47 protein-coding genes and 1 pseudogene (1 of these 48 cut by a window edge) are annotated in these 57,064 nt (G+C 70.8%); 25 read left to right on the plus strand and 23 right to left on the minus strand.

Annotated features, from left to right (window positions below; translation table 11 throughout):
* Positions 1-83 precede the first annotated feature (83 nt).
* A pseudogene (locus IF29_RS49225) lies at positions 84-1,021 on the minus strand (IS630 family transposase); the annotation flags it as partial.
* Positions 1,022-1,216: 195 nt separating this feature from the next.
* On the opposite strand from IF29_RS49225, the gene IF29_RS0129655 reads away from it, so the two are divergent.
* Complete coding sequence (locus IF29_RS0129655; RefSeq protein WP_030261302.1) at positions 1,217-1,801, plus strand: hypothetical protein; 585 nt, start codon at positions 1,217-1,219, stop codon at positions 1,799-1,801.
* Positions 1,802-1,940: 139 nt separating this feature from the next.
* Here the strand turns inward: IF29_RS0129655 and IF29_RS0129660 are convergent, their stop codons facing one another.
* Positions 1,941-2,534 carry a TetR/AcrR family transcriptional regulator gene (locus IF29_RS0129660; protein ID WP_037597135.1) on the minus strand — a complete coding sequence of 198 codons (594 nt, stop codon included), beginning with the start codon at positions 2,532-2,534 and terminating at the stop codon, positions 1,941-1,943.
* A 98-nt stretch (positions 2,535-2,632) separates the two neighbouring features.
* Between IF29_RS0129660 and IF29_RS0129665 the strand changes: the two genes are divergently transcribed.
* From IF29_RS0129665 to IF29_RS0129680, 4 genes are all read left to right on the plus strand, one after another.
* Positions 2,633-3,610 carry an aldo/keto reductase gene (locus IF29_RS0129665; protein ID WP_030261305.1) on the plus strand — a complete coding sequence of 326 codons (978 nt, stop codon included), beginning with the start codon at positions 2,633-2,635 and terminating at the stop codon, positions 3,608-3,610.
* Positions 3,611-3,924: 314 nt separating this feature from the next.
* On the plus strand, positions 3,925-6,087 hold the full coding sequence (locus IF29_RS0129670; RefSeq protein ID WP_037597137.1) for an MMPL family transporter: 2,163 nt from the start codon (positions 3,925-3,927) through the stop codon (positions 6,085-6,087).
* Entirely contained in the window at positions 6,088-6,777 is a 690-nt protein-coding gene (locus IF29_RS0129675; protein ID WP_030261310.1) for a response regulator transcription factor, read from the plus strand.
* Entirely contained in the window at positions 6,774-8,123 is a 1,350-nt protein-coding gene (locus tag IF29_RS0129680) for a sensor histidine kinase (RefSeq protein ID WP_030261312.1), read from the plus strand. The genes IF29_RS0129675 and IF29_RS0129680 overlap by 4 nt, the downstream gene beginning before the upstream one ends.
* A 216-nt stretch (positions 8,124-8,339) precedes the next feature.
* Here IF29_RS0129680 and IF29_RS0129685 read toward each other — a convergent pair whose 3' ends face one another.
* Both IF29_RS0129685 and IF29_RS0129690 read right to left on the minus strand, forming a co-directional pair.
* On the minus strand, positions 8,340-9,491 hold the full coding sequence (locus IF29_RS0129685; protein WP_030261316.1) for a damage-control phosphatase ARMT1 family protein: 1,152 nt from the start codon (positions 9,489-9,491) through the stop codon (positions 8,340-8,342).
* Positions 9,492-9,615: 124 nt separating this feature from the next.
* A complete protein-coding gene (locus tag IF29_RS0129690) occupies positions 9,616-10,575 on the minus strand; it encodes an NADP-dependent oxidoreductase (protein WP_030261319.1) in 960 nt (319 codons plus the stop codon).
* A gap of 96 nt (positions 10,576-10,671) precedes the next feature.
* On the opposite strand from IF29_RS0129690, the gene IF29_RS0129695 reads away from it, so the two are divergent.
* Positions 10,672-11,244 (plus strand): TetR/AcrR family transcriptional regulator, encoded by a 573-nt coding sequence (locus IF29_RS0129695; RefSeq protein WP_030261320.1) that lies wholly within the window; start codon positions 10,672-10,674, stop codon positions 11,242-11,244.
* Positions 11,245-11,349: 105 nt separating this feature from the next.
* Here the strand turns inward: IF29_RS0129695 and IF29_RS0129700 are convergent, their stop codons facing one another.
* Positions 11,350-14,529 carry a beta-glucosidase gene (locus IF29_RS0129700; protein WP_051726193.1) on the minus strand — a complete coding sequence of 1,060 codons (3,180 nt, stop codon included), beginning with the start codon at positions 14,527-14,529 and terminating at the stop codon, positions 11,350-11,352.
* Positions 14,530-14,728: 199 nt separating this feature from the next.
* On the opposite strand from IF29_RS0129700, the gene IF29_RS0129705 reads away from it, so the two are divergent.
* Positions 14,729-15,886 carry an ROK family transcriptional regulator gene (locus IF29_RS0129705; RefSeq protein ID WP_030261324.1) on the plus strand — a complete coding sequence of 386 codons (1,158 nt, stop codon included), beginning with the start codon at positions 14,729-14,731 and terminating at the stop codon, positions 15,884-15,886.
* 33 nt (positions 15,887-15,919) lie between these two features.
* Here the strand turns inward: IF29_RS0129705 and IF29_RS0129710 are convergent, their stop codons facing one another.
* Positions 15,920-17,032 carry an ROK family protein gene (locus IF29_RS0129710; protein WP_084715191.1) on the minus strand — a complete coding sequence of 371 codons (1,113 nt, stop codon included), beginning with the start codon at positions 17,030-17,032 and terminating at the stop codon, positions 15,920-15,922.
* Positions 17,033-17,408: 376 nt separating this feature from the next.
* Here IF29_RS0129710 and IF29_RS0129715 point away from each other — a divergent pair, with 376 nt between their 5' ends.
* Entirely contained in the window at positions 17,409-18,092 is a 684-nt protein-coding gene (locus IF29_RS0129715; RefSeq protein WP_030261326.1) for a DUF4328 domain-containing protein, read from the plus strand.
* A 90-nt stretch (positions 18,093-18,182) separates the two neighbouring features.
* Here the strand turns inward: IF29_RS0129715 and IF29_RS0129720 are convergent, their stop codons facing one another.
* Positions 18,183-18,788, minus strand: coding sequence for a GNAT family N-acetyltransferase (locus tag IF29_RS0129720; RefSeq protein WP_030261333.1), 606 nt, complete (start codon positions 18,786-18,788; stop codon positions 18,183-18,185).
* Positions 18,789-19,062: 274 nt separating this feature from the next.
* Between IF29_RS0129720 and IF29_RS0129725 the strand changes: the two genes are divergently transcribed.
* On the plus strand, positions 19,063-19,605 hold the full coding sequence (locus IF29_RS0129725; protein ID WP_030261335.1) for a DUF6542 domain-containing protein: 543 nt from the start codon (positions 19,063-19,065) through the stop codon (positions 19,603-19,605).
* Positions 19,598-21,211: an LCP family protein gene (locus tag IF29_RS0129730; protein WP_084715195.1), complete on the plus strand. Its 1,614-nt coding sequence runs from the start codon at positions 19,598-19,600 to the stop codon at positions 21,209-21,211. Before IF29_RS0129725 ends, IF29_RS0129730 begins: the two co-directional genes overlap by 8 nt.
* Positions 21,212-21,246: 35 nt before the next feature.
* On the opposite strand, the gene IF29_RS0129735 is transcribed toward IF29_RS0129730, so the two are convergent.
* Entirely contained in the window at positions 21,247-21,984 is a 738-nt protein-coding gene (locus IF29_RS0129735) for an ArsR/SmtB family transcription factor (RefSeq protein ID WP_030261338.1), read from the minus strand.
* A 58-nt stretch (positions 21,985-22,042) separates the two neighbouring features.
* Between IF29_RS0129735 and IF29_RS0129740 the strand changes: the two genes are divergently transcribed.
* Positions 22,043-22,687 carry a flavin reductase family protein gene (locus IF29_RS0129740; RefSeq protein ID WP_030261340.1) on the plus strand — a complete coding sequence of 215 codons (645 nt, stop codon included), beginning with the start codon at positions 22,043-22,045 and terminating at the stop codon, positions 22,685-22,687.
* A gap of 430 nt (positions 22,688-23,117) precedes the next feature.
* On the opposite strand, the gene IF29_RS0129750 is transcribed toward IF29_RS0129740, so the two are convergent.
* Positions 23,118-23,552 carry a hypothetical protein gene (locus tag IF29_RS0129750; protein ID WP_157623989.1) on the minus strand — a complete coding sequence of 145 codons (435 nt, stop codon included), beginning with the start codon at positions 23,550-23,552 and terminating at the stop codon, positions 23,118-23,120.
* Positions 23,553-23,863: 311 nt separating this feature from the next.
* Here IF29_RS0129750 and IF29_RS42470 point away from each other — a divergent pair, with 311 nt between their 5' ends.
* From IF29_RS42470 to IF29_RS46340, 4 genes are all read left to right on the plus strand, one after another.
* Positions 23,864-25,393: an FAD-dependent monooxygenase gene (locus IF29_RS42470; RefSeq protein WP_037597140.1), complete on the plus strand. Its 1,530-nt coding sequence runs from the start codon at positions 23,864-23,866 to the stop codon at positions 25,391-25,393.
* Between the two features lie 157 nt (positions 25,394-25,550).
* A complete protein-coding gene (locus IF29_RS0129760; RefSeq protein ID WP_030261348.1) occupies positions 25,551-26,828 on the plus strand; it encodes a CopD family protein in 1,278 nt (425 codons plus the stop codon).
* A gap of 83 nt (positions 26,829-26,911) precedes the next feature.
* Entirely contained in the window at positions 26,912-27,361 is a 450-nt protein-coding gene (locus tag IF29_RS0129765) for a PPOX class F420-dependent oxidoreductase (protein WP_030261350.1), read from the plus strand.
* A 714-nt stretch (positions 27,362-28,075) separates the two neighbouring features.
* On the plus strand, positions 28,076-28,222 hold the full coding sequence (locus tag IF29_RS46340; RefSeq protein ID WP_157623990.1) for a hypothetical protein: 147 nt from the start codon (positions 28,076-28,078) through the stop codon (positions 28,220-28,222).
* 47 nt (positions 28,223-28,269) lie between these two features.
* Here IF29_RS46340 and IF29_RS0129780 read toward each other — a convergent pair whose 3' ends face one another.
* Positions 28,270-28,719 (minus strand): hypothetical protein, encoded by a 450-nt coding sequence (locus tag IF29_RS0129780; RefSeq protein WP_030261352.1) that lies wholly within the window; start codon positions 28,717-28,719, stop codon positions 28,270-28,272.
* A gap of 334 nt (positions 28,720-29,053) precedes the next feature.
* On the opposite strand from IF29_RS0129780, the gene IF29_RS0129785 reads away from it, so the two are divergent.
* A complete protein-coding gene (locus IF29_RS0129785; RefSeq protein ID WP_030261354.1) occupies positions 29,054-29,887 on the plus strand; it encodes a hypothetical protein in 834 nt (277 codons plus the stop codon).
* A gap of 720 nt (positions 29,888-30,607) precedes the next feature.
* Here the strand turns inward: IF29_RS0129785 and IF29_RS0129790 are convergent.
* Entirely contained in the window at positions 30,608-31,750 is a 1,143-nt protein-coding gene (locus IF29_RS0129790; RefSeq protein WP_157623991.1) for a hypothetical protein, read from the minus strand.
* Positions 31,751-31,965: 215 nt separating this feature from the next.
* On the opposite strand from IF29_RS0129790, the gene IF29_RS0129795 reads away from it, so the two are divergent.
* Positions 31,966-32,718 (plus strand): SDR family NAD(P)-dependent oxidoreductase, encoded by a 753-nt coding sequence (locus IF29_RS0129795; protein WP_030261357.1) that lies wholly within the window; start codon positions 31,966-31,968, stop codon positions 32,716-32,718.
* Positions 32,719-33,008: 290 nt separating this feature from the next.
* Here the strand turns inward: IF29_RS0129795 and IF29_RS0129805 are convergent, their stop codons facing one another.
* Positions 33,009-33,383, minus strand: a complete 375-nt coding sequence (locus IF29_RS0129805; protein WP_051726195.1) for a hypothetical protein — start codon at positions 33,381-33,383, stop codon at positions 33,009-33,011.
* Between the two features lie 266 nt (positions 33,384-33,649).
* On the opposite strand from IF29_RS0129805, the gene IF29_RS0129810 reads away from it, so the two are divergent.
* The 3 genes from IF29_RS0129810 to IF29_RS0129820 all read left to right on the plus strand — a co-directional run bounded on the left by IF29_RS0129810 (position 33,650) and on the right by IF29_RS0129820 (position 36,110).
* Positions 33,650-34,891, plus strand: coding sequence for a sensor histidine kinase (locus IF29_RS0129810; RefSeq protein WP_332262566.1), 1,242 nt, complete (start codon positions 33,650-33,652; stop codon positions 34,889-34,891).
* Positions 34,879-35,529 (plus strand): response regulator, encoded by a 651-nt coding sequence (locus IF29_RS0129815; RefSeq protein ID WP_030261361.1) that lies wholly within the window; start codon positions 34,879-34,881, stop codon positions 35,527-35,529. The genes IF29_RS0129810 and IF29_RS0129815 overlap by 13 nt, the downstream gene beginning before the upstream one ends.
* Before the next feature lie 257 nt (positions 35,530-35,786).
* Positions 35,787-36,110 carry a DUF1330 domain-containing protein gene (locus IF29_RS0129820; protein WP_030261363.1) on the plus strand — a complete coding sequence of 108 codons (324 nt, stop codon included), beginning with the start codon at positions 35,787-35,789 and terminating at the stop codon, positions 36,108-36,110.
* 152 nt (positions 36,111-36,262) lie between these two features.
* Here IF29_RS0129820 and IF29_RS0129825 read toward each other — a convergent pair whose 3' ends face one another.
* Complete coding sequence (locus IF29_RS0129825; protein WP_030261365.1) at positions 36,263-37,000, minus strand: alpha/beta fold hydrolase; 738 nt, start codon at positions 36,998-37,000, stop codon at positions 36,263-36,265.
* Between the two features lie 165 nt (positions 37,001-37,165).
* Positions 37,166-38,161, minus strand: coding sequence for an AraC family transcriptional regulator (locus IF29_RS43965; protein WP_198037588.1), 996 nt, complete (start codon positions 38,159-38,161; stop codon positions 37,166-37,168).
* Between the two features lie 372 nt (positions 38,162-38,533).
* On the opposite strand from IF29_RS43965, the gene IF29_RS0129835 reads away from it, so the two are divergent.
* Positions 38,534-39,532, plus strand: coding sequence for a helix-turn-helix domain-containing protein (locus tag IF29_RS0129835; protein ID WP_030261368.1), 999 nt, complete (start codon positions 38,534-38,536; stop codon positions 39,530-39,532).
* A 41-nt stretch (positions 39,533-39,573) separates the two neighbouring features.
* Here the strand turns inward: IF29_RS0129835 and IF29_RS0129840 are convergent, their stop codons facing one another.
* Entirely contained in the window at positions 39,574-41,739 is a 2,166-nt protein-coding gene (locus IF29_RS0129840; RefSeq protein WP_030261370.1) for an MMPL family transporter, read from the minus strand.
* Between the two features lie 314 nt (positions 41,740-42,053).
* On the opposite strand from IF29_RS0129840, the gene IF29_RS0129845 reads away from it, so the two are divergent.
* Together IF29_RS0129845 and IF29_RS0129850 are read left to right on the plus strand one after the other, a co-directional pair.
* Positions 42,054-42,863, plus strand: a complete 810-nt coding sequence (locus IF29_RS0129845; RefSeq protein ID WP_030261372.1) for an alpha/beta hydrolase — start codon at positions 42,054-42,056, stop codon at positions 42,861-42,863.
* Positions 42,860-43,666 carry an SDR family NAD(P)-dependent oxidoreductase gene (locus IF29_RS0129850; protein ID WP_030261374.1) on the plus strand — a complete coding sequence of 269 codons (807 nt, stop codon included), beginning with the start codon at positions 42,860-42,862 and terminating at the stop codon, positions 43,664-43,666. The genes IF29_RS0129845 and IF29_RS0129850 overlap by 4 nt, the downstream gene beginning before the upstream one ends.
* Before the next feature lie 12 nt (positions 43,667-43,678).
* Here IF29_RS0129850 and IF29_RS0129855 read toward each other — a convergent pair whose 3' ends face one another.
* The 7 genes from IF29_RS0129855 to IF29_RS0129885 all read right to left on the minus strand — a co-directional run bounded on the left by IF29_RS0129855 (position 43,679) and on the right by IF29_RS0129885 (position 54,248).
* Positions 43,679-46,486 (minus strand): helix-turn-helix transcriptional regulator, encoded by a 2,808-nt coding sequence (locus IF29_RS0129855; protein ID WP_051726197.1) that lies wholly within the window; start codon positions 46,484-46,486, stop codon positions 43,679-43,681.
* A 72-nt stretch (positions 46,487-46,558) separates the two neighbouring features.
* Positions 46,559-49,288, minus strand: coding sequence for an ATP-binding protein (locus IF29_RS0129860; protein ID WP_030261378.1), 2,730 nt, complete (start codon positions 49,286-49,288; stop codon positions 46,559-46,561).
* Positions 49,289-49,322: 34 nt separating this feature from the next.
* On the minus strand, positions 49,323-49,916 hold the full coding sequence (locus tag IF29_RS0129865) for a phosphatase PAP2 family protein (protein ID WP_030261379.1): 594 nt from the start codon (positions 49,914-49,916) through the stop codon (positions 49,323-49,325).
* Positions 49,913-51,241 (minus strand): diacylglycerol/lipid kinase family protein, encoded by a 1,329-nt coding sequence (locus tag IF29_RS0129870; protein WP_051726198.1) that lies wholly within the window; start codon positions 51,239-51,241, stop codon positions 49,913-49,915. The genes IF29_RS0129865 and IF29_RS0129870 overlap by 4 nt, the downstream gene beginning before the upstream one ends.
* Positions 51,242-51,712: 471 nt before the next feature.
* Positions 51,713-52,513, minus strand: coding sequence for an ABC-2 transporter permease (locus IF29_RS0129875; protein WP_157623992.1), 801 nt, complete (start codon positions 52,511-52,513; stop codon positions 51,713-51,715).
* Complete coding sequence (locus tag IF29_RS42475) at positions 52,510-53,292, minus strand: ABC transporter permease (protein ID WP_157623993.1); 783 nt, start codon at positions 53,290-53,292, stop codon at positions 52,510-52,512. Before IF29_RS42475 ends, IF29_RS0129875 begins: the two co-directional genes overlap by 4 nt.
* Positions 53,293-53,339: 47 nt before the next feature.
* A complete protein-coding gene (locus tag IF29_RS0129885) occupies positions 53,340-54,248 on the minus strand; it encodes an ABC transporter ATP-binding protein (protein ID WP_030261390.1) in 909 nt (302 codons plus the stop codon).
* A gap of 134 nt (positions 54,249-54,382) precedes the next feature.
* Between IF29_RS0129885 and IF29_RS0129890 the strand changes: the two genes are divergently transcribed.
* Complete coding sequence (locus tag IF29_RS0129890; RefSeq protein WP_030261392.1) at positions 54,383-55,573, plus strand: sensor histidine kinase; 1,191 nt, start codon at positions 54,383-54,385, stop codon at positions 55,571-55,573.
* Entirely contained in the window at positions 55,570-56,226 is a 657-nt protein-coding gene (locus tag IF29_RS0129895) for a response regulator (protein WP_030261394.1), read from the plus strand. The genes IF29_RS0129890 and IF29_RS0129895 overlap by 4 nt, the downstream gene beginning before the upstream one ends.
* Positions 56,227-56,260: 34 nt before the next feature.
* Here the strand turns inward: IF29_RS0129895 and IF29_RS0129900 are convergent, their stop codons facing one another.
* A protein-coding gene (locus IF29_RS0129900; RefSeq protein WP_232242658.1) for a serine hydrolase domain-containing protein crosses the window boundary here: on the minus strand, positions 56,261-57,064 show its 3' portion. 282 nt of this gene lie beyond the right edge of the window; only the last 804 of its 1,086 coding nucleotides appear in the window; the start codon falls outside the window, past its right edge; it ends in the stop codon at positions 56,261-56,263.

A 57,064-nucleotide genomic window follows, 5' to 3' on the forward strand; every position in this document is an offset into this window, starting at 1 on the left:
CATGGAAGAGCTCTACCCCGCCGAACTCCCCAACAGCGCCCCCGCGCTACCCAACACCACCGATGAATGATCGGCTACACCACACCAAGGGACACGATCACCAGCGACCAGACGCCCTCCTGCGGGTTGAGGTCCGGAGCGTAGGTCGGTAGCTGGAAGACGGTGAGCCAGTCAGTACTGGCCTCGAAGAACTCCCGCAGCGGTGCAACCAGGTGCATGCGCAAGTTGTCCCACACCAGCACAATCGGACCGCCGAGCTGGGTGTGGGCACGGACGATCAGGTCACGGTAGTCCTTCCAGCCGAAGCCCTTCGGTTCATCCTTGCGGCCCCGGTACTCGCGGATCGCGTAGATCAGGCGGGACCGCTCACCGGGCTTGTAGCAGGCCATGCCCGCCATGGAGACGCGGCCCGAGCCTCGTCCGCGCACACGGACGACCGGGGTGATGCCCTGGCGCCCCCAGGTTCTGGCACGCGGCGGCGTCATCGACTGGCCGGCTTCGTCCTCGAAGACCACCCAGGCTCCGTTCACCGCCGCGGTGCTTTTACCCGGGGCCAGACCTCCCGCCGCCACAGCTCCACCGCGTCGTCATCGCGCTCGATCGCGCGCCGGGCGGGCTGCTGCCAGGACCAGCCGTGCCGACGCAGCAGCCGCCATGTCCCCTCCACGGTGTACGAGACGTGGAACAGGCGGCCGATCATCGTCTTCCCCCGGGCCAGCGTCCACTGCTGGTCGGCCCACCCATGGGCCAGCGGACCTCGGCCCAACTCCTGCTCCAGCCTGGCTATCTGCTTGTCCGACAGTCGAGGCCGGCCAGGCGATCCCTTCGACGCCACCCCGACCAGGCCCTCCTCGCGCCACTGGCGCCGCCACCGTTCCACTGACCTCTCAGAGACCCGCAACGCGGCAGCGATCTCCCGGTTCTTCTCGCCGGCCTCAAAGCCAGTCACGGCCTGGAGTCGGACCCGCTCTCGCCCAGCCCTCTCGGCGTCGGTCAAGCCGCCGCCCTGCGGATATCTCACCCCACCAGGACTACTGAAGCCGCCCACACGCTGTCCGGCAAACAGCCCGACATCACCCATTCAAGTTCAGTAGCAACACCCGATCCGCAGCGCACCGGGTGCAGGGCCTGCAGCCAAGGCCCTGCACCACGGTATTGTCGGCGGCGGCGTACGGCGAACTCAGCCATCTGGACATACATCGACTAGGAGCCCGGCATGGCCGCGCTGTCCTCACCCGGAGCGCCCTGGTCCGTGGAAGTCGACTACTCCCAGCCCATGGCCTGCGCACTGCTACTGCGCGACTGCCTGAACATCGAGGCCGAAAGCGACATCCCACCCGTCAACCCGGTCCCGCACCTACCTGTCCGCCACCCGATCGACGACCAGGTGCAGGACCCCGCCACAGTGCCCGCGCACTGGCAGGAATGGTGGAACCAACTCCTGCACGCCTTCGCCAACAAGGAGAGCAACACCGACCCCACTCCCCCAGGAACGCTGGGCCGGATCCTCACCGAGAATGCCGAACACATCCACCAGTGGAGCTCGGCCCGCAAACGGGAGGTCGCCCACGCCTGCAGCTCCTCCCGCTCCCGCCTGCGACTGCGCCACGTCATACGGGACTACGAGCACACCCATGCGACAGTCGTTCCCCCCTTCCACATCCGTGTCGCCGCCGTCCCCGTCGCCGGGCCCGTCTTCATCCCCCGCACCGAAAACCTGATCATGGTCGGGATCACCCTGCTGGAAAACCGCGGACAATACCTCAACCACCTCCTCCACCACGTCGTCGACCACCGCTGAACACCAAGACACGCCCGCCCCCACCCGGGACGGACGCCGACAGTAGACACTTCGCAGGTCTGCCCCGGTAGGGGCAGGAGTGCGGCGGCACGCAGTCGACTGTTCTCGCGAGGCCGCCCGGACGGCAGATCGACTGCGGTCAGCCGGTGTGCGCCGGGAAGAGACAGGCGACGGCGGAGACGACCGCTGCTCGACGGGCGGCCAGGAACTCGGCGCGCTCGTCGGGGTCAGGTGGCAGCAGGTCGGGCTGGGACGCCCAGGCCATGGCGATCTGGTTGACGAAGACGAGGATGTCGATCGGCTCCCAGGCGGTGTCCAGTCGGCCCGTCTCCTGGGCTCTGCGGAGTTGCTCGACCTTGCCGGCGACGGACTGCCGGATGGCGTCGTCGGCTCCGTGTCCGTTGGCGTCCAGCTCCAGCTGGCCCCAGCGCATGAGACGGAAGTGCTCGGGGTGGTCCAGGAAGTAGTCGTGGATGCGGCCGGCGTAGGCGGGCAGGTCCGCGGGGTCCAGTCGGGTCGCTTCTGCCACGGCGGCCAGTTCCTTGGCCGAGACGTGCCGGTACAACTCCTCCTTGGAGTCGAAGTAGGCGTAGAAGCGTTCCTTGCTGGTCCTGGCGGCCTTGGCGATGCGGTCCACCCGCGCTCCGGCGATCCCGTGCCGGGAGAACTCGGCCAGGGCCGCCGCGAGGATGCGCTCGCGGGCGGAGTCAGCGCTGCTCCTGGTAGGGGTCATGCACTCCACGCTACCCGACCGAACCGTTTGGTTTGGTTTCTGGGCAGCTAGCGGCGTAGGGTCAAACCGAACAGTTTGGTTTGACTTCGGGAGATTCCATGCAGCAGCGCACACTGGGCACCCAGGGCCTGACCGTCTCGGCCCTCGGCTACGGAGCCATGGGCCTGACCATGGCCTACGGCCCCGGCGACGAACAGGCCGGCATCGCCGCCCTCCACCGCGCGTTCGAACTGGGCGTGACCTTCTTCGACACGGCCGAGCTCTACGGCTGGGGCACCGGCAACAACGAGGCCCTGGTCGGCAAGGCCGTCCAGGGCTTCCGCGACCAGGTGGTGCTGGCCACCAAGTTCGGCTTCGCCCGCACCCAGCAGGGCCTGGGCCTGGACAGCCGCCCCGAGAACATCCGCAAGGTCGCCGACAACAGCCTGCGCCACCTGGGCGTCGACCAGATCGACGTCCTCTACCAGCACCGGGTGGACCCCGACGTCCCCATCGAGGACGTCGCCGGCACCGTCAAGGAGCTCATCGACGCGGGCAAGGTGAAGTACTTCGGCCTCAGCGAGGCCGGCCCGCAGACCATCCGCCGCGCCCACGCCGTGCAGCCGGTCTCCGTGCTGCAGACCGAGTACTCGCTCTTCGAGCGCGACGCCGAACAGCTCTTCCCCACCCTGACTGAACTGGGCATCGGCTTCGTCGCCTACTCCCCGCTCGGCCGCGGCTTCATCACCGGCACCGCCAAGCCCGCCGGCCAGTACGACGCCACCGACATGCGCAACAACGACCCCCGCTGGCAGCCCGGCAACTACGAGAAGAACCTCGACGCCGTCGACCGGCTCGCCGCCCTGGCCGCCACCAAGGGCGCCACCGTCGCCCAGCTCGCCCTGGCCTGGCTCCTCGCCCGGGGCGAGCACATCGTCCCCATCCCCGGCACCCGCAGCGCCGCCCGCATCGAGGAGAACGCCCAAGCCGCCCAACTCCCCCTCACCCAGGACGACCTCACCGCGATCAGCCAGATCCTGCCCACCGGCGGATACGGCGCCCGCTACGCCGAAGGCCACGTCCCCACCTGGAACTGACCCGGAGCCAGAGCCGACCCGGCACCGGACAGCCCGTCATACGGACGCAGGACTCAGCCGCCGTCACGGCCGAGCCCTGCGCCCGTCACCAGTCTCGGCAAGCGGTTGGCTCCCTGGCCGCCGGCGAGGGGTGTCCGAGGTGTTCCGGTCCCGGTTCCGCCCAGGGGGCCACCGAGATCGGCTGGCCCGTCTTCCGGGCCTCCGCGAGCAGCTGGGAGTGAGCGTCACGACGGCCCCCGGACCTGCACGTAAGCGGGATGTAAGGTGCCGATTCCTAGGCTCCAGGTCGCACGAACCGACCTGAGGAGTAAGCGGTGGAAAGACTCAGTGCCTGGGTGGTCCGGAACAGGTGGAAGGTGATGGTGGCCTGGCTGGTGATCACCGTCATCGGGATCGTCGTCGCGCCGACCGTGTCGAGCCGTCTGGTGAGCGGCGTTCATGTGAACGGCGCGGCGTACACGGCCGATGCGCAGATCGCTGCGCGCTACGGCGGCGCGACCTCGGACCCGGGGGTGCTCGTCCTCGGCCTTCCCGCGGGCGAGACGGTCTCCGGTCCGGCTGCTGCCGCTCAGTTGCATGCCGTCGACGCGGCGATCGCGAAGGCCGAGCCGGGGATGCGGCTGGTGTCGTACGCCGCAACCGGTGCGCAAGCCCTGGTCGGGCACGGCGGCACCAGCACCGTAGTGATCGCGTACCCACCCAACGCCAACGACGACATGTCGACGGATCAGATCGACGCCATCACCAGGGCCGCCAAGGCCGCCGCGCCCGCGCTTCGCGTGGACGGCACGAGCCTGCGGGCCCTGGACGCCGGGAACACCACCGGCGGCGGCAACTCGACGGTCACGGGTGAGCTGATCATCGGCGCGCTCGGCGCCCTGGTCGTGCTGGCTTGGGTGTTCGGGTCGCTGCTGGCAGCACTACCGCTGCTCATGGCGCTGATCTCGGTGCTGACGATGCAGCTGCTGATCTACGCGCTGACCTACGTCATGCCGTCGTCCTCGCCGATCAACCCGTCCGTGCAGTTCATCGTCGCGCTGCTGGGCCTGGGCCTGTCGATCGACTACTCGCTGCTGGTGGTGACCCGCTGGCGCGAGGAGCGCGCGGCCGGACGGGACAACGCACAGGCGGTGCACGAGGCGCTCAAGCGCGCCGGGCACTCGGTGTGGTTCAGCGGCATGGTGGCCTCGCTCGGCCTGTTCGCACTGATCCTGGTGCCGAACTCGCTGGTACGCGGCATCGGCGTCGCCGGGCTGTTCATCCCCTCCAGCGCCACCCTGGTCGCCCTCACGCTGCTGCCGGCGGTCCTGTCGAAGATCGGCCCGCGACTCGACTGGCCGCGCCGACGCGCGTCCAGCGGGGCGAGCCGGTTCTGGACCGGGTGGGCCAAGCTGGTCATCCGGTACCGGGTACTGGCGGCCGTCGTGGGCCTGGGCATCCTCGGCACCCTGGCGGGCGTCGCCGCGACCATCAACATCAGCCTGCCGACGACGAGCAGCCTGGCGACCAGCGGCACCTACACCGACGGCCTGCACGAGCTGGAGGCCGACGGGTTCCCCGCGGGCACGCTGACCACGGTGCCGGTCTATGTCCCGCATGCCGACGACGCGGCGTCGGTGGCCTCCGCGCTCTCCTCGCTGCCCACCCTGCACGGGGTGGTCGCCCCGAGCGGGGACACCTGGCGGCAGGACGGGTCGGCGATGCTCTTCGCGATGCCGGACTCCGAGGTCGGCACCTCGCAGGGCGGCACCGCGCTCGCCGACATCCAGCGCACCGTCCCGCACGGCGTGCTCGTCGGCGGGGAGGAAGCGCTCAACCTGGCTGTGACGCGCTCCTCCTACGGGGCGTTCCCGCTCCTGTGCACGGTCGTGGCGCTCATGACGTTCCTGCTGCTGGCGCGCGGTCTGAAGTCGATCGTGCTGTCGGCGAAGGCGGTTCTGCTCAACGCCCTGTCCGTCGCGGCCTCCTACGGGTTGCTTGTGCTGGTCTTCCAGCACGGCCTGGGCATGCAGGCGCTGTGGGGTGCGCGCAGCTACGGCGCGATCGACAGGTTCGCCCCGGTGCTGATCTTCGGGTTCCTGTTCGGCATCTCCATGGACTACGAGGTGTTCATCCTCTCGCGGGTCCGTGAGGGTTACGAGCGCACCGGCTCGACCAGGCAGGGCATCCTCGAGGGCATCTCCCACACCGGCCGGCTGGTCACCAGCGCGGCACTGATCCTGTTCTTCGCGCTCGCCTCGCTCTCGACGGCCAACGACATCACCGTGCGCGAGATCGCGGCGGGGCTGGCCGCCGGCGTGCTGCTGGACGCCGTGGTCGTGCGGATGCTGCTGCTGCCGGCGCTGGTCTCGCTCTTCGGACCGCTCAACTGGTGGATGCCGGCGTGGGGCGCCCGTCTGCTGCGGATCCCGCCCGACACGCCGCAGCCGCACGAGGAGCGGGCGCCGCGGCCGCAGCCGATCGGGGATGCTGGGTAGATGCGCGTACTGGTGGTCGAGGACGAGCCGGACATGGCCGCGTCGCTCGCCTGGGGGCTTGAGGCCGAGGGCTACGTGGTGGACCTGGCGCACGACGGCGTCGACGGACTCTGGAAGGCACAGGAGACGTCGCCCGACGTGATCATCCTGGATGTGATGCTGCCGGGCATGGACGGCTACCAGGTATGCCGGCGGCTTCGCGAGAAGGGCCTGTGGACCCCGATCCTGATGCTCACCGCCATGGACGAGGACCTCGACCACGCCGAAGGGCTCGACTCCGGGGCCGACGACTACCTGGCCAAGCCCTTCTCCTACCCGGTGCTCCTGGCCCACCTGCGCGCACTGACCCGCCGCGGACTGGCCGCCAGGCCGGTGGTCCTCGAGGCCGCCGGCCTGGCGCTGGACCCGGCCGCCCGCACCGTCAGCCTCCACGGCCGGGACCTGGAGGTCGCCGCGAAGGAGGCTGCCGTCCTCGAACGCCTGCTGCGCCACCGCGGGCGCGTGGTGTCCAAGGCCGAACTGCTCGCGCACTGCTGGGACGCGGCCTACGACGGCGGGCCCTCCGTCGTCGAGGTCACCGTCCACCGGCTGCGCCGGAAGATCGAGACCGGCGGCGGCCCGCCGCTGATCGAGACCGTGCGCGGTGAGGGCTACGTCATCCGCGGAGAGCAGCGCGGGGAACCGCAGTGACCGTCCGCACGCGGGTGACGGTGGTGGCGGGTGCGGCGCTGACCGCCGCGGTCGCGCTCGGCCTGGTGATCATGTACCTGGTGCAGCTCGGATCCGCGCGCACCACCATCGACAACCAACTGAGGACGTACGCCACGCAGATCGAGCAGTCCGGTCAGTCCGGCCGGTGGCCCAGCCCACTGCCCGCCTCGCCCCTCGACGCGAACGCCGAAGCGCAGGTACTCGCCGCCGACGGCACCACCGTCCTGGCCGCCACCCGCGGCCTGGCCGAGTACGGGGCCGTCTACACACTGGCGCCCGGCAGCGACACACCCGTGCGCCAGTCCACAGCCGACCGCGGACTCGGCGGCGAACTACGCGCCTATGCGACACACACCACCGTGGACGGGCGCAGCGTCGACATCGTCACCCTGACGACGACGACATCCCTGGGCCAGATCAACGAGACCTTCACCCGGCTCCTGCTGATCGGCATCCCGACCATCCTGCTGCTGGCGAGCGGCACGGTCTGGCTGGTGGTGGGCAGGGCGCTGCGACCGGTGGAGCAGATCCGCCGCACCACCACCGAGATCAGCGCAGCCGACCTCTCCCGCCGGGTGCCCGAACCCACCGCCCACGACGAGATCGGCGAACTGGCCCGCACCATGAACGGCATGCTCGCCCGGATCGAGGACTCGGCCGTACGCCAGCGCAGATTCGTCGCCGACGCCTCACACGAACTGCGCACCCCGCTCGCAGCCATCCGTACCACCCTCGAAGTCGGTCTCGCCCACCCGCAACGCGCACCGTGGCGTGAGATCGCCGAACGCGTTATGCGCCAGTCCTCCAGGCTCGAGTCCCTCGTCGAGCAACTGCTGCTGTTGGCCCGCAGCGACGACGGGCACCTGGTCCAGGCACGCCGCCGGGTCGCGGTCGAGCCGCTGCTCCGGGAGGTCTGCGCGAGCACCGCCCCCACCCGGGTACCCGTCGAGCTCCGGCCGGCCGCCGCACAGGCACACGTCCTCGGCGACTCCGAGCAACTGGAGCGGCTGGTACGCAACATCCTCGACAACGCGATCCGCCATGCCCGCAGCCGGGTGACGCTCGGCATCGACACGGTCGCGCCGGACACCCTGGCGATCGAGATCGCCGACGACGGCCCGGGGATCCCCGCCCAGGAGCGCGATCGCGTCTTCGACCGCTTCATCCGCCTCGATACGAGCCGCGAGCGCGGGAGCGGCACCAGCGGCCTCGGCCTCGCCCTCGCGAAGGAGATCGCAACCGCACACGGCGGGACCATCACGATCACAGACGCGCCGGGCGGCGGCGCTCTGGTGCGCATCATCCTGCCACGCGCCGCCGACTGACCGCGCAGCGCGAGCGCATCCCCTGTCACACCCCCGACCTTGACCGCCGACGAAGCGGCTCCTCACAGATGACGACAGGTCAGGTGCATCCGCAGGCCCGTCAGGTGGAAGCTGGCGTCCTCGCAGCGGCGCAGCCGCGCCCCGGTCTGCGAACCCAGGGTCAGCGGGTGCCCGAAGGTGTTCGGCCTGGCTTCGGCCTACGGCGCCGGACGGCGCTCAGCGCACCTGTACCAGGCCGTGCGACCCGGACGTCCGCCACGCCTCGTCCGTTGCCTCCAGCGCCCGTACCTCGCCCGGCTCCATTCCAACGATCACGTCGGACTTCAACGCGCGCAAGGACGCCACCCGGCCGGGGAGGTACGCGGTCGCCGCGGCGAACGAGGTCGTCGGCTCCCACCGCCGGTCCCCTACGAGACGCCGGTAGTTCAGGTCGCCCTTGAACACCACCACCGTGGCGGCTGCCAGCTCGTTGCGCAGTTCCGCCGGCATCGCGGTGAAGTCGAACGGGGAGCACCAGAAGTCGTCGGTCCGTACCAGCCACCGGCCCGACTTGGCCGCCGTCCGCAGCCGCTCGCCGACAGCTCTGCCTTCGCCCTTGCTTGCCAGGAGAGTGCGCAGGCAGTCCGCGACGTCCGTGAGCGTGGCGTCGGAGACGTAGTACGGGGTCGGCTTCACGTGCAGGGCCACCTCTCCCGCCAGGCCGGTGGTGAGCAGATGGTCCACGAGGGCCAGGTCCGCGACCGTCTCGCTGCCCGCGTTGTCCGCGACCAGCGCCACCGCTCCCCCGGGCCTCGCGTGCAGCAGGTCCCACAGCACTGTGGAGTCGTCGGCCACCAGGCCGCTCGCCTGGCCGCCTCGGCCGGCGGTGATCTGCAACGCCAGGTCGGCGCGGTTGCCCCACAGGCTGCCGAGCAGCAGCGCCTGGCCGCGTTCCTGCTCCGCGCGGCCGGCGAGGGCAGCGAGGGCGGCGATCTCTGCCCCCACCACCTCACCCGCCAGTTCGGCCTGCTTGAACGGGGCGAACAGGTCGACGCCTCGCCACGGGCCCGGCGTGTAGTAGTCGACCGCTTCCAGCAGCCGCCGGTAGAAGAAGGCCTCGGCCCACAGGAACGGGGCCTCCACCCAGGGCCGGCCGTAGTAGCCCTCGCCCCACCGCTTCCACCGGTCCGCCCCGACGGCACCCTCTGGCAGCGGCTGCATGACGCCGTCGACGTTCTCCTGTGCCAGCTCAGCCAGCGCCTGGTGCTGCTGCGGTGTGTAGGGCCAGGCATCGGTCAGCCGGTCGATCAGTGCCGGGTGCCGGGTGGTGAAAACCGCTGCGGCGAAGGGCGACTGACTCGACACGATCACCGGGGCCTGCTGCAGCATGGTGGTGCTGGTCCTCTCGTACGGCGGTTCAGGTCGAGGTCCATTCTGCGGGCTGCCCCGCAGATCCATGCGGCGGTCGATGACGTCAGGCAGCGCCTGGCGACGACAGGCTCGGCCGGACTGCCTAGATGTCGATGACGACCTTCCCGGGCACGTGCCGGGCGGCCTGGAGCTCGACTGCGGCGCGGATCTGCTCCACCGGGAAGGCGGCAGCGATAGGTACGCGCAGCTGGGCCTCCGCGACCAGGCGTGCGATCTCCTCGATGGCGCCGGGAGCGGCGTTGGCACCGTTCGCGGGAGTGATCCCGTCGATCTGGGCTGCGATGGTGGTGATGCGGTCGTCGGGCACGCCGAGTTCTCGTGCCGTCTGCGCGGTCTCGGTCCCGTGCAGATCCATCGCCGCAGTGACGCCGCCGGGGGCCAGGGCCCGGACCCGGTCCGCCAGGCCATCGCCGTAGGCGACCGGCTCGGCTCCCAGCGCGCGCAGCGCATCGGCCGACGTCGCCGACCCGGTGCCGATCACCCGTGCGCCCGCGAGCCGGGCGAGCTGCACCGCGAACACGCCGACACCCCCTCCCGCGCCGCCGATGAGCACGGTGTCGCCCGGCCCGGGGGCGACGACGGCCAGGGCCGCGGCGGCCGTGCAGCCGGCAATGGTCAGGGTGGCGGCGGTGCGGTCCTCGACACCGTCGGGGGTGCGGTTCACGGAGCCGCCCGCGGCGATGGTCCCTGCCACGTCGATCACCACGTGGTCTGCGACCGCACGGGACATGGCACCGCCGAACACCCGGTCCCCGGCCGCGAATCCGGTCACTCCGTCGCCGACCTGGTCGACGACGCCGGCGTAGTCGGTCCCGAAGCCGCAGGGCAGGCTCAGGCCGAAGCGGGCGGCGGTGTCCGCGTCGGAGGTCATGAACCAGTCCATCGGATTCAGACCGGCCGCGGTGACCCGAACGCGGATCTGACCGGGCCCGGCCTGTGGCGCGGGCACCTCGCGCAGGTTCAGGGCCTCGGGGCCGCCGAATGAGTCGAACAGGACGGCCCTGCTCGTGGCCGCGGACGTGTTGTCGCTCGGTTCCTGCATGCTGCTCTGTCTCCCTGGGTGTCGGAACGAGGGGAGCAGAAACGGACTATGCTCCGTTTCTAAGGGAACCGTACCATAACCGGAGCGTGATCCGTTTTGAATGAGCCGGAGAGTCGCGCACGACGAGCGGACGCAACCCGCAACCGCGACCAGCTCCTGGCGGCGGCCGGCCGCGCGTTCATCGCCTCCGACACAGAGCCGTCGATGCGCGCGATCGCCCGCGAGGCCGGTGTCGGCATCGCCACGCTCTACCGCCACTTCCCCACCCGCGAGGACCTGGTCGAGGCGATCTACCGCGACCAGGTCTCCGGGTTGACCGCCGGTGCCCGCGAGCTGCTCGCCCAGTACCCCGCGCCCGTGGCGCTGCGACGCTGGATGGACCTGTTCGGCACCTGGATCGCGGCCAAGAACGGCATGCTCGACACGCTGCTCGCGTTGATCGAGTCCGGGGGCATCTCCCATGGCCAGACGCAGATCGAGCTGCTCGCGGCGATCGACAGCCTCCTCGAGGCCGGTCGCACGAGGGGCGAGTTCCGCAGCGACGTCACTGCCGAGGACATCGCCGCCGGCCTCATCGGCATCTTCACCGTGGCCCGTCCGCCCGAGCACGACGCCAGGGCGAACCGCCTCCTGGACCTGTTGCTGGACGGCCTGCAATTCCGTCCCTGAGGCGCGCCGGCGGGCGGATCGCCCCCGCATCGTTGCGGGGGCGATCCGCCCGCCGGTTGCCCGCGGCCCGGACGGCCGTCGGGGCCTTTGCCGGGTGGGGCCAGGTCAGTGGCGGGGGTTCCTCACCTCGCCCCTGGAGGAGGTGACGGTCGGGTCGAGATTGGTGAACAGCTTGCCGTAGGGGCCGACCTTGATGCCCTTGACGCCCTGTTCCTGGGCGAGTTGCTGGAAGGACTCGGTGCGGGACGCGGTGGTGAGGACGCGGATGGCGCTGCGCTGCAGGTCGCCCAGGCGCATCGGGTAGCCGACGGCGGGGTAGTTGCCGGTCAGGGTCACCGTGTAGGCGGTGACCGGGGTGGTGGCGTCGCCCGCGGTGGCGTGCACCACGTCGGTGAGGCTGATGCCGGCCTTCTGGGCGGCGGTCAGCGCGGTGGAGGTCGGTGCGAGCAGGGCCTGCACGGCCTGGTAGGCGTCGTCGACCGAGGTGAACTTCGGGTTCGGGGTGAAGACCTGGTTGTTGATCGCGTCCGTGGTGGTCACACCGGACAGCGGGGTCTTGGACAGGTCGGTGTGCGTGTCGACGGTGGTGGAGATCGTCGTGGCGCCGCCTGCCGCCAGGGTGAAGCCGCCCAGCTGCAGGTTCCAGTTGGTGAAGCTGAAGGTTCCGAAGGTCTGGGTGGTCTTGTTGTAGACGGGCAGCCCGTCGATGTCGACGGTGGGAGCCACCTTCTTGCTGGCGTTGACGATCTCGCCGGGGTTGCCGCCGGGCTCGATGAGGTCGTTGCCCGCGTACATGGTCGCGACGGGGTTGTGGCTGCCGCCCCAGTCGGTCATGACGGTTCCCCGGTAGCCCCATTCGCCGCGCAGGACATCGGTGAGCAGGTCGTAGTTGGCCGAGCTGTAGCTGCCGTTGACCTTGTTGTAGGAGCTCATGACGGCCATCGGCTGGGCGGCCTTGACGGCGATCTCGAAGCCCTTGAGTTCGATCTCGCGCAGCGCCCGCTCGCTGACGACGTCGTTGACGGCGTTGCGGTTGGCCTCCTGGTTGTTCCCGGCGAAGTGCTTGACGGTCACCCCGACGCCCGGGTTGCTCTGAACGCCCTCGGTGGTGGCCGCCGCGGTCAGGCCGGCGATCAGCGGGTCCTCGGAGTAGTACTCGAAGTTGCGGCCGTTCAGCGGGTCGCGGTGGATGTTCATGCCCGGCGCCAGCCAGGTGGAGACCCCGAACTCGTTCATCTCCTGGCCCACGGCGGTGCCGACCTTCTTGACCAGGTCACGGTCCCAGGTCTGCGCCAGGAGGGTGCCGATCGGCCAGGCGGTGGCGTACTGGTACTCGGCCGGGGTGGTGCTGGTGGCGGCGATCTGCTGGGTCAGTCGCAGTCCGGCGGGTCCGTCGGACAGGGTGAGCGCGGGGACGCCGAGGTTCTCCAGGGTTCCGGTGGTGTAGCCGGCGGCGCCGACCGCCGACGGGGTGGTGCCGGCCTTGCTGGCGCCCTCGACGAGGTTGGCCAGCTGGGTGAGCGAAAGCCCGGCGACGAACTGCTGGATCGTCACCTTGCCCTTGGCGACGTCGAACAGGGTGGCGGTGGGGCTGGTCCTGACGTAGCTGACCTTCTCCCCGGTCTTGGGCTGGTAGGGGGCGCCGGTGCCTTCCCAGTTCTTCTGGTTCTTGTCCAGGTAGACGGTGGTGGAGGAGACCTTGGAGCCGTCGATGGCGTAGTAGGGGGAGGTGGAGTCGACGCCGACGTTCTGCTCGTAGGCCGAGGAGTCGTCGGCGGTGCGGAAGGATCGCGGGTCCAGGCTGATCCGCGGCGCGTCGGCGATCTCCTTCTTCTCCGCCGGGTAGGTGTAGAAGTTGGCCGGGTCGCTGGTCAGGTCGCCGGTGGTGCTCTCACCGTCGAGTTCGTTGTTGTCCTGCTCGGTGGTGACCTGCTTGCCCAGGTGCAGGGTCGCGGCGACGTGGGTGTTGCGTGAGGAGTCGCCCACGCGCACCACGTAGTCGCCGGCGTCCAGGACCCAGGCGGCGCGGGCGGTGTCGTACGAGGCCAGCGAGGAGGTGTCGAAGCTGACGGTGACCGTCTGCGAGGCGCCCGGGGCCAGGTTGTCGGTCTTCGCGTAGCCGGCCAGCTGCTGGTAGGGCTTGTCCAGGCCGTTCTGCGGTGCCGAGACGTAGACCTGCACGACCTGCGCGCCGCTGTAGCGGCGCCCGGTGTTGGTGACCTTCGCCTTCACCGTGACCTGCTTGGCGCCGGCGGAGACGTGCTCGGCCTGGATCCGGAAGTCGGTGTAGGACTGGCCGTAGCCGAACGGGTAGTTGACACTCGCGGCCGGATTGGCGGCGTTGATGGTCCTGTAGAAGGAGTCGAAGTAGCGGTACCCGACGTAGATGCCTTCGCTGTACTGCTCGGTGGTGGTGTTGCCGTCGTTGTTGCCGAAGGTGGCCGAGGCGGGGTAGTCGGCGTAGGCGGCGGCCCAGGTGTCGGTGAGCTTGCCCGAGGGGTCGGTGGTGCCGTTCAGGACGTCGACCAGGGCGTTGCCGCTCTCCTGGCCGGCCTGGCTCATCAGCAGCATCGAGTCCAGCGCGAGCCCGCCCGAGGGGTCCTTCTCCGCGGCGTTGATCTGCTTGTAGAAGGTGGTGTCGATGATGCCGCCGGAGTTGATGACCACCACCACGTGCTTGTAGGTGCGGCCCAGCAGTTCCAGGTTCGCGCGCTCGGTGTCACCGAGCAGGTAGTCGCCCTTGCCCGAGGAACGGTCCGCGCCCTCGCCGGAGTTGCGCGCGATCACGTACACGGCGGTGTCCGTCGGCGCGGTCGGCTTGACGGTGTCCGCGGTCAGCGGCTGCTCGACCGACGAGTAGTCGATGGTGACGCCGAACGGGCTGCTGCTGGCCGTGCTGCCGTACTTGGTGTCGTAGGCACTGGTCATCGCGGACCAGTAGGCGCTGCCGGTGGTGACCTGGTAGCCGGCGTTCACCAGTCCCTGGCGGGCCGAGATCGTGTAGCGGTTGTTGACGTTGCCCGACCCGGTGCCGCCCTTGACGGTCTGGTAGGCGCCGACGCCGAACAGCGCGACGTTGCCCGAGCGGGCGATCGGCAGGGCCTGGTCGTGGTTCTCCAGCAGCACCATGCCCTGCTCCGCCGCCGTGCGGGACAAGGTGGCGTTGGCCTGCTCCAGTGCGTTGGGGGTGGGGTCGGTGCTGGCCGCAGACGCGGGGGCGACTCCGGCGAACATCAGCGAGGCGGCGACGACCGAGGCGGCCGCGGCCACGAACGTGGGCTTCATACGTCGACGCGAGGGAGCGGAGTTCATTGACGTCCTCTCTCAGTCCTGCCTGGGGTGGTCAGGCAAGAAGGAGGCTATGAACCACCTTTTTGACCGTCAATAAGCTAAAAGAAAGTGCGACTCAGGGTTTTGGGTTACTTGCTGTCTTATTGTTCGGCTCGTCATTGGCCGATCCCGGTGCAGGTCCTAAGCTCTGCACATGGACGTGGCATCCGACCGACACTCCCCCCGCAACCGGACCCGGGAGGACATCTACCGTGCCGTCGAGAGCGGCCGATGCCTGACCCGCACACATCTGGTCGAAGCGACCGGGCTGCCTCGCAGCACCGTCAACCACGCCGTCTCCCGCCTGATCGCCGAAGGCCGCATGATCGAGGAAGGCCCCGGCGGCAAGGGCCCGGGAACCGGCAGCGGCAGGCCTGCCGGAACACTGCGGACCGTGGCACACGGCATGCCCGCCGCCGCACTGGACTTCGGCCACGCCCACATCAAGGCCGCCGTCATCGACCCCACAGGCAAGATCACCGCGCAGCGGCGCGCCGACCTCGACGTCGACCTGCACGCCGAACCGGCCCTGGACCTGGCCGCTGAGATGCTCGCGCAACTGCGCCAGGAGACGGGGTTCCTGGATCTGGCCGCCGTCGTGGCCGGGATCCCCGGCCCCCTCGACGCGGCCTCCGGGCTGGTGCGCTCCCCCACCATCCTCTCCAGCTGGGTCGGCCTGGACCCCCGTGAGGAGCTGCGCCGCCGCGTCGGCGTCCCGGTGCACGTGGAGAACGACGCGGTCCTGGGCGCCTACGGCGAGTTGCGCAGCGGTGCGGGTCGCGACTACCAGGACTTTCTGTACGTGAAGGCCTCGCACGGCATCGGCGCCGGCATCGTGCTGGGCGGCGCGCCCTACCGCGGGTCGCAGGGGTTCGCCGGGGAGATCGGGCACACGCCCCTGCCGGGCTATACCGAGCTGTGTCGCTGTGGCAACCGCGGCTGTCTGGAAGCCGTGGTGTCGGTGGCCTCCATTCGGGCCCAGTTGGCCCACACCCATCCGCACACCGACGCCTCCGCCCTGCGCCTGGACCAGGCTGACGACCCGATCACCCGGCGGATTCTGGACGAGGGCGGCCGCAAGTTGGGCGAGGTGCTGTCGGTGCTGTGCAACCTGCTCAACCCGGCGGCCCTGATCATCGGCGGGGAACTGGGGACCTCCGGCGGCTCGCTGCTGGAGGGTGTGGCGACCAGCGTGCAGCGCAACGCCCAGCCCGCGATCGCCGCCTCTCTGGAGATCGTCTGTGCCCAGCTGGGATCCGACGCCGAGCTGGTCGGCGCCGCGAGGATGGCTGCGGACCTGGCGCGCGTATAGCCTGCGCCACGCCCGGCGCGTTCGACGTGCGGCTCAGGTCCCGGGTTCGAAGGCTGCAGCGCCGAACGCCTGGGCGTCGGAGAGCCTGCCGCGCAGCAGCCGCAGGCTGTCGAGCTGGCCCGGCGGGCAGTGCTCGGCCAGGCCGCGGGCAAGCGCCGCGCTGAAGGGCACGTACGCGGGGCCGAGTGCGGCGTCGATGATCAGGACTTCGGGGGCCAGCACCGTCACGGGCCCGGCCAACGCCCGGGCGACCAGTTCCGCCAGGTCCTGGTAGTAGCCGACCGCGCCCTCGTCGCCGGCAGCGACCAGCGCGTCGGCCTCGTCCGCGTCCAGAGGCCGTCCGCACAACGCGGAAAGAGCCAGGTCGGCCTCCTTGTACCGCACTTGGGATGCCAGGCAGCCGGTGTTGCCGCAGCCGCAACCCGGCGCATCGGGCACCACCTGTACATGGGCGATCTCACCGGCCGTGCCGTCAGCGCCGGTGTACAGGTTCCCGCCGAACACGAGCCCCGCGCCGATGCCGTGACGCACGCTCAGGTGGATGCCGGCCTGGGTGCCCTCGCCGGCGCCATGGACCGCTTCCCCCAACGCCGCCAGGTGCGCGTCGTTGACCAGGACCACTTCCACGTCGCCGAGGACCTTGGTCAGGAGGGTGTGGGCGACCTGCTCGGGCCATCGGGTCTCGCCATTGCCCCAGTTGCGCGGAGCCACCGGGAACGGCGCGGCGATCACGACCCGGCGCACCGGCGTGGACTGCGGGAGCGTCAGCAGGTCGAACACCTGCCGCGACCAGGACGCGTCTCCTGGGAGTACCTGGGTCCGCAAGGTGGACATGGGGCCGGAATCGGAGGCCAGGGTCACCGAGGTGCCCTTGTCGTCCAGGCGCAGCAGCGCAACGGGCGCCACCGCAGTGCTCAACCGGTAGGCCACCGCGGGCCGACCGGGACCGGCCAGGTGGGCACTGCGCGCTACCGACAGCGTCCCCCGGGCGACCAGGGTCCTCACCAGTGACGTGACGACCGTCCTGGACAGTCCGGTCCGTTCGGCGATCTCCGCACGGTTGAGGGCGATGCCATGCTGGAAGCAGTCGGCGACCACAGCCTCCAGCAGGATGGTCGAGGTACGTGGACCGCGCACTCCAGTCATGCAGTTCCCCTCTGTGAGCAGTCCAGGACCGTCAAAGCTCCGGTCTTCGTCGAGTCGGGCCCGGGGCCTCGCGCTGCGCGCCGAGTGCCCCGGGCCCCGGCGCGCCTCGTTCCTCGGCGGCGAGGCGTGCGCGCTCCGGGCGCGGTTGAGCCTCGGTTGTGTTCCCTGGTGTCTACTTCCGTCTATCTTGCTGGTTCGCCGGGAAGTTGAGAACGGGGTGTCGGGACGCCGCGCGTAGGCCGCTACCTGTTCGCAGGACTATGCCTCTCGATTGAGGCTGTCGGTGTCTCCGGAGCTATGCCCGTGATCTTCCATGTGGTTGGATGACCAGCCTGCCTACCTGCGGAGATGTGGTCGGGCACTTCGGAGGTGGGAGATGGCGAAGCCCGTGGGGGCTCACTCGTGGGTGCAGCGAATCCTGTGCGCTGCGCTGGTCGCGTGCGTGCTGGCGAATGCGGCGGCAGCTGCGGCGGCGTGGCATCGGTACCAGCTACTGCTGGCGGCGCCTCCGCAATCCACGACCTACAGCACCGACGAGCTGATGAGGGCCGAGATGTGGTTCGACAATGTCATGGGCTGGCGAAACGCGATGCTCGTCGCATCCATCCTGCTGCTGGTCGCGTGGCTGGACCGCATGCGCGGACTCGCCGACGGCATCTGGCCTGAAGGACAACGACGCAGCCGAGCCTGGCTGATCTTCGGGTGGGGGCTCCCGGTCGCGAACCTGTTCGTCCCCAAGATGTTCGTCAATGACCTGTGGGCCGCTGGACGCCCTGGGCACCGCCGCGGCCACCCGCTGCTGATGCTCTGGTGGGTCTCGATCCTGGTGGCCTTCGGGTCCTCCGGGACGATGCTGCGGGTTCAGAACGGAGCCCACGCAGCCCAGGCAATCGACCAGATGCAGCAGGTCATGGTCTGTGACGCCCTGTTCGCCATCGCCGCCTGCTTGACGCTGGCTGTCATCCGACGTCTCAGCAGCATGCTGGAGCATGCGGCGCGATCGGCACCGCTTCCCAGTGCTCGTCCTCAAGAAGTCCAGGGGAGCCTGGCTGCCTTGTGAGGGCCAGTCCAGCGGGCGGCAGCCTCCCCGTCGCGTTTGACGCATAGCCCACCGCCCGACAAGGCGACCTCTCCCACGCGCCTCACCCGATCAGGTTTCCGGCAAGGGGTCGAGAGGCTCGACAACGCGCCGCATCACGCAGTTCTTCTTCCCCACGGGCCGCTCGTACGCGAAACCGAGGCCCTCGTAGAGGGTGCGCGTTCCGTTGTAGAGGTACGAGGCCGACGTCCTCGTACCTTGCAGATCGTGCGGATAGGCCTCCACCAGACCACCGCCGGCCTGGGCGATCAGGTCGAGGGCTCCTTGGACGGCGAGAGTGGCGACGCCTTTGCGGCGATACTTCTTGTCGACGAAGATGCAAGTGAGACGGTAGCGAGGCAACTCGGCGAGTTCAGCCTCGTACTCCTTGCGGAAGTAGATGTGCGGCAGTTCGTCCGGAGAGCCGTACTGGCACCAGGCGACCGCGACCGCGTCGGCGCACACCAGCGCCGCGTGCGCACGCCCCTGCTGAACCAGTGCCTGCTTCCACTCCCGGTTGCCCTCGGGGCCCGCGGGATCCTCCTTGAAGTCCTTGCCCACTCCGCGGTGGAACCAGGTGCACCAACAGCCTCCCCACACGCCGTTGTGCCGTTCGGCCAGCCCAGCGAACAGGTCCCAGGTCTCCGGGCCCAGCGGCTTGATCGTGAAATCCGTCATGACGTCCCCTCCCAGTCGTCACCCCGAAAGTCTCACGACGCACCGACAATGCCTCGGAGACGACATGCCGCCGCCTTGATTGCGAACTTGCGCGACCATGCAACTATTCTGGCGTGCACGGCGTCATACCGCTGTGAACGCGGGTGATGGCGCGAGCATCGTGTGAAGGATGGGGGCTATGGCGGACTCATGGGGTTGGCCCGGCGGTGCCGGACCGGGCGGAGCGGGCGCTCCGCCCCGGCCGGTAGGCCGGATCGGTCAGCAGGTGGCGCAGATGAGCGGTCCGCTCTTCGCCGACGAGTATCCGGACGACTCCGCGCACCCAGGCGCGGTCGACTTCGGCCAGAGCCCCGAGGGGCGTTCAGGGCTGGAGCCCGAGCCGCGCCGGCCGGGGCGCGCACAGGCGCGGCGCGCAGCGGCGGAGGCCGGCCCTGAGCCGGGTGCGCCGACGGCGATCGGGTTTCTGGTGCTGATCCTGGTCCCGCTGCTGGGGTCGGTGGTGACCGGCAGCGGGCTGGGTCTGCTGTTCACCATCAGCGCCGTGCTGGCGTCGGTGGCCTCGGCGCTGCTGGTGGCGCGACGCGCGCTGTGGTGGATCGTGACGGCGACTCCGGTCGTGGTGCTGCTGGTCGCGCTCGCTGCCAGGGCCGTTGGGGCCCCGGCCGGGTCCACGACCACCGCCAAGCTGGCGACGGACCTGTTGGGATGGACCGCGCACGCGTTCCCGGTGATGGCGATCGCCACGGGTGCGGCGGTTGCGGTGACGGTGGTCCGAGCGGTGCGGGACAGGCGTGCGAAGGAGCAGGGACATGGTTGACCGACGCACGGAACGCACCCGCAGGGCGGCACCCCGCAGGGCGAGCGGGCGCTCCAAGCTGCTGCTGGTGGGCCGAGCTGTGGCAGGGGCGGCGTCGGCCGGGGTGCTGCTGACCGCGGGGGTGTCGTGGTACACCTACCACTCGCTGACCACGGGGATGAAGACCTCGGACGCCCTTTCGGTCAGTCAGAGGAACGCCCCGCCGAAGGCGCTGGACAACTCGGTGAACCTGCTGCTGATCGGACTGGACAGCCGCAAGGACATGAACGGCAACAACCTGCCCGACTGGATCGTCCAGGACGAGCTGCACGCCGGCGGCTCCAGCGATGTCGGCGGGTACAACACCAACAGTCTGATTCTGCTGCACATCCCGGCCGGCGGCGGCAAGGTGCAGGCCTTCTCCATTCCGCGCGACGACTACGTCCAGACGCTGAACGGCGACGGATCATCGCAGGGGATGCACAAGATAAAGGAGGCCTACGGCCTGGCGAAGTCCGCGGCCGAGACCAGGCTGCAAGCGCAGGGCGTCACCGGGGCGGCGCTGGAGCAGCAGAGCCGGGAGGCCGGGCGTGAGGCGACGCTGACCACCCTGCAGGCCTTCCTGGGGGTGCGGATCGACCACTTCGCCGAGGTCAACCTGATGGGCTTCTACGACATCGCGCAGGCGGTGCAGCCGATCACGGTGTGCCTCAACGAGGACACCTCGGATCCGGCGATCAGCGGCCAGGGCTCGGGGGCCAGCTTCCACAAGGGACTGAACACCCTGAACGCGGCCCAGGCGCTGTCGTTCGTGCGCCAGCGGCACAACATCGCGGCCACCGCCGCCAACGGCGGCGGATCGGACTTCGCCCGCACCCACCGCCAGCAGGCGTTCATCTCCTCGGTGGAGTACAAGCTCAAGCAGGAAGGGCTGTTCAGCGACCTGGGCAAGATGCAGGCTCTGCTGGACGTGGTCAAGAAGGACATCGTGCTGGACAACCAGTGGAACATTCTGGACTTCGCCCAGCAGGCCCCCAATCTGACCGGCGGCAAGGTGGTGTTCAACACCCTGCCCATCACCGGGTTCGCCCGCGAGAACGGGGAGGACGTCAATACCGTCAGCCCCAGTCAGATCAAACGCATCATGCAGCAGCTGATCGGCCACGCCCCGGCCCCGGCACCCTCCGCCTCCTCGCCCGGCAGCTCCGCCCCGGCAACGGTCCGAGCCGCCCCGGCGGTGGTGGACGTACTGAACGGCTCCGGGGTCACCGGCGGCGCCGCCGCCGAGTCCAAGGCGCTGGTCGCCCTGGGCTACACCGCCGGGCAGGTGGCCTCGCACAGCGCCCGCTCGCACACCACCGTGCTGTACGGAACCGGGGCCGACACCGCGGCTCAGCAGATCGCCGGGAAGCTCGGCGTCGCCTCCGCGACCGCGAGTTCCGCGGTGCGGACCGGGCACGTCGAGGTCATCCTCGGCGCCGGATTCAACCCGCCCACGACAACCGGCACCGGAAGCGGAAGCGGTTCGGATCCTGCTGCCGCGAGCAGCACCAGCACCACCGCGCCGGTCGCCGTGCCGATGCAGGGAGCGGCCGTGCAGGCCGGCGGCATCCCCTGCGTCGACTGACCGGCGGAAACCCAGCGATTACCTAGTCACCGCTGCTAGGAACTCGGGTCGGCACGGGACCAGTCGTCGGACAGGCCGAGGTGTTCCCGGAGCGCGTGCCGGCCGGTGTCGGTGAGAGCGACGGCGCGACTGGTGCCGATCCGGGTGATCCAGCGGGAGTCGAAGGCGTGACGGCATACGGCGGCGCCGACGGCTCCGGCCAGGTGGGGGCGGCGTTCCGTCCAGTCCAGGCAGGAACGGACAGGCGGACGCCGTGTGTCGGACGGATGCGTGATGCCGAGCTCCTCCAGCCAGGCGGTCCCCTTGCCGGTGAGCGTCAGCCCTTGCTCCCAATCCAGCAGTCCCCGATCGGTCATGGCCGTGGTGACCGCGACGCCGAGGGCGCCGGCGAGATGGTCGTAGCAGGTGCGGGCGCGGGCCAGCGCCCGCGCCCGGTTGACGGCCGGGAGCGAGTGGGGCGGGGAGGAGCGTCGAGGTGCCACCGAGGCAAGCTTCTCGATCAGTTCCGCCGTAGCGGGGTCGGCCAGGCGAACGTAGCGATGACGGCCCTGACGCTCCTGGGCCAGCAAGCCCCCGGCGACGAGGAGGTTCAGATGCTCGGTCGTCGTCGAGGCGGCCACGCCGACATGGCGGGCCAACTCGATCGCGGTCCATGCCCGGCCGTCCAGCAGCGCCAGGCAGAACCCCGCGCGGGTACCGTCAGCGAGCAGACCGGCCAGGGCGGCCAGGTCCGGGCCCTCGACATGCGCGTCACGGATGCTCACATCGCCCATCATCCACCTGGGATCCTTCGGCGCGCGCCGAAGCGTCCCCGTCCTACGGTCGAGTCCCATGAACACTTTGACGCCGGGCGGCGCGCCCGTCGGGACTCCGGCGGATCACGTGACCATCGCACCGAGCATCCTGTACTTCGGAACACCGGTCGTGCTGCTCTCCACGGAGAACGAGGACGGCTCGTTCAACCTTGCGCCGATGTCCTCGGCCTGGGCACTGGGCCAGGTGATCGTCCTGGGCGTGGGGGTCGAGGGGCAGACCGCGCACAATCTCCGCAGCCGGCCCGAGCTCGTGATCAACCTGCCCGCGCCGACCCAGTGGTCGGCGGTGGAACGGCTGGCGCCGCTGACCGGGCGCACTCCGGTGCCCGTGAACAAGCAGGGCACCTTCCGATCCGAGCGCGACAAGTTCGCGGCCGCGGGCCTGCGACCGGTGCCCTCCACGTTGGTCCGGCCACCTCGGGTCGCCGACTGCCCCCTGCAACTGGAGGCCCGTGCCGCCCGGGTCCAGCCCGACGTCTCCGGCAGCTTCCTCATCATCGAAGCCCAGGTGCTCGAGGTCCACGCAGATCCGCGCATTGTCGTGCCCGGCTCTCAGCACGTCGACCCCGCCCTGTGGAGTCCGCTGATCTACAACTTCCGCCACTACTACGGACTCGGCCCCGAGCTCGGCCACAGCTTCCGTTCCCAGACACCGCGCTGACGGTGATGGCCAGGCTTCAGGCGGGTGTCCCCAGGACGGGCGGAGGCCCCGCGTACGAACCATCCTGGTCAGGCCGCGATTACCGCGACCTCCACGCAACCGAGGCCCGGGTCGCCCCGTAGACCACGGCAGCGCATCCTCCCAGGCCCAGGCTCACACCCCACGCCCGGTGTGCGGGCACGCCCTGCACGAAGGTGAACAGGAGCTCGCAGAGCACGGCTACAAGGGCACCGACGGCGAGGCTGAGGCCGAGTGTGCGGATGACTGGCATGGAGGGCTCCTGCAGGTACGTGGGGCAACGGCACCCTATCCCGGGCACCTGCGACCCCCCGCTGCGGGTCTCGCAGCCACCTCCACGCATCGGGCCCGTACACGAGCGCGACGGTCGCGCATCCCCATGGGCGCCCTCCCGGGATGCGCGACCGTGGCATCAGCTCTTCGGCTTCTGTCCGGTGCTGCCGGGCTTCTCACGCCAGTTGGCCGACTGCGACGCCCGGCTGTTCGCGTTGACGTTGGCTACGGCTTCGTTGATCTCGTCGCCGAACTCCTTGTTGATGTATGCCCCGATCTCCGTGCGGGCGTCGACCGACGTATTCGCGTCGATGTTCACCTCGCTGCCTTGGACATCGCGGATGTACGCACCGCCGAACGTCCAGGGGTGGCGGTTGACCGCTGGGTGGACGTTGATGATCAGGACCGTCCCGTCCCTGAACTCTGCTCTGAGCGACTTCTTCGTCGCGCTGTTGCGGTCTTCCCAGGCCCAGCTGCAGTCCCGGACGTCGTCGCCGGCGAGTTCGAAGGCCCGGATCGTCAACTCGGTGGGTGGTACGGGTGCTGCCACGGTGATCCCCCTCTTCGGGGGCACGCCACTGGTACCGGATTGCCCGGTATGCACCCCCGCGTTCAGTCTGACCTGCCCCGGCCCGCCCCGCTACCGGTTCGCCCGAAGGATCAACGCCTTCTCGGCATATGCCATTGGCTCAGCAGCGTCCCGGTCGCCCGCCCCCGGGCGCGGGCGCGGGACGTGCCTTGTCGTGCTGGGCCTGGTCCTGGACCCGCCGTGTGGCAGATCGGGGGTGATTCCCACTAGCCTCTCCCACGCCCCGGTCGAGGTGATCACATCCCTTGTCCGGGCCCACCGGCAGCGCCCGCTGCCCCAGTCGGGGGGACCCAGGTATGAGTGACCCAATTCTCGTCGTCGGCGCAGGCCCTGTCGGTCTCGCGGTGGCGGGCGAGCTGGCGCGGCGCGACGTACCGGTCCGCGTCGTCGATGCGCTCCCGGCGCCCACCACCGAGTCGCGTGCCATCGTTGTCCACGCCCGCAGCCTGGAAATGCTCGAACGCATCGGCCTGCTCGACGACGTCGTCGCGTCCGGGATCAAGGCCACCGGAATCGAGATCCATGCGTCGGGACGCGTCCTGACCCATGTCGACCTGGACATCGTCGACAGCCCCCACCCCTACTCGGTCCTGACCGCGCAGACCGAGACGGAGCGCATCCTGACCGAGAACCTGGCCAGGCACGGGGTCCAGGTGGAACGGGACCTCGCCCTGGTCGGCCTGGAGCAGGACGCCGACACGGTACGTGCGACCCTGCGCGGCCCGGACGGCGGCGAGCAGAGCGTCGGGGCCTCCTGGCTGGTCGGCGCCGACGGCGCCCGCAGCGCGGTGCGCCACCAGGTCGGATCCGCGCTGGAGGGCTCGTTCCACGGCGAGCGGTTCCTGATGGGCGACGTGCACGCCGATCACGACTTCGATCCGCGCTCGATGTACACCTTCTTCTCCGCGCACGACGGCCCGCTGATGGTCTTTCCGATGAAGGGCGACCGGATGCGGCTGATCGCCCAGATCCCCACCGCCTCCACGGACGAGGCCAGCCAGGCGTGGCTGCAGCGCATCGCCGACGAACGGGCCCCCGGACGGCTCCGGATCCACGACTCGCTGTGGCTGACCTGCTTCGAGGTCCACCATGCCCAGGTCCCTCAGTACCGGTACGGGCGGGTCTTCCTGGCCGGCGACGCGGCCCACATCCACAGCCCCGCCGGCGGACAGGGCATGAACACCGGTGTCCAGGACGCCTTCAACCTCGGCTGGAAACTCGCAGCCGCCCACCGGGGCACCGCATCCGAGACCCTGCTCGACAGCTACCACGCCGAACGCCACCCGGTCGCGGCACGCGTCATCGAGTTCAGCACCAGGCTCACGCACCTGAGCACGCTGGCGAACCCCGTCGCCCAGAAGCTGCGCAATGCCGTGCTGCACACGGCCACGGGCATCGGCCCGGCCCGCCAGGCCCTCGCCGACGAGGCCGAGGAGACCACGCTGACCTACCACGGCAGCCCGGCCGTCGTGGGGTCAGTGGCGCACGCGAGGGTCCGCAGCGGGGACCACCTGCCCGACGTGTCCGGCACAGACCTGCGCAGAGTGCTGTCCGCCGAGACCGGACACGTCCTGGTCACCCTCGGCCCGCTCGCGGCCGCCACAGAACTCCCCGGCGTCCGGCAGGTCCTGCTGGCGGACAACGATGCCGCGGTCGCCGGCTTCGACACCGTAGTCGCCGACCCGGACCGCCGTGCGGCATCGCGCTTCGGCCTGACGTCGGGCCGCATCATGGTCCGCCCCGACGGCTACATCGGCGCGATCTGCGACAGGCAGGACGAGGAGCCGATCAGGGCCTACCAGAAACTGACGAGCACTCCCGAGTAGCGCGCCGCCGGCGCGCCTGCATCCGGGCGCGCCTGGACGGCGCCGACCATCCACACCAATCGGACAGACACCGGACAGGGGGTGCACTGGCGCCGCGTACTTAGGTATGGCTAACCTAAGCTCACTTGCTCCCCTGCACTAGCGAGGTCGGCCACCCATGCCCCTGTCCCTGGTTCCCCCTGCCCTGCCGCAGTTCGCGGCAGCTGCGCCCTCGACACCGCTCGGCCCGTTCGCGGACAGCGCTGTCGCATGGACCACCTGGGTCACCCTGATGGGCTTCGTCGGGCTGACCGCCCTGGCCCTGCTGGCCGTCGGCCCCGCAGCCGCCCGAACCGCGCCCGACGCGGTTCCGAACCTGACCGTACGGCTCGCCCGGGCCGCGGTGGTCATCGGCCTGCTCGCCGTCCCGGCCGTGCTCACCGACCTCGCCCACGGCGCGGCCGAGAGCGGGGGCTACGACTACGCGGCCGCCTGGAACTCCCTCTACGACGGCAGCAACGACGGCCGGCTGTCCGGCCTGGAGGTCACCTTCTCCCTGCTGGGAGCCGTGCTGCTGGCTCCGCTGACGGTCCGCCGGATCGCCGCAGGCCGCGGACGCCGATGGCTGCTCGGCGCCGGCCTGACGGCGGGTACGGTCGCGCTCGGCACCACCAAGTTCCCCGACAAGACGCCCGACGACTGGGGCCGCACCGCCTTCGAGACGCTGATGTGGATGCTGCACCTGATCGGCGGCGGCGTCTGGCTCGGCGGACTGGCAGGCCTGCTGCTGGTCGCACTGCCCGGCGCACTCCCCGGCCCGCTCGCAGCCGCGCAGCGCACCGCCTTCTGGTCCGCGACCCTGCGGCGCTTCTCCGCCTGGGCCATGGGCTGCGTCGCCGCCATCGCCCTGTCCGGCCTGTTCCTGTACTGGGAGCACGTGGACGGCCCCACCCAGCTGCTCACCACCATGTACGGCCGGGTGCTCGGCGTGAAGATCCTGATCTTCGGCGGGCTGCTGCTGCTCGGCATGTTCAACCAGTTCTGGCTGCACCCCCGGATCGAGGCCCTGCGCGCCGCCGGCGACCAGCGCCCGCTCACCACCGTGCTGCTGCGCACCTTCCCCGTGGTGGTCGGCGTCGAGGTGCTGCTGGCACTGGCGGTCCTGTTCGTCGCCCCCTTCCTGCACGGTTCCGCCCGCAACCAGGCCTACCAGGCCGACCTGGCCAAGCACGCCACCACTGGCGGCGCTGGCGCCGCAGCCGGCGACACCCGGCCACTGCCCAAGCTGGCCGCCAAGCAGGCAACCGCCTCCACCTGGGCCTGGGGCACCACCGAGACCCTCGCCGTGATCGCCCTGATGGTCGGCGGCTACCGCGTCTCCGGCAACCTCTCCCGCCGCCGCACCGGCGCCATCGCACCGACGCCTGCCTCGCAACCGGTGCCCGAGGCCGGCTGAGTCGTGGTCAGGAACGACTGGAGCTGATGTCCTTCCGCCGCCGGATGAGGAATCCCTCCGAACCGGCGGCGGTTGCTCCCACCATGACCGATGACGCAGACAAGACCGAGAACGCCCTGCTCCAACTCCTCGCCGACACCGACGGCGGCGTACTGGTGACCCTCAAGCGCGACGGGCGGCCCCAGCTTTCGAACGTCACCCACCACTACGACCCGCAACAGCGCCTGATCCGGGTCTCGCTGACCGACGACCGCGCCAAGACCCGCAACCTGCGCCGCGACCCGCGCGCCAGCTACCACGTCACCAGCTCTGACCGCTGGTCCTGGACCGTCGCCGAGGGCACCGCCGAGTTGACCCCGGTCGCCGCCGACCCCGATGACGCCACCGTCGAGGAACTGATCGACCTCTACCGCTCCGTACGCGGCGAGGACCACCCCGACTGGGAGGACTACCGCCGCGCCATGGTCGCCGACCGCCGCCTGGTCCTCAAGCTCCATGTAGACCGTGCCTACGGCCAAACCGGCCGCGGCTGAACCCAACCGGGCCGATGCGCGCCCCCGCTCCGCGCGCAGCGGGGGCAGTCGCCGACTCGCGCCCGGCGCCCGCCACCGGTCACTCGCCCCCGGGCGGGCGCCAGTCCACCGGCGGCGGCAGCGTGCCCTGGGCGATTGTGTTCGCGTAGACGCTCTCCAGGGCCTGGCTGAGCGGCCCGACCAGCTCGCGCGGCAAGCCGTCGCTTCTCGCTTCCGGGCAACTGCGCCTGCATGCCCAGCGACTGCTTCCCCTGCGGGGCGCCGCGCAGGCGCACGCCCTCCTCGAAGCGGGCACAGCGCACAAAAAGATCGTCCTCACCGCTTAGCAACCCGTCGCAGTGCACTGTTCGGTCGGGATAGGGCCGGACCTCATTCGCTCGAGTACCCGTGCAGGTGGTCGAGGCGTGGTCAAGGCCAGGTTCCATGAACCTCTGCGGCTGGCTCCTGTGTTCTTCTATTCTGGGTTCAAGGAGTACGACGGGTGCCCGTGGCGGGTATCCGTGGCCAGGATGGTGTTTCGGACGACGCGCGAAGTATCCCCCCGGCCAGCCGGTTCGTAACCGGCGGTTCCTCCTCCAGAGTTCGCTTGTGGAATCGCAATTCAGAGTGTCCTGAGCGTCGAGCAGGACCTCAGCAGGCAGCGTGGTCCGTTACCACGGTGCCAGGCTGAGGCCTGCCCGCCCTCAGCCTGCCGCATGGGCAGGGAGCGCGTAGATGCTTGATCAGGTGACGTTGTGGGTGCTCGGCATCGCCGGGATTCTGGCCGCAGCGCTGACCGCCGGGAAACTGCTCATTGACCAGGCCGGGGAATTGCTTCGCGCCTGGAAGCGCCTCATGGCGGCCTGGCGACAAGAGGAATGACCGTGGCGGCGGCGCCACCGGCCCGCTCTCCGGACTTTCCGGAGGCTTCAGCCTGTCTCGCCCGAGCGCGGGGTTGTGCACGCAAGGGCCTGTTCGACCAGGCCGCGCAGTTCCTGATCCTGGAGAACCATCGGGTATCCACCGTCCAAGGGGGATACCCGATTGATGGTCAGACGACGGTCGGTCTGCTGAGCCGTCATCAGCGCGGCCCGGATCGCCGGGCTGAGCTCGCCCATGCGGATCAGGGCCCGGAGCGCGTCGCGGATGAACCCGAAGGCGCCACCACCGTCCGCAATCGGCAGCACGAACTCTTCCAGAACCTGCAGGCTCGGTTCGGTCCGGCCCGTGATCGACCACAGGGTGATCGCGGCAGTGAGCCGGAGCCATCGCGGACCGTGCTCCATGGCGAGCCGGACCCTGTCCGCGTAAGGTGCCGCGTCGCGGCCGAAGTCGGCCAGAGCGCCGATCGGCCCGTACTCGGGCTCCTCGGCCGCCAAAACCGCGTCTCCGAAAAACCGTAGTGCCGCCGCACGATCCCCGCTGATGCGCGCGGCAGCCGTGGCAATCGACCTGTGATTGGCCGGATGGTCCAGGACCCTGCAGGGTGCGCAGGGCCGGTGCAGCTGAGGCAGCCGCCGGGCCCATCGCTCCCAAGATCCCGGCCACTCTGAGCGAGGTCCGGGTGTCGGCCAGCAAGGGCAGCAGTTCGGGCAAGGCCGGCAACGCCGCCTGGCCCCACGCCTCCAGGGCTGCGAGGGAGCAGGAGGGCAGGCCGCCTCGAGGCCAGTCCTGCCGCATCATTTCCCGCAGCGCAGGCAGCAGAACGTCCACGTGCTCGCGGAGTGGGATCAGTACGTCGGCGATCTCCGGCCGTCTCGGTTCACCAGTGGCGTAGCTGCGGAATTGCTCCTCCCCTTGCGCACGGAGTTGCTCCATCAGACCAGGCAGGGCGCGCGGGTCACCTATCCGGGTCAGGGCCCAGCGGGCGAATTCGCTAACCGTTCCGTCGAGGTACTCGTCGGCCCCGTCGTCGTCGAGCAGTTCGGCGAGCCGGTCGGCGTACGGGGTGGCCGCCGGGCCCAGTACCGCCAGAATGTTCGCGGCCCGCAGCCGGACCGCGCCGTCCGCACAGTTCAGCAGGCCGCCGGCCAGCGGCAGCAGGGCAGCCTCCGCCGAACGCCGCTCGGTCAACAGCCGCCATCCGAGATCCAGTGCCGCCTGGCACAGCTCGACGTCCCCCAGCCGGCCCCCCGTCTCCAACAACCGGACAGCGAAGGACAGTTCAGCGTCGGGATCGTGAGCGAGCAGTCGGGCGGTGCACCAGACCAGGTCCTCGCGGGTCCAGGGACCCTCGACGGCAGGGGTGTACCAGACCTCTTCGAAGCGCGGTCGCAGCGCGCGATCGGTGAACACCTCGATCAGCCGGTCCAGCTGACGGACCGGCAGATCCCGGTCGACGGCCGCGGAGGCGTGCACGCCCGCGACCCACCACACCGGATCGTCCCCGCCCAGCACCTGTGCCAGCGCCGCCCTCGCCTGGTGGACGGCGACGCCGCCACCCCATTCCGTCCCGCCAAGGGCAAGCAGCAGCGGGAGACGGACCGTCGGGTCGGTCTCCACCCGCCACCGCTCCAGCAGCCGGACGATCCCGGCGCCCAGAGGTAGCGCCGCGCGCCGCACCGCTGGGTCCGGATCCGCCAGCAGCGCCCACGCTCGCGTCCAGTCCTCGTCAGCCAAAGCCGGTGCCCGCATCGCCACCAGCAACTCGACCAGGGCGACCCGGGCGCCCATGGCCGGGTCGGCAGCGAGGGCGACCACGAACGGCAGGGCAGCTGCCGCCGCGGACGGCGGCCGCTCCTCGTTCCTCGGGACCAGGGAGGAATGAAGCGGATAGCAGTGCTCCTCCGTTGCCGCCGTACCCGCCAGTGCGAGCAGCCGAAGCGCCCGCGGCACCGCGTCGGCCGTTTCGCGCGGATGTGCCGTCTCCAGTTCGTGCCACGCCACAGAATCCAGCCCGTCCAACGGCCTTCCCGTCACCGGAACCCCGTCCTGTCCACCATGTCGTGCAGTCCCCCTCCGGCTCGACCGTCATGGTCCAGGAAACCCGCCGTCCTGTCGCGCGAATTCGTGTGCCGCATTGGCCGTCGCTGTGCTCCTGTTCCCGCAGCACGGGCTGATCCACGGTTTCGCTGTAGCCGCTCCCCCGCTCTCTCCCTGGAGGCTTCCCTGTGGACCAGCAGAGCGGTCCTTCGGCCGTGGGGTGTCAGGAGCCCCGGGCCGGGGACTGTCCTGTTCACCGCCGGCGCGCGTCTGGAGGACGCGGACTACAGCCGGACCCTAACCCGCAGGGCGTGGCGAGGGCCCCGTGTGAACGTCCACGCGCAGTCAGCCGGCTCGTTCGTCCGCGGGTACCAGTCTGCTTCGATGCGGTTCCGCACTCGCGTGCCTGCGAAACCCCAGCAGCCAGCTTCCGGCCAGACCGCACCCGGCCAGCGTCAGGGCCAGCGCGCAGGCCCGTAGGTAGCTGTCGGGGTAGCCCACGGTCCACCCGAGGAACGGGAGCAGGGTCAGCAGGCCGGTGCCCGATGCGGCGCCCAACAGTGCCGCCGTCTCTCGCCGGTTGGCCGGCCATGTCCTGCGCACCAGAACGAGGGCCGCCAGAACGCAGCACGTCACCAGCGACAGGACGGCCACGGTTCCCGTTCCTGGCTCCCCGTAGAAGCCGCCGACGAAGTCGAGGCCGACCGTCCACCCAAGGCCGAGCAGAATCCGGATGCCCTCCTCACGCAGCACCGCACGTCGGGCACAGCCGACCTGATGGGCCAGCCGGACCGCGCCGATGGCCAGCAGGAGGGCCAGCCCGGCGATACTCAGAGCCAGCAGGTACTCCTTGACGATGCCTTGGCCCAGTCCGGTGTCAGGTACCGCGACCGTGGGGTCGCCCGGTTCGGCGGCCAGGCCGACCCGTGCCCAGCGCCCGTCCGGGCGGCGTACGACCAGGCCGTCGTTCTGGTCCGCGACGATCACCGTGTAGCCCGCGGTGAGCGGCAGGACCACGACCGAGGTCGACTCCAGTCGCAACGCAGCCCCGGTGCTGTCCGCGGCGTAGCCGCCGCTGCGGCGCAGGTACAAGCTGCGACCGGCCGTCAGTTCCCAGACCGTCGACCAGTGCAGGCCGCCGTCGGTGCTCTCCTGGACCCGGGCATGCCCCACGGCCACCCGGTAGCAGTGATCCGGCTTCCCCGGCACGCACGCCTCGGTCTGCAGGTGCAGCCCCGGCACCGCGGCCGGGGAAGCGACCGGTGCGGCTGGCAGCATGCGCCAGGTCACACCGTCCGTGGTGGTGAACATCCGTCCCAGGTAGCCGGTTCCGGCGCCACCGAACTGGACGACCACCACGCCGTCCTGTGTCCTGCCCACCGCCGCGTCGTTGAAGGGTCGCCAGTAGCCGCACCCCGTGAGCGCGGTCAGCACCATCAGTGCGACCAGCACAGCGGCCGCACCACGCCGTCCTGTCCCCCGTGACATGAGCCAAGTCTCGACGGCCCACATCACGCCGACGACGCGGCACGGTTCCGAACGAGTGTGGCTTGCGGTGGGCTTGATCCGGCAGCGAGTGGCCGGGGCGCATGACCGCTGAACCGCCGGTACCCCGAGCGCGGGCTCATGCGCCTGGACGGAACGCGGGCGCCACGCGACCATCTGAGGCACCATCGCGACCGTCTCCGGAAGGCAGTGCCTCCATGACCTCACTCCACCTTCAGGGGCGTACCGCTCTGGTCACCGGCGGAACCCGGGGCATCGGCCGGGCCACCGCGCACCGGCTCGCGCAGGCAGGTGCGACGGTGCTGTTGACCGGACGCTCGGAGCAGCACGCCAAGGCCGCCGCGGAGGAGGTACAGGCGCGGCACGGCACCACGGCCATCGGGCTGTCGCTGGAGATGACCGACCCGGCCGGCATCGAGGCGCTGATGGCACGGATCGCCGAGGAGCACCCCGAACTGGACATCCTGGTCGCCAACGCCGGAGTGATGGGCGTCGGCGCTCTCGGCTCCATTCCGGCCCCCGAGGTGCGGAGCGTCGTCGAGGTCAACGTGCTCGGGACCTTCGCGGTGCTCCAGGGCGCGGCGCGGATCATGGCTCCGCGCGGACGCGGCTCGATCGTGCTGCTCACGTCGCTGGTGGCCGCCCTGGGCGTACCGGGCATGGCTTCCTACGCCGCCGCCAAGGGAGCCATCGCGGCATTGACCCTCAGCGCCGCCCAGGAACTGGGCCCGCAGGGCATCAGGGTCAACGCCGTCGCGCCCGGAACGATCGAGACCGACATGCTGGCCCCGTATCCCCGCGCCGTCCTGGACCAGACCGCGGCCCGCACCCCGCTGGGAAGGCTGGGCACCGCCGAGGACGTCGCCGGGGCCGTGGCCTTCCTGGCCGGCGACGACGCCTCCTTCATCACCGGCCACATCCTGGCCGTCGACGGCGGTCTGCAGCCCTGAGGGGACCCCATGCCCGGCTCAGTCCACCAGGTCCGACCAGGTGTTCAGGTTCCCGTCGTCGACAACCAGCTCGTGGTAGCCGAACCGTTCGCCGAGCGTCAGGAAGCGCTGGTACCGGACCTCGCTGATGGGCATGAAGTACGCCTTCAACGCCCTCCTTGGTGAGCCCGGACAGGCCGAAGTCCTCGTCGAAGGCGTCGAGGTCGAAGGCGTCGTGCGGATCGGTCATGGTGGTGTACCTGAGTAATGTCAGGCCGGAACTGGCCAGCCAAGCCGCTGAGGGAGTCCTGCTACCGCTTGGGGGCAGGCTCCGCCGCTCGGACTCCTGCGGACTCCTGCTCGGCGAGCCGGATGGCTATTGTGGCCAGTTGCTTGACCCGATCGGCGAATTGGCCGTCGTTACGACGGTGCGGCATGGGATAGAGATTGGTGTCGACGGCCAAGGTCAGCTCGTTCCGGAGCGCCCTCATCACTTCCGCCCTCGACGAGGGGGGAAGGCTTGCCACGAACAGGTATCCGGAGGCCGCGTCGCGGCGCATCTGCTCACTGACAGCAGGATCGGTCACCCTCGAACGCAGGAAGCCCACGGTCCAATCGAAGAGACCGGACGTTGCGAACCAGTCACAGCTGGGATCGTCGTCGGCCAGGCTGATGAGCTTGGTCACTGTGCCTCCCCGCTCTCACACGACAGGTGCCGATGCGCGCCCCGATCCCGGCCACACGGTCCCACATACCTCAGAAGTCCCCCACTCATTTTGTGCGCTCGGCGGTCTGCACGACGTGCATAGCGACCTGTCGGGCGGCGACGGCTCTGGCGGGCGGCCCGGCTGTCGCTCGGTGAGTCAGCTCCTTGGTGGTACTGGTTTCACCATCGGACCGGGTCCTGGGCGCATGGCACGCACGGGGTGTGGTGTTCTAGGTTCGAGCTGTGATGATTCCTCCCGGGCTGCGGCGCTCGGTCCTGCGGGCGCGGCGGGACGCCGGCTTCCTGGCTGCCGGTGTGCTGCCGCACCTGGGCCTGGTACCGGTGTGGAGCTGGGGCCTGACGATCACTGCTGAGACCGGGAACTGGCCGCTCACGCTGCCCGTCTCGGTCGCCCTGATCCTGCTCGGTGTGCCGGTGCTGACGGCGGTTCAGCGGGCCCGGCACCGGGCGCTGCTCGGCGTGTTCCTGCCCCGGCCGACGCCCGCGCCGGAGCAGCGGTGGTCGTGGGCGGCGGCCGCCCGTTGGCTACGCGCGCCGCGCACCTGGGGGCAGCTCGGCTACCACCTCCTGCTGGGCCCGGTCCTGGCAGTGCCGGAACTGCTGGTGCTCATGGCGCTGCCGGTGGGCCTGGCGGGCGCCACCTGCTCCGCCTGGGCGTGGGGGCTGCCGGTGGACGTGCGCGAGGGGTGGTTCGGCGCCACGCAACTGCCGTGCTACACGCTGGGCGGACTCGTCCTGCTCTGTGCCGTGCCGTGGGCGGCGGGGGTGGTGGCCCGCGCCGAGTCGCGTGTGGCGACGGCTCTGCTCGGGCCCAGCCCGACCCAGCAACTCCGCGAGCGGGTCGACGAGTTGGACCAGAGCCGGACCGGTCTGATCGAAGCGGTCGACGCCGAGCGCCGCCGCATTGAGCGCGATCTGCACGACGGCACCCAGCAGCGGTTGGTCTCGCTGGCGGTCAACCTGGGCCTGGCGATGGCCACCCAGCCCGATCTGCCGGCCGGAGCCCGCGAGGCGCTCGCCGGGGCGCACCGGGAGGCCAAGCAGGCGATCGAGGAACTCAACGACCTGGTAAGGGGCCTGCATCCGGCCGTGCTCGAGGACCGCGGCCTGGACGCGGCGCTGTCCGGCCTGGCCGCCCGGGCGCCCCTACCGGTACGCCTGCGGGTCGACCTGGGGCAGCGGGCGGCGCCCGTGGTGGAGTCGGTCGCGTACTTCGTGGTCTCCGAGGCGCTGACCAACGTGACCAAGCACGCCCGCGCGACGCGTGCCGAGGTGACCGTTCGGCGGGTCGGTAAGGTGCTGCGGGTGAACATCACCGACGACGGGCTGGGCGGGGCCGACGCCCGCGCCGGCACGGGACTGAGCGGGCTGGCGAAGCGGGTCGGCTCCATCGACGGCACCCTGAAGGTCAGCAGTCCCGTCGGCGGACCGACCACAGTGGCGGCGGAGTTGCCGTGCGAGCGGTGATCGCCGAGGACTCGGTGCTGCTGCGGGTCGGCCTGGTCAAGGTGCTGGAGATGGGCGGGTTCCAAGTCACCACCGAGGTCGGGGACGGCGAGGCGCTGTTGGCGGCGGTGGCGGAGCATCGGCCCGAACTCGCCTTGGTCGACGTCCGGATGCCGCCGGGCTTCACCGACGAGGGGGTGCGCGCCGCCGTGGAGATCCGTCGGCGTTGGCCGGGGACGGCGGTGGTGCTGCTGTCGCAGTACGTGGAGGAGCGGTACGCGGCCGAGCTGCTCTCCACCGACGCCGGCGGCGTCGGCTACCTGCTCAAGCAACGCGTCGCCGACGTCGCGGAGTTCGTGGCGGCGGTGCGGCGGGTGGCGGAGGGCGGCACGGCACTGGATCCGCAGGTTGTCTCACAGCTCCTGCTACGCCGCGACCTGGACCCGCTGGAACGGCTCACCCCGCGCGAACGCGACGTCCTCGGCGCCATGGCCGAGGGCCGCTCCAACGCCGGCATCGCGCAGGCTCTGGTGGTCAGCGAGAGCGCGGTGGCCAAGCACATCAACAACATCTTCGCCAAACTCGACCTCCCCACCGCCGACGCGGACCACCGCCGCGTCCTCGCAGTGCTGAGATTCCTGGCAGCCTCAGCAACATGACCGACCGCCCCCGGGCCTGACGGGCGTTGTCTGATCGGCCCGGGCCGGCCTGCTCTGTACTTGTTGACAAGGCAGCAGCCCTCACAGCCGGGCCGCTTCACGGCTCGGCTCCTGCGTTCTGAGGGGTCGTGTGCTCCTTGCTGAATCCGTGTGCGGACCCGGGCAGCGAACTACCTATGCGTGACGGATTCCCCGTCAGGCCACGCTGCCTAGGTTGGTCCCGTCAGCAAGTTCAACCACCAGTCGGGAGAGTTCACATGACCGCCTACGCCATCATGCACGTCCGCTCGGTCCGTCCCAGCCCGCAGATCGCCGAGTACCTGCAGCGCATCGACGCGACCCTCGACCCGTTCCAGGGGCGGTTCCGCGCCCACGGGGACGACTTCGAGGTCCTCGAGGGCAGTTGGGGGCCCGCCGTGATCGTCCTCGAGTTCCCCGACCGGGACCACGCCCGCAGCTGGTACTCCTCCCCGGCTTACCGGGCGATCGCGAAGCTGCGCACCGACAACATCGACGGCGACATCATCCTGGTCAACGGAGTGCCGCAGGGATACCGCGGAGCGGACTCGCTGAACCACTGACGCCACTCGCGTCTGCGAGGTCTGCCGTGGCCGGCTATGTGATCTCCCTTCTGCCGATCAGGCCCTCCGACTGCGTACTCAGGGCCGAGCGGGCCCTGAGTACGGTGTCCTCTGCTGGCGAGAGGGGTGACCCCTTGGTCGGGGCGCTGGGGTCAGCTGACGCTCTTGAGGGCCTTCAGGATGACCTGGGTGACTGCGTCGGGCTGCGAGATCATGATGACGTGCGACCCCTCGATCTCGGTGATGTCGGCCCCGGCGCGCTGGGCCATCTCGCGTACGACGTCACTGCCCGCCGCGGTGTCGGCGGTGCCGACCGCCGCCCAGGCCGGCAGGTCCTTCCAGGCAGCCGGGCCGCTCTTCTCGGCGAACGCGCCGGCCGCGATCGGCCGCTGCGAGAGGGCGTAGACGTCGGACTGCAGCTGGGGCAGGTCCGCGGTGAAGACCGCGCGGAACTTCGCGGGGTCGATCCGGACCTCGGTCGCGGTGTCGGATCCGTTGTCGGTCGGGAACTGGTACTCCTGGAGTGCGGTGGTGAGCACGCTGTCGGTGGACCGGGCCACGATGTCGCCCAGGACCTCGCCCTCGTCCGGGGCGAAGGCGGCGACGTAGACCAGGCCGACGACGTTGCTGGTGTGCGGGACGGCGTTGGTGATGATGGCGCCGCCGTAGGAGTGCCCGACTGCAAGGACCGGGCCGGGGATCTGGTTGATCAGGCTCGCGACGTAGGCCGCGTCGTGGCTGATTCCGCGCAGGGGGTTCACGACCGCGACCACGGGGACGCCGGCCGAAATCAGTCGCTCGGTGACGAAGGCCCAGCTGCCGGCGTCGGCGAAGGCGCCGTGGACAAGGACGACGGTGGGGCTGGTCGGGCTGATCGTTGTATCGGTCATCGCGGTCTCCTGGTGCTGTCGAATCGTCAGGCCTGTGGGGTGTGAGGTGGAGCAGCGGCTCTGACGCTAGGACGCCGCGGAATCGGCTGCCACCGGCGTGCACGCTCAGCACAGAAGTGTGCGCTTCCCTTCAACTGGGCGCTGACGAAGACAGCTGACGCCGGGTCACGGGCGGGTGAGCCCCCCAGTACTGCCCGCGAGTGCGGTCGGCGGCCGTTCCCGGTTCAGGTGGCGCCATTCACGGGGCGACATGCCGTAGGCGAGCCGGAACCGGCGGCTGAAGTGCGTGGCGTCGACGAAACCCCAGCGTCGGGCGACCATGGCGATCTGGGCATCGGCATGCAGCAGTTCCCGGCGTGCCCCTTCGAGGCGGGCGCTGATGATCCATTCGGCGATGGTGAGGGTGTTGTCGCGTGACCACAGGTTGTAGAGATGGCGCAGGGAGATGCTGTGCGCGGCGGCGATCCGGTCCGCGGTCAGGTCGCGGTCGGTCAGGTGCTGCTGCGCGTAGACCATGATGCGGGTCCGCAACGCGTCGTGCAGCGGGGCGTTGAGCCGCGGGTTGTGGTCACCTGATGTCGCCACGAGGGCACGGGCCAGTTCGACCGTGGCCGCGGCCAGCATGCCGGCCTCGCGGGTGTCGGTCAGGGCCTGTGCGGCGGGGACGAGACCGAGGAGGTGGGTCTTGAACAGGTCGTAGACCGGACTGCCCCTCAGCCCTGAGGTCGACCGGCGGATCATGTCGACCGGCAGCGCGAGGGCGTCGAACCCGATCCCCAGCGAGCCGTGGACACAGTTGCCACCCATGCCGAACTCAAACGGCCTGGTCATGTCCAGCAGGCTCACATCCCCCTGCGCCTGGTCGGTCCGGCAGCCGTTCTGCTCCTGGTAGCCGGTGCCGGCCGGGTGGAACCCGAAGGTCGCCTGCTCGGGTGCGCAGTCACGTACCTGGGCCCTGGTGCGCCGCATCCGCACCGGATCCCCGCCGGCTCGCACCAGCATCGCCGGGCCCAACTGCCAGTACTCGATCCGGTACCGCAGCGGCCCGGGTCCCGAGGCGAAGGCGATCTCGGAGGGAGCGACCGTGTTCCTGACCGCGTCGATCACCGCGTCCGGCCGCTGCCTCGGCGGCAGTTCCGTGGTGTCCACCAGGACGGCCATCTTCACCCCCCAACCCAGGCAGTCCGAGTTCCCCGCGGGCTCGACAGCCGTGGACGGCTCCGGCTCCGGCTCCGGCGATGCCCCGGATCCCCCTGGCAGCAACGCTACGACCGCCGCCATCGGCACATTGCAGGACCTGAGCGCCCAGGACTTGCCCCTGCATGCACGACGCGGCGCCGACCTGCGCATTCGCGGACGAAGAGGGCATGCGGGTGGCAGGATGGCGCTCCTTCCAACAGCCTTACCGGGCAAGCAATCTCATGGGCCGTGACGTCCTGAGGGAACCTTCTGAACCATGATCATGACCCGCGCGAAGCCCGTATACTGCTCCAGCGCCACGCCGCATCCGTCCCCATGTCCAGGTGAACCTCCATGGCCGTCATCTTCGACACCGCCGGCCTGCCGGCATCCGACCGCGCCGAAGCCGTCTACGACGCGATGATGTCCGCCACCGCCCCCTGCCACGTGATCCACGAGAATCCCGACGCCCCACTGCACTTCCGGATCGAAGTGTGGGCCGTGGGCGACGTCGAGATCTTCACCAACCGCTCTTCCGGTCTGCGGCTGCTGCGCACCGCCAAGCAAGCCCGCCACGAACCCATGCCGGTGATCGCCATCTCGGTCCAACGGGCCGGCCAGGGCCTGTTGGAGCAGTGGGACCAACGCAGGAGCTTCACCCCCGGCGAGATGCTGGCTGTCGACCTCTCGGCGCCCTACGACTTCTCCTGGAGCGGCACCGGCGCCGCCGGATGCGTCCAGATCCGCGCCGACATGCTGGACCTGCCCGCCGACATGGTCCACCGGGGCTGCCCACAACTGCAGCGCAGCCCGTTGTACCCGCTGCTCACCGACCACATCCGGCACCTCACCCGCGACCCCGGGGCGGTCACCGGGCTCCTGGCCCAGTCGTCACTGGGCGCTGCCACGCTGGAGCTGGCCAGGGCGCTGCTGGCCTCGGCCGCCGGCGATTCCCGGCATGCGCGTGCCGCTCTGGCCGAGTCCCTGCTGACCCGCGTCCGCGCCTACGTCCGCCGGCATCTGAGGGACGGCGACCTCTCCCCCGCATCGATCGCCGCAGCCCACAGCATCTCGGTCCGCTACCTCTACAAGCTCTGCGCGGCAGGCAACTTCAGCCTGGAACAGTGGATCATCGCCGAACGGCTCAAGGGTGCCTGTTCGGATCTCGCCGCCCCCGGGGAGACTCGCTCGGTGGCGGCGATCGCCCGCGCCTGGGGCTTCAGCGACCCCGCGCACTTCACCCGCCGCTTCCGTGCGACCTTCCAGTGCACACCGACCGACTGGCGCCACGCAGAACGCAGACACGCGTCACAGCGGCCGGCACCCGATTCCGCTCCGGAGACCGACCGTTGAGGACGTTCGCCTGAAGCAGCGGCGGGACCGCGCTGGGGTACTCAGTCGCCCTCGGCGTTGATGTGGGGCAGTACCCGGTCCAGCCGACGCGGCAGCCACCACGCGCTGCGGCCGAGCAGCGTCATGACTGCGGGCACGAGCAGCAGGCGCACCACGGTGGCGTCCACCAGCACGCTGACGGCCAGGCCCAGGCCCAGCATCTTGACGGTGATGTTGTCGCTGAGGATGAAGGCGGCGAAGACGCTCACCATGATCAGCGCCGCGCAGGTGATCACGCGTGCGGTGATCTCCAGGCCGTGGGCGACGCTCGCCCGGGCGTCGCTGGTGCGCGTCCAGGCCTCGTGGACCCGGGAGAGCAGGAAGACCTCGTAGTCCATGCTCAGGCCGAAGACGATGGCGAACATCATCATCGGCACATAGCTCTCGATCGGTACGGTGCCGGACACTCCCAGCGCGGGACCACCCCAGCCCCACTGGAACACCGCGACCACCACTCCGTAGGAGGCGGCGATCGACAGCAGGTTCAGCACCGCGGCCTTGACGGCGACCAGCAGGCCCCGGAAGACCGCCAGGATGATCAGGAACGCCAGGGCGACCACGACCGCGATGATGAGCGGCAGTCTGCTCGCGATGATCTCCAGGAAGTCCAGTTGGGCCGCGGTCGTGCCGGTCAGGTAGGCCTTGGCCGCGGTGCCGGCCACGCCCTGCGGCAGGGAGACGTCGGTGAGGTGCCGGTAGAGCCGGGTGGTGGCGGCGTCCTGCGGGGCCGCGCTCGACAGTGCCGTGGCGATGAGCGCCTGGCCGTCGCTGGTGGGTTGCAGCGGGCTGATGCTCGCGGCGCCGGGGACACCGGTGAGCGACTTGGTCAGGTTGGCGGACAGCGTGGACCGGTCCGCGGCGGGGACCTGGCTCTGGTCCACCACGATGGTCAGCGGACCGTTGGCGCCCGGCCCGAAGCCGGAGCTGATGAGGTCGTAGGCGCGGCGGTCGGTGAAGCTGGTGGGGTCGGCGCCGTCGCCGATGTGGCCCAACCGGATGGAGAACAGCGGGATCGCCAGCACGCCCACCACCACCAGGCCGGCCAGCAGGAACCACCACGGACGCCGCTGCACCCGGTGCGCGTAGCGGTGCCAGCCGCCCTGGGCCTCGGTGCCGGCGCCGTTGGTCCCCTCGGCCACCGGGGTGCGCACGCTGAGCCGGTCGATACGGCGCCCGACCAGCCCCAGCAGGGCCGGCACCAGGGTGACCGCTCCGAGTACCGCCGTGATCACGGTGACGCCGGCCGCCGCCCCCAGCTTCCCGATGAAGCCGACCCGGGAGACGTACAGTCCGGCCAGGGCGACGATGACGGTGCAGCCGGAGACCAGTACCGCGCGTCCGCTGGTGGCCACGGCCCGGCCGGCCGCCTCGACCGGGTCCTGCCCGTCGATCAGACGCTGGCGGTGACGGGTGGTCAGGAACAGCGCGTAGTCGATGCCGACCCCCAGGCCGATCATGGTCGCCAGGGTCGGCGACACGCTGGCGAAGGTGAAGGCGGCAGCCAGCAGACCGAGGCAGCCGAGCCCGACCACGACGCTGATGAGCGCGGTCAGCAGCGGCAGTCCGGCGGCGATGACGCTGCCGAAGCCGATCAGCAGCACCACCACCGCGACCGCGAAGCCGATGGCCTCGCTGGTCAGGTCGGCGGCCTTGGGCCTGGCGAGCTCGCCCAGCGGGCCGCCGTACTCGACCTGGACCCCGGCGGCCCGGATCGGCGCCACGGCGGCGTCGACGCCGGAGAGGTAGCCCTGGCCCAGGGAGGTGGGGTTGGCGTCGAACCGTACCGTGATGTAGCCGGTCCGGCCGTCGCTGGACACGGCTCCCGGGGGTGCCGGCGGCAGCGGATTCTGCACGGACAGCACATGGGGCAGGTGCTGCAGCGAGGTGACCGCCTGGTCCACCTGGCTCTGGACGTCGGTCAGCGGCCCTTTAGAGTCGTGCATCACGATCTGCGCCCCGGTGCCGCCCGAGCCGGGAGCGTGCGCGCTGAGCACGGCCAGCCCCTGGTAGGACTGGGTTCCGGGCAGGGAGAAGTCGTCGGAGTAGGTCCCCCCGAAGGCGCTCTGCAGCGCGTGCACACCGACCAGGGCGATCAGCCACACGACGATGACCACCACGAAGTGACGCGCGCACCACTGTCCCAGCCGCTGCAGGACACCTACGGACATATGCACTCCTAGAGATTGTGACCGTCGTTTGGTGTCGCTGGGGGTAGACGCAGATGCGCTCGCGTTTTGCGTTCATACCAGGACACTCAGGTCATGCCTGTGCAAGCGCGCGGGTGACTCGGTCGACGCTGCCCGAGGTCACTCCACCGGCGGAGCCGCCCGAGGGGACCGCAGGTCGGCCCCAGCCATGACATGGGGTCACCACGGGTCAGGACTGGGGTGTTTCCCCGGTTCGAACAACGGGGCCGGGTGATGTCCTGGTGGCACACCCACCGTGCATCGACCGTTCGCGAAACAGAGAAGGGCCAAGAACCATGACCGATCCGATCCCCGTCCTCTTCATCCACGGCCTGTGGCTGCACAGCAGTTCCTGGCAGCCGTGGATCGACCTGTTCCAGCAGGAGGGCTACGCCCCGTCCGCCCCGGGCTGGCCCGGGGACCCCGACACCGTCGAAGAGGCACGGCAGAACCCGGAGAGCATCGCCGACCACGGCATCGACGACGTCGTGGAGCACTACGCCGCCATCGTCCGCGGGATGGAGAGCCTGCCGATCCTGGTCGGTCACTCCTTCGGCGGCATGATCGCCCAGAAGCTCCTGGGACAGGACCTGGCCCTCGCCGCCGTGGCCGTCGACGCGGCCCAGATCAAGGGGGTCCTGCCGCTGCCCCTGTCCGCGCTGCGCTCGACGCTGCCGGTGTTCAAGAACCCGGCGAACAAGCACCGCGCCGTGTCGCTGACCGCCGAGCAGTTCCGCTTCGCGTTCGGCAACGCGATCTCCCAGGAGGAGTCCGACGCGCTGTTCGAGCAGTGGACCATCCCCGCGCCCGGCAAGCCGCTGTTCGAGGCCGCCGCCGCGAACTTCAACCCGCACTCGCCGGCGAAGGTCGAGACCGAGAACTCGGGGCGCGGCCCGCTGCTGCTGATGTCCGGCGGCAAGGACCACACCGTCCCGGAGACGGTCACCCGCGCCACCCTCAAGCAGTACCGGCGCTCCGAGGCCGTCACCGAGTTCATGACCTTCCCCGACCGCGGGCACTCGCTGACCGTCGACGGCGGTTGGCGCGAGGTCGCCGACCAGGCGCTGGCCTGGCTGCGGCGGCAGGACCTGGACACCGCCCGATGAGCGCCTCCGCCGCGGGCACGGGTCTGGCCGGTCAGCGTGCCGTGGTCACCGGCGCCGGCCGGGGCATCGGCCTGGCGATCACCCAGGGTCTGCTCGCGGCCGGGGCCCGCGTCGTCGCCGGGACCAAGAACCGCACCCAGGAACTCGACGACCTGGTCAAGCAGGGCGCCGAACTGACCGTCGTGGAAGTCGACCTGGCCACCCCCGACGGCCCGGGAGCCCTCGTCGCCGCCGCGGCCGAACTGCACGGCGGACTCGACGTCCTGGTGAACAACGTCGGCGCGGTAAAGCCACGGGTCGGAGGGCTGCTCGCCACGACCGACGCGGACTGGGACTGGACCTTCACGATCAACCTGATGGCGGCCGTCCGCGCCACCCGCAGCGCACTGCCGCACCTGATCGCCACCGGAGACGGCCGGATCGTCACCGTCGCCTCGGTCAACGCCCGACTTCCCGACCCGCTGGTCATCGACTACGGCGCAGCCAAGGCGGCCCTGTCCAACTTCTGCAAGGCGCTGTCCAAGCAGGTCGGGCCGCAGGGCGTGCGCGTCAACTGCGTCAGCCCCGGACCGGTGGAGACGCCCCTGTGGAAGGGCGCCGGCGGCGTGGCCGCCACTGTCGGCGCCGGCCTCGGCCTGGATCCCGGCACCGTCGCCGAGACCGCGGCGGCCCAGGCGGCCACCGGACGTTTCACCCTGCCCTCCGAAGTCGCCGACCTGGTCGTGTTCCTGGCCGGCCGGCGTTCGGGCAACATCACCGGCGCCGACTTCCTGATCGACGGCGGGATGACGGACGTGCTGTGATCCCGGAGGACGCTACGACGGTTCCGCATCACCGGCGGTCCCCGTTCGGCCCAGTGCCTCTGCGATCCTCCTGCGGGAGGTGATGCCGAGCTTGCGGAAGACCTTGTTCAGGTGGAACTCCACGGTCGAGGTGGTGATGAACAGTCTGGAGGCGACCTCGGCGTTGGTCAGCCCCGAGGCGGCCAGCAGCGCCACCTGCCGTTCCTGGGCGGTCAGTTCGAACCCGCTTCCGGTGCGGCTCCTGCGCGCCGTGGCCCCCGTGGCCCCCGTGGCGAGCAGTTCGCTGCGGGCGCGCTCGGCGAACAGCGCCGCGCCCCAGGCGTCGAAGGACTCGTAGGCGGCCCGCAGCTGCGTCCTGGCCTCGGCCCGGCGTTTGCGCCGCCGGAGCCACTCGCCGAACAGAAGGCGGGAGCGGGCCTGTTCGGCGGCCAGGGGAACCTTCCCCAACAGCGCGATCGACTCCTGGTACTGCTCCTCTGCATCGGCGTCCTCGCCCATCAGCGCCCGGGAACGGGCCAGCAGACCCAGCGCCCACGGTGTTCCGGCAAGCTGCGCACGGTCTTCGAGTCGCTGCAGCGCGAGGGTCGCCGAGTGCCGGTCCCCCGCGCGCACCGCGGCCTCGACCAGGAGCGGCAGCATCAGATTGCCCAGCGACGGGGCGTCCTCGTGGTAGCTGAGCAGCGCATGGCGCAGCGCCTGGTGGTAGCGCCTGGCGCCCAGGTCGAGGATGCACAGTGCGTGCAGCGCCAACTGTCGCAGCAGGCCCAACCCGTAGGTGTCGGCGACGGCGTCCATCATCGCCACGGTGGTGCGCACGTCCTCGTCCCGGCCCATCCAGGCGTACAGCAGGGCCCGGTTGAGATCCTTCTGCGTCTTCAGCCCGATGGCTTCGGCGTAGTCGTCCGCCTCGCTGTACAGGGCGTCGGCCGCGGCCAGCCGTCCGTTCCAGATCTCGGTGGACGCCAGGTTCGACACGGCCAGGCTGAGACCGTACAGCGCTCCCTGGCTGCGATCCACGGCTGCCAGCCGGCCGACGACCTCGACGTACGCCTCGATGTCCCACACGTCGATCGCGGCGATGCTCACCAGGATGCTGAAGGGCGTGGCCATGTCGCGCAGTTCGGCCGCAGTGCGCAGTCCCGCCAGGGCCGCCTGCATGGTCGTCACGCTGCTCCCGTACCCGCGGGCCGCGCGCAGGGCCAGACCCTGGACCAGCTGGTCCGGGCTCCACTCCTGCGGATCCGGGTCGTGCGGGGCGGCGAGCACGGCGCCGGCGACCTCCGCCATGGTGGTGCGGTACATCGGGTCCCGGGCGATGACGGCGGCGTGCATGGCCTCGTAGAGAAGGTCCCTGGTCATTCGGCCGTCCGTGTCCGCGAGTTCGGCAACGGCGCCGAGCATCATGGCGGGGACACGGTCGTTGCGGGTGTTGAAGAGTTCTGCCGACGCCCGGATCCGCAGCGCGCGTGCCCGGGTGGCGGGATGGTGGAGCGCGGGTGCGGCCAGGTCGAGGAGGGGCAGAACCGGCGCATGGTCCCCCGAGGTCAGATGGGCCTCGGCGGCGGCCAGGTACCGCTCGGCGCGCCTGGCCGGCTCGGTGGTCAGGGCAGCGGACTTGGACAGGAACAGTGCCTGGGCGGAGTACCCGCCCCTGGCCCGGGCCAGTTCCGAGGCGGCCTCCAGGTCCGCGGCCACCTCCTCGTCGGGGCCGGCGGCCGCCTCGGCACGATGCCAGGCGCGCCGGTCGGGAACGCGGTCGGGATCACTGGCCGCGGCCAGCGCGGCGTGGATCCGCCGACGGTCCTCCGCGGAGGCCGCCGCGTAGACCGACGACCGGATGAGGGGGTGGCGGAAGTCGACCGTGGTCCCCTGCCGCAGGATCCCGGCCTGGACGGCCGCGGCGGCGGCTGCGGCCGACAGGCCCAGCACACCGGCCGCACGCCAGATCACCGCCCTGTCGTCGGTCGGCGCTGCGGCTATGAGGAGCAGCAGGGTCCGGGTGTCGGAGGCCAGCGCGGCCACCGACTGTCGGAAGTGCTCCACCAGCAGTGCGCCCACCGGCAGCGGTTCGGGCATCGGCACTACCCCGGCCAGCTGTTCGACGCCCAGGTGCGCGCCCAGTTCGATCAGCGCCAGCGGATTGCCCCCGGTGCCGGCCACGACCCGGTCGGCGACCACCGCGTCCAGATGACCGGGAGCAACCAGGGACAGCAACTGCCTGGCGTCGCCGGCGGGCAGCCCCTCGACCCGCAGGGAGGGTACGGCACCGAACAGGCCATCGCCCTGGAAGTCGTCCCTGACCGCGAAGATCAGGCCCAGCGAGTCGGCGTAGAGCCGCCGGGCGACGAAGGCCAGCGTCTCGGCCGACTCCCGGTCCAGCCAGTGCACGTCGTCGATCAGGCACAGCAGCGGCAGTTCCGATGCCACGGCGGCCAGCAGGGTCAAGGCGGCGAGACCGACCAGATGCCGGTCCACCGGGGCTGCGTCCGCCAGGCCGAACGCGGCGTTCAACGCGGCCCGCTGTCCGGCGGGCAGCTGGTGGACGCGGGCCAGGTGCGGCCGCAGGATCCGGTGCAGTGCGCTGTAGCCCAGGGGCTGCTCGATCTCCACACCCGCGATCCTGGTCAGCTGCACCCCGACCGCCTGGGCCGCCGCATGATCGAGGAGCCGCGTCTTGCCGATGCCGGCCTCTCCCACCAGCACCAGGACGCCGCTGCGTCCGTCCCGCACCGCCTCCAGCAGCTGTCCGATCGCCTCGCGCTCGGCGGAACGGCCCAGCAGCGGCCGCACCGTTCCGGCACGAGCCCCGCGCACGGCCATGGGAACCCCCTGTCATCGGAACTCCTGCCTGAGGAGACAGACGCTAGTCAGCGCCGATGACACGATCGAGCGTCACATGACGGTGGAGGCACGCAAAGCACCGACCACCCTGCCCAGCTCGGCCCGGGAGACGACGCCCAGCTTGGGGAAGATCCGGTGCAGGTGCGAGCTGACGGTGCGATGGGACAGGTACAGCCGCTGGCCGATCTCACGGTTGGTCAGCCCTTCGGCGGCCAGCTGGACGATCTGCAGTTCATGTGCCGTCAACCGGTCGCGGGCGTCGGGATCCCGGCTTCGGCTGGTCTCGCCGGCCGCCCGCAGTTCCCGGCGGGCCCGCTCGCCCCAGGGAATCGCGCCGAGCGCGTCGAACATGTCACGGGCGGCGCGCAGATGGTCCCGGGACTCCACGCTGCGCCGCCGACGCCGCAGCCACTCCCCGAACGCCAGCTGCGTACGCGCCCTGACCAGCGGCAGAGCGCTCAGGTCGGCGTTGAGCGCCGCCGCGAACAGCGGCTCGGCGTCCGCGTCCTGCGCCACCATGGCCCGGGCCAGGCGCAGATCGGCGTGCAGTACCGGCGCCGGTGTCCGTTGGGCCACCTCCTCGAGTTCCGCGATGACGGGTATCACCGCCTCCCTGCGCCCGCAGTGCGTCGCGGCATCGACGAGGTAGCCCAGGGCGGTCAGCCGCAGGGCGACCTGGAACGCCGGATCGGCCGGATCGTGCAGCCGCCGGAAGTGGCCGTAGGCCTCGTCGAACCGGCCCTGGCCCAGGGCGGCCAGGCCTCGCGCCATGGCCGCCGTCGCCAGGACCGGACGTGCGCCGACCGGCAACCCGATCTCCTCGGCGGCCTCGGCCAGCGCCCGGACATCGTCCTCCTCACCACGCAGTGCGGCGAGTTCGGCGGCGGTCGCGGTCATCAGGGCGTACATCATGGTCTGGCTGGTCTCGCGCGCGAGCCGCCGGGACTCCTCGGTCGCCGCGATCGCGGCGCCGAGGTCCCCGACGACCAGTGCGCTCCAGGCGTCCGCCCCGACCGTGCGGGCCAGCAGCCCCAGGCGTCCCTGGGCGCGCAGCCCCGCGCCGCCGGCGGCCGAGAAGGCCCGGGCGAGAGGGAACCCACCGGCCAGCAGTGCCGCCGTGCTGAGCATCCGGTAGGCGCGGCCGTCGTCTCCTTCCGGCAGCACCACGTCCCGCGCCCGCTCCAGGACGTACGCTCCGCGTTCGATCGGCGCGGCGTAGGCGCAGATGGCCAGCCGCCACGGGTCGAGTTCCTCCGCCACCATGCGCTCGACGGCCTCCAGGACCCTGCCACGGGCCTCGGGGCCCGGCTCGGACCAGAAACACAGCTGGGCCGCGCTCCACAGGATGCGGATCGCCAGCGCCCGGTCCTCGACCGCGATCTCCTCGGCCAGGGCGGTCAGCGACAGGGCGGCGGAGGGGTGGCTGTGCAGCCCCTCGTCGAAGCCGCCGCGCAGCCAGGTGGCCCTGGCCTGCTGCTGTCTGGACAGCCGCTCGCTCTGAGCCCGGTCCAGCAGCCTGGTCACGGTTTCCGGACGGCCGAGTTCAGCCGCGAAGTCCGCAGCCAGCAGCAGCCGCTCGGCACGCGAACCGGCGTCCTCGCTGAGCGCTGCGGCGTGCTCCAGCGCGGTGACCGCCTCGGCGATGCCGCCCCGCCGGGCCGCCCGCCGCGCGGCGTCCTGAAGGGCGGCGGCGACCGACTCGTCGGGCTCCCCCGTCGCGGCGGCGCGGTGTCGCACCTGCCGGTCCGGCTGGTCCTCCAGCACGCCGGCGAGCGCGGCGTGGGCGGCACGTCGCGCGAGCGGAGCCATCTCCTGCTGGATCGCCGAGCGCATCAGCGGGTGGCCGAAGCGCAGTTCCGTTCCGTCGACCTCGACCAGCCGGGCCTCCACGGCCGGGTCCAGCTGCGCCACCCCGACGGCGGATCCCGTGAACGCGCGGGTCGCACCGTAGAGTTCGGGCAGCGACGAGCTGTCGTCCAGGGCTGCGATCTGCAGCAGGTTGCGGGTGACCTCGGGCAGGGTGCCGAGGCGATCGGTGAAGGCCCGCTCCAGCCGCTCGGTGAGCGGGATCCCGGCGAGGTGCGGATCGGCCGAGGCGCCGAGCGTGCGCGGCAGTTCGGTCAACGCCAACGGGTTGCCGGCCGCCGCGGCCAACAGCCGCCCGCGCACGGCGGCAGGCAGATCCGGGGCCCAGCCCGCGAGCAGGACCGTGGACTGGGCCTCGGACAGCGGGGTGAGCGGCACACTGGTCAACTCGTCGGGGTTCAGCCGTGACCGGTAGCCCTCGCGCGCGGCCCCCACCATGACCATCGCCTCGGTGCGCACCCGCCGCGCCAGGAACGCCAGGATGCTGACGGTGGCATCGTCGAGCCACTGCAGATCGTCCGCCAGTAGCAGCACCGGGGCGCTCGCCGCCGCGTCCGAGATGAGGTTGAGGGCCGCCAGGCCGACCAGGAAGACGTCGGCGACCTCGGCCTCGGCGTGCCCCATGGCCGCATCCCACGCCCGCCGGTGCGTCGCCGTCAGATCCGCCGCTCCGGCCGCCAGCGGCTGCAGGAGCAGTTGCAGACCGGCGTAGGGGATGTCGCTCTCGGCCTCCACGCCGCTGGTCCGCAGGACGCGGTACCCCGACGCCCGGGCAAGGCCGGCGGCGTGCGCGAGCAGAGCCGTCTTCCCGATTCCGGCCGGCCCGTGGACCAGCACGGCGCTGCCGCGGCGCGGCGACTCGGCCAGCAGCCGGGCCAGCAGATCCAGCTGCCCCTGCCGACCGATGAGATCCACATACCCCCCTCGACCCGGTCACGGGCCAGCGCGCTCACGGGCCAAGACTACTGTGTCCCATTCGATGACCACGGCCGTGCGCTGCTACGACTCTGTTCTGCAGGGCGAGGGTCAGCGTGGCGCAGGCGGTGCCCAGCAGGGCCCCGGCCACGACGTCCGCTGGGTAGTGGACGCCGGTGTGGACGCGGGAGTAGCCCACGGCGCAGGCCAGGAGCCCCAGCGGTGCGGCTGCGGCGGGCAGGGACGATCCGACCGCGGTGGCCAGGGCGAACGCAGCGGCGGTGTGGCCCGAGGGAAACGAGGCCGACGTCGGCATGGGGACCTGGCGGCCGGTGACCACCCGTGCGGCTTCGCGGTCCGGGCGCGGGCGGCGTACCAGCTGTTTGCCGAGGAGGTTCGCACTGGCCGAGGCCAGCGCGACCGCCGCTGCGCCGGCCAGGCCTGCACGGCGGCTGCGGCCTGGGAGGAGTGTCAGCGCCGCCGCGATCGACAGGTTGATCTTGGAGTGGTCGGCCGCCTCGGACAGCCGTCGCAGCCCGGCGTCCAAGGTGGGGGTGTCCGTCGATGCGACTGCGGCGTACAGCGCCCCGTCCAGGGCGGCAAGGTCGTGCAGAACGGTGTCGTTCATGCGGGGGTCCTCCTGCCGGGTCGGACCACATGCCACAGGGTGTGCCAGTCCAGCGGGCGGGTGCGCTCCTGTTCCCTCGGGTCGGCGCCCGGGCGGTGGCGCGGGACGCGGACACGCAGCGCACCGACGGCGAGGGAGCAGGCAACGGGTGTGGGCAGGATGAGTGCTTCGCCGTCGACGGCGACCGGGATCCGGTCGGCGTCCGCGTGCACGGTGACCTGGGTTGCCGTGAGCACGGTCAGTCCCGTGGCGCGCGATCCGCGCAGTGCCACCTCGGCGGCCTGGGTGGCGCCGTCGACGCGGATGCTGAGAACACCCAGGATGCCGCGGTCCAGGCGGGGCCGGCGGCCCAGCGAGGCCGGATCGGGGTCGGCGTAGGGATTGTTGCTGACCAGCAGTGCCTGCGGCGCGTCCAGGCGGTCACCGACAACCGCGGTCAGATGCGGCCCGGCTTCGCCGAGCAGGAGATCGGGCAGGGCGTCGAGAGCGGTGGTCGCTTTCGCGTCGCGGTACTGCGGACTCTGCACGATCTGTGCGTAGGCTCCGAAGGAGACCGTGTTGACGAAGGGCAGGTCCCCGACCCGGCCGAGGTCGACGTCGAGTTCGACGCCGTCGCGTAGCGCGTCCAGGCAGGTGGCCGGGTCCTCGCGGTCCAGGCCGAGGTCCATGGCGAAGTGGTTGCGGGTGCCGGCGCTGATGACCAGGAACGGCAGCCCGTGCTCCGCCGCGACCGCGGCCACCAGCGCCTGGGTGCCGTCACCACCGGCGACTCCGAGCAGGTCGGCGCCCTCGGCGACGGCCTGGCGGGCCAGAGCGGCGACGTCCTGCTGGACGGAGGCGTCCAACAGGACCACCCGGGCTCCCAACTCCTCAGCACGGTCGACGAGTCGGAACTGCCCCACCTTCCCTCCCCCGGACCTGGGATTCATGATCAGTACCGGCCGCCGGGGCGCCGGGGACTCCCGCTGCGGCATCGACGCTGGCGGCCCGGCGGCCCGCAACGCGGCGCGCAGGAGGGCGACGGCAAGGAGCCACAGCCCGAGCGCAAGCAGCACCAGCAGCAGCACCTGTGATCGGACCGCCAGTACGATCGCACCCACCGGTGCCGCTACGGCCAGCACCACCCCCACGATCCGCGGCGCGCCGTGATGCGTGAGCGCCCACCACCCTCCGGCAGCCATGATCACCACCGCGACCAGGCCACACAGCAGCACCAGCAACCCGTGCACTCCGGTGAACGCCAACGCGACGACCCCGGATGCCGCACACACCAACGCGGCCCACGCCAGCAGGCGCGGACGGTGCTGTCCGGCCTGCTCGGTCATCGGTTCCCTTTCGCGTGCACGCCACGACTCGGCGGGCGGCCACCGGCCCGGCGGCCCGCAGTATCGCCTCGCCGCCTGCCGCGTGCGCGCAACCTCAGGTGTCCGCCCGACGACGGCCTGGACCGCCGAAGCCCACCCTGGCCAATCGGCAGCGACCGCGCACCTCGGGGCCCGGCCCGACCGGGCACGAGCCACCCGAGGTGGGCGCGGCGCTGAGCCAGATGGCCCACCCAGGATGAGCAGAGACCTGGCGCATCCTGCAGCCCCTGCTCCAGCGGCCGACAGCCCCGGTCTGCTACCCGCAGGGCAGCTGGGGCCCCGAAGCAGCCGGTGTCCCCGCCGGGCAGGACCGGTCCTGACCGCCGCGCCGATGCATGAACCGGTCGGGGCGGCCTGAAGCGGCTCCTCGGCACGGGCCCATCGGCGACGGCCTTCCCGGACCGCGTTCGAGGTGGTTGCCCGATCCGGTTGTCACACGTCGCGGCGGGTCACCACAACCGAGGTCGCCGCGAGGCTCAGCAGCGGCCACGCGGCCATCAGCAGCCAGGCGACACCGACGGCCGGGACCGGGTTCGGGTGCGGGGTGCCGTAGGTGCTGCGGGAGATGGCCTCCCATGCCGCCACGGGCATGACCTGCGTCGCCCAGCCGAGCCCGATGGTCCCGCTCGCCAGCAGAGTCGGCAGGAACAGCAGGACGCCCCAGGCCGTGCTCACTGCTCCCGCCGGATGCCGGATCAGCGCACCGATCGCCATGCCTGCGAGTGCGCCCAGGACGGGAAGTGCGGCCGAGACGGCGGCGGCGCGCAGGATGTCGGGACGGTCGAGGGATAGTCCCGACAGCTGGCCGGAGAGTGCTGCACCGGCGACGTACAGAGAAGCAAGGGACGTCAGCACGCCGAACAGGGCCATGTGCGTGGACACGACGACGCCTTTCGCCAGGATCACCCGCCGTCGGTCCGGCACCGCGGTGAAGGTGGCGCGGATCAGTCCGCTGGAGTACTCACCGGCGACGGCGAGTACGCCGAAGGTGGCGGCCAGCACGGTGATGAACTCCCAGGTGGCGTCGTTGTAGGGGTAGACCAGCGGATTGAACTGGGCGGCGGCCCCCGGGGCGACCCTGACGTGGGCCCCCTCCCACCAGGCAGCGACGACGGCGAAGAGGAGCCCGAAGGCCATCAGGCCGTAGGTGGACCGCAGCGACCGGACCTTGATCCATTCGGCGGCCACGAGATCGCCGAAGCGTGCCCGGTTCCTCGGAATTGGCGTGCTCATACGTCCCTCCGGTCCAGTACGACTGCGGTGACGACAATCGATGCGAGTGCCCAGGCTGCGAGGATCAGGCACGCCTCGCCGGCGGTCATGGTGCCGCTGGAGCCGCGCCCGGCGGATGTGAGGCGACCCCACGCGTAGTACGGCATCACGTTGGCGAGGTCCGTGGCCAGGCGGTTGCCGTCCGGCCGGATCAGCAGCGGCCCGAAGCCGAGGACCGCACAGACCGCGAACCCGGTGGCAGCGGCGTGGCGCAGCAGTGCGCCCAGGGCCATCCCGGTGAGCGCACACACCGGGAGCACCGCGACTGAGGCGCCGATCGCGTCCAGCGAAGCAGGATTGGTGAGCGAGCGTCCGTGGAGTTCGCCGGGAGTGGTCGCGAACGCCAGGAGCAGCCCGCCCACGGCGGCGACCAGCGCGGTGGCGGCGGTCACCGACGCCAGGACGGCCGCCTTCGCCACGACGACCCGTCGACGTTCGGGGATCGCGACGAGCGTGGTGCGGATCAGCCCGCTGGCGTGCTCGCCCACCAGGGCCAGGGCCCCGATCATCGCGACCCCGATCATCGACGGGATCCAGGAGGGCCCGTCGAACGCCGCGTGGTTCGGATCGATCGGTCCGCTCGGGCCCGTGGGCAGCCTCGTGCCGCCTGCGCTGTTGCTGCCGGCCAGGTACAGGGCCAGCGCCACGGCGGCACCCAGGGTGAGTGTCGTCGACCGCAGCGACCACAGCTTGATCCATTCTGCGGCGTAGAGATCTGCGAACCGGGCCCGCGTGCGCATGGGCGCAGCCCGTCGCAGCCGGAGCGGCTGCGACAGTTGAGCGGCCGTCATGACTCCGCTGCCCGGTGTACCACGCTGGAGGCCGTCAGCTCCATGAACGCCTCTTCCAGCGCGCCGGATGTCACTGCGACCTCGTAGACCATGATCCGGTTGCTGAACGCGACCTCCCCGATCTGGCTGGTGCTCAGCTTGGCGACGGTCAAGGACCCGTTCCCCAGCTGCATCACCTCGCCACCCGCCGCGGTGAGCACGGCGGACAGGCGCCGGGAATCCTCGGACCGGACCGTGACGGTGGGCCGGGAGGCCCGTGCGGCGAACTCGCTCAGCGGCTCGTCGGCGATGAGTCTGCCGCCGCCGACGACGATGAGGTGGTCGGCGGTGTGCTCCATCTCGCTCATCATGTGGCTGGAGACCAGGACCGTGCGGCCCTCGGAGGCGAGGCGCCGGAACAACGCCCGCGCCCACCGGATCCCTTCGGGATCGAGGCCGTTGATCGGCTCGTCGAAGATCAGTACGGGAGGGTCGCCGAGCAGCGCGCAGGCCAGTCCCAGCCGCTGCCGCATTCCCAGGGAGAACTCCCCGACGCGGCGTCGCGCGGCCTCGCTCAAGCCGACCTCCCGCAGGACGGCGGTGACGCGTTCGCGCGGCAGGCCGTTGCTCCGCGCCAGTGCGGCCACGTGCGCCTGAGCGCTTCGCCCCCGGTGGACGTCGCCGGCGTCGAGCAGTGCCCCGACCCGGCGTAGTCCGGTCCCCTCCAGGCGGAAGGGCCGGCCGTCGATCGTGGCAGTGCCGCTGGTCGGCGCGTTCAGGCCGAGGATCATCCGTAGCGTGGTGGACTTCCCGGCTCCGTTGGGTCCGAGGAACCCGGTCACCTGGCCGGGTCTGACGGTGAAGGTGAGCTCGTTCACGGCGGTGAGGCGGCCGAATCGTTTGGTGAGTTCTCTGGCTTCGATCACGGCACCAGGCTGGCGGGCGGGCCACCGGCCCCGCGTCGGCCGCCGGATGGCTCTGCGGGAAGCGGGCGTCGGCCCGGGGATGTACGCCGCCGGGGCGACGCCGGACTACGCGAACGCCGCTTACGATCGACGGCGTGGACCAGGCCAGCATGCGATTCGTCCTGTCGGAAAGGCTCATGTGGCTGACTGGGAAGGGGGTCGTGTTCTGCGCGTTCATCACCTATGCGTTCCTGCTGTTCTGGTCGGCGCCGGTGGCCCAGAGCCGCACCTACCAGGGCCCCTTCCGATTCCCCACGCTGACTGCGCCTCAGATGACGGCCATGGCCCTCGCCCTGGCGCTCCCGGTCCTGCTGGTGCAGCATCGGCCGGTCGCCGGCCTCGGCGCGCTCCTGGCCGAGACCGTGCTGGCGGCCGAGGTCGGCGCACGGTCCTGGGCGATCTTCGCGGCGGCAGCCGTGACCGTCTGCTACCTGGCGGTGGTCCGCCCCGTCAAGGTCTGCGGTGTGGCCGCCGCGGCGCTGGTGGCCGTGTGGTTCCTGGAGAACGTCCTCATCGAGCCCAGGAGCGTGGACGGGGACCTCTGGTCCACCTCGGCCCAGATGGCCCTGTACGCGACGTGCGCCTTCCTTGTCGGCTACGCGATCCGCAAGCGCCGCCAGTACGCGCTCTCCCTGCGTGAGCAGAGCGCCGCCCGCGCCGTCATGGCGGAACGGCTGCGCATCGCCCGCGAACTCCACGACATGGTCGCCCACAGCATCGGCATCATCGCCGTCCTGGCCGGCGCGGCAGGCCGGGTCATCGAAACCCAGCCCGTGGAGGCACGTGAGGCGCTGGGCAGCATCGAGACGACCAGTCGTGAGACCCTGACCGGTCTGCAACGCATGCTCGGCGCACTCAGACACGCCGAACCGGGAACCGACGTCGAGGCCGCCCCGCTCGTCCCGGCCCAGTGCCTGGACGACGTCGACCAGCTCGCGGCCCGTGCGGCCGATGCCGGGGTCAGCGTCGAGGTGGCGTGGCGCGGCGAGCGCCGTCAGCTGCCTCCCGAGATCGACCTCTCGGCGTTCCGGATCATCCAGGAGGCGGTCACCAACGTGGTGCGGCACTCCGGTACCCACGCCTGCCGCGTCGAGGTCGGCTTCGCCGCGGACGAGCTGTCGATCGAGATCGTCGACAACGGCCACGGCCTTGCCCTGGCACGCCCCGGCGGTGGCGGGTTCGGTCTGCTCGGGATGCGCGAGCGGGTCGCGCTGCTGAGCGGCCAGTTCAGTGCCGGGCCACGCCCCGAAGGCGGATTCCGAGTCGCGGCAAGGCTCCCGGTATGACCATCCGAGTACTGCTGGTCGACGATCAGCCGCTGATGATCGTCGGACTGCGCATGGTCATCAAGGACACCCCGGACATGGAGGTCTGCGGTGCGGCCGGCAACGGCCGCGAAGCAGTGCAACTGTCCCGAGCGCTGCGGCCGGACGTCATCGTCATGGACATCCGCATGCCCGAGATGGACGGCATCGAGGCGACCCGGACCATCACCTCCCAACCTGATCCGCCGAAAGTCGTGGTGCTGACGACGTTCGACGACGACGAGTACGTGTACGGCGCCCTCCACGCCGGAGCCAGCGGATTCCTCGTCAAGAACATGGCCCTGGAGGACATCCTCCAAGCGATCCGCGTCGTCGCATCAGGCGACGCGCTCATGGCACCGAGCGTCACCCGGCGTCTCATCGCCGCATTCGCCGAACGCAACCATGCCGCAGCACCGCCGCTCCGCAGCATCGACGGGATCACCGAGCGGGAACGCGAGGTACTGGTCCTGGTCGGACTCGGGATGTCCAACTCCGAGATAGCCCAGCACCTCGTCATCAGCGCGGCCACGGCCAAGACGCACGTGGCACGCCTCTTCGCCAAGCTGCAGGCCCGCGACCGGGTCCACCTGGTCATCGCCGCCTACGAAGCCGGTCTGATACCGAGACGCTGACCGTCGCACGCCAGCCCCTCCCCTGGCCGACGAGCTAACGGGGTGCCGTCTCCGCCAGGTCCTGCAGCAGGGTGTAGGCGTCCTGGATGAAGGTACTGCGGCAGCCCGGGGTGGTGTTGGCGACGGCTGCGAGGCCGGTCCGGGCCTGCGGGCAGAATCCGATGAAGGCGGTGAAACCGCGGGTGGCACCGGAGTGGAAGAACAGGTCCCGTCCGGGGGCGGGACGCAGGCTCCACACCAGGCAGGTCCGCTCGCCGGTCCGCGGCAGCTGCAGGCGTGGGCGCTGGACGTCGGCCAACGCCTGCGCGAGCGACGCCCTTCTACCGGCGGCAACCGTCGGGTCGAGGAGGACCAGCAAGTAGCGCAGGAGGTCTCCTGCGGTGGAACGCAGCGCTCCCGCGCCGGGAAGCGCCGCAATCGACCACGGCGGCCGGGCCCGTCCGTGCCAGTATCCGGTGGCCTGCGCGCAGCCCGGGTCACAGGTGGTGCGCGTCAGTGACAGGGGCTCCAGGACGCGGTCCCGGAGCAGTTCGGCGTACGGGACTCCGGCGGCCTCGGCCAGCGCGCGGCCCAGCAGGCCCACCCCCAGGTTGGAGTAGTGCACCCGACTCCCCGGCCGGGCCCGAACCCTGGTGGCGGCAAGGGAGCTGAGCAACTGTCGGTCGCTGTAGGACCCGTAGGGGTTGCTCGACCAGGACCGCGCGGCCGTGCGCAGCATCCCCCGTGGCAGGCGCGGGAGCCCCGAGGTGTGCGTGGCCAGGTGCAGTAGCGTGATCGGCTCGCCGCTGCGGTGCGCCGGCGCGGTACCGGGTGGCAGGTACCGCGCGACCGGGTCGTT

The sequence above is a fragment of the Streptacidiphilus jeojiense genome (assembly GCF_000719095.1).
Taxonomy (GTDB): domain Bacteria; phylum Actinomycetota; class Actinomycetes; order Streptomycetales; family Streptomycetaceae; genus Streptacidiphilus; species Streptacidiphilus jeojiensis.

Coding starts and splice junctions, on each gene's coding strand:
- IF29_RS0129655 (WP_030261302.1), top strand. CDS start 1,217: ATGGCCGCGCTGTCCTCACCCGGAGCGCCCTGGTCCGTGGAAGTCGAC.
- IF29_RS0129660 (WP_037597135.1), bottom strand. CDS start 2,534: ATGACCCCTACCAGGAGCAGCGCTGACTCCGCCCGCGAGCGCATCCTC.
- IF29_RS0129665 (WP_030261305.1), top strand. CDS start 2,633: ATGCAGCAGCGCACACTGGGCACCCAGGGCCTGACCGTCTCGGCCCTC.
- IF29_RS0129675 (WP_030261310.1), top strand. CDS start 6,088: ATGCGCGTACTGGTGGTCGAGGACGAGCCGGACATGGCCGCGTCGCTC.
- IF29_RS0129685 (WP_030261316.1), bottom strand. CDS start 9,491: ATGCTGCAGCAGGCCCCGGTGATCGTGTCGAGTCAGTCGCCCTTCGCC.
- IF29_RS0129690 (WP_030261319.1), bottom strand. CDS start 10,575: ATGCAGGAACCGAGCGACAACACGTCCGCGGCCACGAGCAGGGCCGTC.
- IF29_RS0129700 (WP_051726193.1), bottom strand. CDS start 14,529: ATGAAGCCCACGTTCGTGGCCGCGGCCGCCTCGGTCGTCGCCGCCTCG.
- IF29_RS0129705 (WP_030261324.1), top strand. CDS start 14,729: ATGGACGTGGCATCCGACCGACACTCCCCCCGCAACCGGACCCGGGAG.
- IF29_RS0129710 (WP_084715191.1), bottom strand. CDS start 17,032: ATGACTGGAGTGCGCGGTCCACGTACCTCGACCATCCTGCTGGAGGCT.
- IF29_RS0129715 (WP_030261326.1), top strand. CDS start 17,409: ATGGCGAAGCCCGTGGGGGCTCACTCGTGGGTGCAGCGAATCCTGTGC.
- IF29_RS0129720 (WP_030261333.1), bottom strand. CDS start 18,788: ATGACGGATTTCACGATCAAGCCGCTGGGCCCGGAGACCTGGGACCTG.
- IF29_RS0129725 (WP_030261335.1), top strand. CDS start 19,063: ATGAGCGGTCCGCTCTTCGCCGACGAGTATCCGGACGACTCCGCGCAC.
- IF29_RS0129730 (WP_084715195.1), top strand. CDS start 19,598: ATGGTTGACCGACGCACGGAACGCACCCGCAGGGCGGCACCCCGCAGG.
- IF29_RS0129735 (WP_030261338.1), bottom strand. CDS start 21,984: ATGGGCGATGTGAGCATCCGTGACGCGCATGTCGAGGGCCCGGACCTG.
- IF29_RS0129740 (WP_030261340.1), top strand. CDS start 22,043: ATGAACACTTTGACGCCGGGCGGCGCGCCCGTCGGGACTCCGGCGGAT.
- IF29_RS42470 (WP_037597140.1), top strand. CDS start 23,864: ATGAGTGACCCAATTCTCGTCGTCGGCGCAGGCCCTGTCGGTCTCGCG.
- IF29_RS0129760 (WP_030261348.1), top strand. CDS start 25,551: ATGCCCCTGTCCCTGGTTCCCCCTGCCCTGCCGCAGTTCGCGGCAGCT.
- IF29_RS0129765 (WP_030261350.1), top strand. CDS start 26,912: ATGACCGATGACGCAGACAAGACCGAGAACGCCCTGCTCCAACTCCTC.
- IF29_RS46340 (WP_157623990.1), top strand. CDS start 28,076: ATGCTTGATCAGGTGACGTTGTGGGTGCTCGGCATCGCCGGGATTCTG.
- IF29_RS0129790 (WP_157623991.1), bottom strand. CDS start 31,750: ATGTCACGGGGGACAGGACGGCGTGGTGCGGCCGCTGTGCTGGTCGCA.
- IF29_RS0129795 (WP_030261357.1), top strand. CDS start 31,966: ATGACCTCACTCCACCTTCAGGGGCGTACCGCTCTGGTCACCGGCGGA.
- IF29_RS0129810 (WP_332262566.1), top strand. CDS start 33,650: ATGATTCCTCCCGGGCTGCGGCGCTCGGTCCTGCGGGCGCGGCGGGAC.
- IF29_RS0129820 (WP_030261363.1), top strand. CDS start 35,787: ATGACCGCCTACGCCATCATGCACGTCCGCTCGGTCCGTCCCAGCCCG.
- IF29_RS0129825 (WP_030261365.1), bottom strand. CDS start 37,000: ATGACCGATACAACGATCAGCCCGACCAGCCCCACCGTCGTCCTTGTC.
- IF29_RS43965 (WP_198037588.1), bottom strand. CDS start 38,161: ATGGCCGTCCTGGTGGACACCACGGAACTGCCGCCGAGGCAGCGGCCG.
- IF29_RS0129835 (WP_030261368.1), top strand. CDS start 38,534: ATGGCCGTCATCTTCGACACCGCCGGCCTGCCGGCATCCGACCGCGCC.
- IF29_RS0129840 (WP_030261370.1), bottom strand. CDS start 41,739: ATGTCCGTAGGTGTCCTGCAGCGGCTGGGACAGTGGTGCGCGCGTCAC.
- IF29_RS0129845 (WP_030261372.1), top strand. CDS start 42,054: ATGACCGATCCGATCCCCGTCCTCTTCATCCACGGCCTGTGGCTGCAC.
- IF29_RS0129850 (WP_030261374.1), top strand. CDS start 42,860: ATGAGCGCCTCCGCCGCGGGCACGGGTCTGGCCGGTCAGCGTGCCGTG.
- IF29_RS0129855 (WP_051726197.1), bottom strand. CDS start 46,486: ATGGCCGTGCGCGGGGCTCGTGCCGGAACGGTGCGGCCGCTGCTGGGC.
- IF29_RS0129865 (WP_030261379.1), bottom strand. CDS start 49,916: ATGAACGACACCGTTCTGCACGACCTTGCCGCCCTGGACGGGGCGCTG.
- IF29_RS0129870 (WP_051726198.1), bottom strand. CDS start 51,241: ATGACCGAGCAGGCCGGACAGCACCGTCCGCGCCTGCTGGCGTGGGCC.
- IF29_RS0129875 (WP_157623992.1), bottom strand. CDS start 52,513: ATGAGCACGCCAATTCCGAGGAACCGGGCACGCTTCGGCGATCTCGTG.
- IF29_RS42475 (WP_157623993.1), bottom strand. CDS start 53,292: ATGCGCACGCGGGCCCGGTTCGCAGATCTCTACGCCGCAGAATGGATC.
- IF29_RS0129895 (WP_030261394.1), top strand. CDS start 55,570: ATGACCATCCGAGTACTGCTGGTCGACGATCAGCCGCTGATGATCGTC.